Below are 57,671 nucleotides of genomic sequence, written 5' to 3'. Positions count from 1 at the left end.
AAACAGACCACTATTCAGCAACCGTTCAGCGCCTCGGGCATCGGCTTGCATTCGGCCTCGCCGGTCAATGTCACGGTGCGGCCCGCGCCTGCTTATACAGGCTATCTGTTTCGCCGCACCGATCTGAATGATTTCGAGATTCCCGCCGCGCCGCAATATGTCGCCCACGTCAGTTATGCGACCACGCTGATGAAATCCGGCGTGATGATCGCGACGGTCGAGCATCTGCTTTCGGCGCTCGTCGGCTGTGGCGTAGACAATGCCATCATCGAAATTGATTCGCTGGAAGTGCCGATTCTGGATGGCAGCAGTCTGGAATGGGTGGCGTTGATCGAGCGTGCCAGCCTCGTCGAATTGCCCGCGCTGCGCGCCTATTTGCGCGTGCTCAAACGCATCGCAGTTGGCGAAAACAACCGCACGATGTCCATCGAGCCGAGCGCCGAATTCCGCATCACTTGCGAGATTGATTTTCCGCACCCGCTCATCGGCCTGCAAACGCACGCGATCACGTTCGAGAATGGCAACTATCTGCACGAGATTGCGCCAGCCCGCACCTTCGGGTTTGCCGACCAGATCGAAACGCTGCGACAAAGCGGCCTTTCGCGCGGCGCTTCGCTGGAAAACGCCATCGCGCTGACAAAGGACGGCCTTATGAATGAAGAGCCGTTACGCTTCGCCGATGAATTCGTGCGGCACAAGATTTTGGACATCATCGGTGATTTGGCGCTGTGTGGGATGCCCATCCTGGGGCATGTGCGGGCCTCGCGCTCCGGGCACGGCTTGCACACCACGCTGCTCTCGACCTTGTTGCGCAACGCGGCGGCGTGGGAAGTCACCACAGCCAGGGCTGACTAAAACGCATTACCCCTAGCTTGCCACAGAGTCACAGAGTCACAGAGAGTTTCTTGGATGATGGAGAAGTGCTTGGCTTTGCTCCGTGACTCTGTGACTCTGTGGCTAGTTTCTACATAAGTCCTATCAATGATGGCCGTGCAGCAGCAACGAGGCGGACAATTGATAGATGTCATGTGATTCAGGCTCCAGCGCCTTGCGCAACAAAGGCGCCAGCGCATCGGCCTCGGCCAGGAAGCCGTCGTGACCGTGCTCGGATTGCAATTCGGCATATTCGACGGTGACGCCAGCCGCCAGCATGCGTTCGCTAAGGGCACGGACTTCAGTGGCGGGAAACAGCCAATCAGAGGAAATGCCGACCAGCAGTGTGAGCGCCTTGATGCGCTGCAACGCCGCCAGTTCTGACGCATAACCCTGCGCCGGATCGAAATTATCCATCGCCTTGGTGATGACGACGTAGGAAGCCGCGTCGAACCGGCGCGTAAAAATCTCGCCTTGATAATCCAGATAACCGCCAATCTCGTAGCGGTCTTTGAGCAAACGTTGCGGGTCTTCGCCATTCCGGTTGGGCCGCCGTCCGTAGCGCTCCTGAAAGAGATGTTCGGATTTATAGGAACACATCGCTATCGCCCGTGCCTGCGCCAATCCAGCGCTGGGCGGCTGTTCGTCACGGTAGCGTCCATGCAACCAATGCGGATCGTTGACGATGGCCTGTCGTTGCAGGTGATTCAGCGCCAGCCCCATTGCGGTCAATGGCGCGGCCCCGACAGCCAGACAACGTTCCACCCGTTCAGGCAAATCAATCGCCCATTGCATGGCTTGCATGCCGCCAATCGAACCGCCGATGACGGCGCGCAACTTTGCAATGCCCAGATGACCCAGCACCACCGCTTGCGCCTGCACCCAATCGCGCACCGCGACGAGCGGAAAGTCTGCGCCGTACAATTCTCCTGTCGCCGGATTGACATCGCGCGGGCCGGTCGAGCCATAACACGAACCGATGACGTTGACGCAGATGATGCAATCGCGTTCGAGATCGAAGATGCCATGCTCCCCGAAAAGTTGCGGCCACCAATCCCCTACACGGGCCGAACCGGACAAGGCGTGACACACCAAAATCGCATTGTCGCGCGCGTCGTTCAGACTGCCATAAAGGGCATAACGCAGTTTGACCGACGGCAACTGCTCACCTGAAACCAAGGTGAACGGTTGCGCATCGGTCAAATGCAGATCGCCTTCATAAGTGGGGACAAACGTGTTCGGCATACCCGTCTTGCTGGCCGCCAAAAAGCGCAAACCCCGCAAAGAAATTTTGCGCCTTTTTGCGGCAAAGTGGTCTTACGCCTTCAACGCCTGCTCAATGTCAGCAATGATGTCGCGCACATCTTCGATGCCGACCGAGAGTCGCACCAAGCCCGGCGTCACACCCGTCGCGGCCTGCTCTTCTTCACTCAATTGCGAATGCGTCGTCGAGGCCGGATGAATCACCAGCGATTTGGCGTCGCCGATGTTCGCCAGCAAGCTGTGCAGCTTGACGCTGTTGATGAATTTCTTGCCAGCGTCCAAGCCGCCACGCACCTCAAAGGTCACCAATGCGCCCGCGCCGTTGGGCATGTATTTCTGCACGCGGCTGTGATACGGGCTGGCTTCCAATCCGGCATAGTTGACCGCCGTCACTTGCGGCTGCGTTTGCAGGAATTGCGCCACCTGCAAGGCATTCGCTGAATGCCGCTCCATGCGCAGATGCAACGTCTCGGCGCCCTGCAAAATCAGGAAGGCATTGAACGGCGAGATGCACGCGCCGATGTCGCGCAACCCCTGCACGCGCGCTTTCAGGATGAACGCCAACGGCCCGAAGGCATCCGCATGCACCAAGCCGTGATACGACGGATCGGGCGTCACGAAATCGGGGAAGCGACCCGACGCCTTCCAATCGAACTTGCCCGCATCCACGATGCAACCGCCAATCGAAGTGCCGTGGCCGCCGATAAACTTGGTCAGGCTGTGCAACACGATGTCCGCCCCGTGTTCAATCGGACGGCACAGCGCAGGCGAGGGCGTCGTGTTGTCAATCAGCAACGGCAAGCCGTTCTCGTGCGCGATCTGCGCCAGCTTTTCAATGTCCACGATGTCGAGTTTGGGATTACCGACGGTCTCGGTGTAAACGGCCTTGGTCTTGTCATTGATCGCCGCGCGCAAGCCGGCTTCGTCTTCGGCGTCCACAAACCGCACGGTGATGCCGAGCTTGGGCAAGGTGTAATGGAACAGATTGTAGGTGCCGCCATACAGCGATGTGGTCGAAACAAGCTCGTCGCCCGCGTTCGCGATGTTCAGAATTGCCAGCGTTTGCGCGGCTTGCCCTGAAGAAACCGCCAAGGCTGCTGCGCCGCCTTCCAACGCGGCGATGCGTTGTTCCAGCACATCCTGCGTGGGATTCATGATGCGCGAATAGATGTTGCCGAATTCCTGCAAGCCGAACAGCCGCGCCGCGTGATCGGCGTCGTCAAACTGATACGAAGTCGTTTGATAGATCGGGACGGCGCGCGCTTTGGTGGTGGGGTCAATGCTTTGCCCGCCGTGAATGGCGAGCGTGTTGAAGTGATAGTTGGGTTTCTGTTCGTCAGCCATGCTGCATTCTCCTCTTTGCTGGTTTAGGGATTAAGCGGGCGATCAGCGACGTGTCAGTCGGTTGCCATGACCTGACACCAAAAACAAAAACCCCAGCGCCAAAGTCACGCTGGGGTTCTCGCTGAAATGCCTGAGAACGTAAACGCCCTTTAGCAGTTTTTTTCGTGGAGCAAGTCGCCTAAATCGCCACGCATTTTTTTCAAATCAATGCTTGTTTGCCGTTATCAAACGTGGCGCGAAGATAGTCGCGCCACGTTCATCTGTCAAATCCCGGCTGTGAAATCATGGTCGTGCGTTCTCAATACTTCGGCAGACTCGCATCCACCTGATCCGACCAGGCCAGTATGCCGCCTTTCAGATTGCGAATCTTCGTAAAGCCCGCCTGTTTGAGCGTCTCGTAAGCCTTCGCGCTGCGCCCGCCCATCTTGCAATGCACCACGATGTCATCGGCGCTATTCAACTCACCGAGCCGCGCGGCCACCTGGCCCAGCGGAATCAGCTTCGCGCCGTAATTTTCCAGGTTGCAGATTTGCCACTCGTGCGGTTCGCGCACGTCAATGATCGTGAGTTGCCGTCCGCCATCAAGTTCGGCTTTGAGCTGCGCGGGCGTGACTTCCCAATCCGAAGTTGCGGCTTTGATCTCGACTGGCGCGGGCGGCGTGATGCCGCAGAATTGCTCGTAATCAATCAACTCCTTGATCGTCGGGTTCTCGCCGCACAGCGGACATTCGGGATTGCGCTTCAACTTCAACTCGCGGAATTTCATCTTCAGCGCATCAAACAGCAACAAACGTCCAATCAGCGATTCGCCCTGCCCGATGATGAGCTTGATCGCTTCGGTCGCCTGAATGATGCCGATGATGCCGGGCAGAATGCCGAGCACGCCGCCTTCCGCGCACGACGGCACCAAGCCCGGCGGTGGCGGTTCGGGGTACAAGCAACGATAACAAGGCCCGCCGCCACCCGGATAAAAAACCGAAGCCTGCCCATCGAAGCGAAAGATTGAGCCGTACACATTCGGCTTGCCCAGCAGCACGCTGGCATCGTTCGCCAAATAGCGCGTCTGGAAGTTGTCGGTGCCGTCAATCACGATGTCATAGTCTTTGATGATGCCGAGCGCGTTATCGGCCCGCAGCGCCGTTTCATAAGTATCAATCTGGATGTGCGGATTAATGTCAGCGAGGCGGTCTTTGGCGGATTGAATTTTTGGACGGCCCACGTCTTTGGTGCCGTGTACGATCTGGCGTTGCAGATTGCTATGATCCACCACGTCGAAATCCACCAGGCCCAAGCGCCCCACACCCGCCGCCGCCAGATAAAGCCCCAGCGGCGAACCCAGGCCGCCCGTGCCGATCAACAGAATGCTGGCAGCCTTGAGCTTGCGCTGACCTTCCATGCCGACTTCGGGCATGATGAGGTGGCGGCTGTAGCGCGCGATTTCATCTTTGGATAAATCGGGCAGGGCGTCAGACGAACGCGCCTCTTCAACAGCCAAACCCGCGCCGCCCGCAATCGCCGGGATGATGCTTATTTCGTCACCTTCTTTGATGGGCGTGTTTTCCTGCTGCTGGTGGCGAATATCGTCGTCGTTGACAAAGACGTTGACGAAGCTGCGCAGCTTGCCGTTGGCATCGTACAGATGTTTTTTCAATTCGGGATGCTGCGCCGTTAAGCTCGCCAGCAATTCACCGACGTTCGCGCCTTCCACGTCCACTGCCGCCACGTTGCCCGCGTATTGGCGCAAGGCTGTTGGGATCGCAATCTTTGGCATGTCTCTTTTCTCCTCTTCAAAATGAACAGCAGGCTGCCAGCCTGCTGGGGTTTGCGAATGTACGGCCTGACCTTCGACCATCACTCTGTCAGCCGCAGCAGGCTGGCAGCCTACTGTACAAGGCCGATCTCTTCTTCATCAAACTGCGAACGATCTGCGCGCACCGTCCAGGCGCGCACCTCCTCAGCTTTGCCGTCCCGCACGGCGACGATCAGATACGACCATTCGATAAACGGCGCGTGATCCAGATCAAAACCCGACGGGATCGCCGGATGATTCGGGTGCGAATGATAATAACCCCACACGCCCAAACCGCGTTTGGTGGCTTCGCGTTCGGCCCGCAAGTAATCGCGCGGATCGAGTTCGACGCGATTGTGGCGCGAATCTGGCCGGATGTTTTCGAGCGGCAAGACCGCCTGGATCACCCGCACGCCGTTTTCGATATTGCCTAGCAGCAAGCCGCCGCATTCTTCAGGAAACGTCCGCTCGCCATGTTCGCGGATGATTTGGAGTTGGTCTGTAGTCAGTCTGACACTCATACATCGTCCCAAAACTTCTCGCTCAAATACCTGCCGCCCCCATCGCACAGAATCGTGACAATTACACCGCGTTCAATTCGCGCGGCGATTTGCAGCGCAGCTACGATATTGGCCGCCGCCGATACGCCCACGAACCAGCCTTCGCGTTGCGCCAGTTGTTTGACCATTGCGTAAGCGTCCTCGGTCGCAATCTCCATCTGCTCGTCAGCCAGCGTCGTGTCGTAAATGCCCGGCACGATGGCCGTCTCCATGTGCTTCATCCCTTCCAGCCCGTGATAGGGCGAGTCGGGTTGCATGGAGATCAGCCGCACATCCGGCTTCAATTCGCGCAACTTGCGGCCCACACCAACAAACGTGCCGCTCGTACCCAGCCCGGCGATGAAATGCGTGATGCGGCCCGCGGTCTGTTCAAAAATCTCGACGCCCGTCGTCTCGTAATGCGCCTGCCAATTGGCGGGATTGTTGTATTGATCGGCGTAAAAATAGGCGTCAGGGTTTTCGGCCACCAGGCGACGCACCTCAAGAATCGCGCCATCGGTGCCCGCCAGCGGATCGGTCAACACCAACTCGGCGCCATACGCGCGCAGGATTCGTTTGCGTTCAGCACTGGCATTCTTGGGCAAACACAGTTTCACCTTGTAACCACGCGCCGCACCGAGCATCGCATAGGCAATGCCGGTGTTCCCGCTGGTCGCATCAATCAAGGTCTTGTCCGGCGTCAGCGCGCCCGCGCGTTCGGCTTCCAGAATCATCCGCAACGCCGGGCGGTCTTTGACCGAACCGCCCGGGTTGGCCCATTCGGCTTTGGCGTAAATCTCGACCTGCGGATTCACAACCAGATTTTGCAGCCGCAACAACGGTGTGTTGCCGATCAAATCGGTCAACGACGACGCGGTGGCCATAGCGCAAGATAAAGGCATAACAACAGCCAGCAGGTTGGCGAAGCCTTTGGAGTGCGCGCGGCACAGGCCGCCGCTTTGGTATGCCTTGGATCGCTCGCTAATGACGGGCCTGCCAAAGCGGCGGCCTGTGCCGCGCGCACTCCAAAGACGCTGCGCGTCAAACAAGCACAGGGTTCGCGTTACTTGCCCGGTTGCGGCACCACACGCAAATACGGCTTCAACGTCTTCCAACCACCTGGAAATTTCTCTTTGGCCGCTTCATCCGAAACCGCTGGCACGATGATCACATCGTCACCGTCTTTCCAGTTCACCGGCGTCGCCACGCTGTATTTCGCCGTCAGTTGCAACGAATCAATCACGCGCAACAACTCGGCGAAGTTACGGCCCGTGCTGGCCGGATAGGTCAACGTCAATTTCACCTTCTTGTCCGGCCCGATGACGAAGACCGAGCGCACGGTGAAGGTGTCGCTGGCATTCGGATGAATCATTTCGTAAAGGTCGGAAACTTTCTTGTCCGCATCGGCGATGATCGGAAAGTTCAGCGCGTGCCCTTGCGTCTCTTTGATGTCTTCGGCCCACTTGTTGTGCGAATCAGCCAGGTCAACGCTCAGGCCGATAATCTTGACGTTGCGTTTGTCGAATTCGGGTTTGAGCCGCGCGGCTTCGCCCAATTCGGTCGTGCAGACGGGCGTGAAATCTTTGGGATGCGAAAAGAGCACGCCCCAACTGTCGCCGAGCCATTCGTGAAAGTTGATGGTGCCCTCGTTTGTTTGTGCCGTGAAATCTGGCGCGGCATCGCCTAAGCGAATAGACATAAGCTTTCTCCTTGGAGTCTGGGTTGATGGGAAAAGGGGAAAGTCGGATTGTTTACCGACAACAACAAGTGCAGGTTTCGGTGCGGGAACAACAGCAAATTGATTGAAACGATTGAAGCATGACAGTGGCGGCATTCTTAGTTGCGCTTATACTTTTGTCAAGACCATAAATTTTTCTGGTCATAATGCTTGACAGATTTTTTCCGCACGGTGTATTGTCCGGCCCTCAATTGATCGTGGTGATTTTAGGCAAATTGCTCCACGTTAAACAACGCGCTAAAGAGCCTGAGGAATTCAAAGCCCTCGCGCTACTTAGAAAGAAAGCGCGGGGCTTTTTCAGTTTTGACAACCGGAAGTGGCGATTTTCAGCGACTTGCTCCACTTAAAAACACTGCTAAAGAACTGCGGGAACACCATCGGAAGCCCTGCGCTACTTCTTTAGCGCGGGGCTTTTTGCTTTTATTAAGAACAGCAACCGATACGAGGACAAGCATGAGTTTTGTGAAAGGTTTGAAATGCCGCGAATGTGGCACGCCCGCGCCGCTGGCGCCCGTGGCGATCTGTGAGGAATGTTTCGGGCCGCTCGAAGTAGATTACGATTACGACGCTATCCGCGCTGTACTAACGCGCGGTGAAATCGCCAGCCGCCCGAAAACGATGTGGCGTTACCGCGAATTGCTCCCGCTCGAAAACGAGCCCACCGTCGGGCTACAAACCGGCGGGACGCCGCTGATTCGCGCGGATCGTTTAGCCAAAGCCATCGGCGTGCGCGAGTTGTATTTGAAAAACGATGCCGTACAGCATCCGACGCTTTCCTTCAAAGATCGCGTCGTAGCCGTCGCGCTTTCCAAAGCGCGCGAATTCAACTTTGAAGCCGTCGGTTGCGCTTCGACCGGTAACCTCGCCAATTCGGTCGCGGCCAATGCGGCGGCGGCGGGCTTCCCTGCTTACATTCTGATTCCCGACAACCTGGAAAAGAGCAAAGTCTGGGGCACGCAGATTTACGGCGCGAACGTCATTCCGGTGCGCGGCAATTACGACGACGTTAACCGCCTGTGCAGCGAGATTGCGGGCCGCCATCCCATCGCCTTCGTCAACGTCAACCTGCGCCCGTTTTATGGCGAAGGCTCCAAGACCTTCGGCTACGAAATCGCCGAACAACTGGGCTGGCAAGCGCCCGATGCCGTCGTCGTGCCCATGGCCGGCGGTTCGCTCATCACCAAAATCCACAAAGCATTTGGCGAACTCGCCCGGCTCGGTTTGATCGAAGAAAAGCAAACGCGCTTTTACGGCGCGCAGGCGACGGGTTGCAATCCTATCGCCGCCGCCGTCAAAGCGGGCACGCGCGACATCCGCCCGGTCAAGCCCAACACGGTTGCCAAATCGCTCGCCATCGGCAATCCGGCGGATGGTTATTTTGCGACCGGCGTCATCACACAATCCGGCGGCTGGTCCGAAGACGTCAGCGATCCCGAACTCGTGGACGCCATCAAGCTGCTGGCCGAAACCGAAGGCGTTTTCACCGAAACCGCCGGTGGCACCACGCTGGCCGTCACCCGCAAACTGCTGGCGCAAGGCCGCCTCAATCCCGACAGCCGCATCGTCATCGCCATCACCGGCAACGGCTTGAAAACGCTGGAAGCCCTGACACTGACCAAACTCGAATCCATCGAACCAAAGCTGGGCGAATTTGAACGCGCCACCAGTCTGCGTCGCGTGGCTGCCGCGACTGCTGCGTAAAGTTGTACTACAGGCTGCCAGCCTGCGGTGGCTTCTGCCTTCGCTATCATCAAGGGCAGTCGCAAACTGCGCGCGCTGTTCGTCACATTTGAAGTCCCCAGCAGGCTGGCAGCCTGCTGTACCTTTACCGAGGAAATCACAATGGCCCAAACCGTCATCATTCCAACCCCGCTCCGCAAATTCACCAACGACACCGAACTGGTCGAAGTCGAAGGCGCCACCGTCGGCGACGTCTTCCAACAACTGGAAACCCGCTTCCCCGGCATCCAAGCGCGCCTCTGCGACGATACCGGCGAGTTGCGCCGCTTCATCAACGTTTATGTAGACGGCGAAGACATCCGCTTTCTGGAGCGGCTGCAAACGCCAGTTGGCGCACGTGCCGAAATTTCCATCGTGCCTGCGATTGCGGGCGGCTGAAAGCCTGGGTACGCATCGCTTCCAGCGTGCAGTCTCGGCGCGGGACGAATTGATGCCAAAGGATTCCCCTTCGGCGCTATCGCGTCCGACGCCAAGTCTGCACGCTGGAAGCCGTGCGTACCCAGGGAAACTACTCTTACCGCAACGCCGCAGCCCGCCATCGCCGCACACTCATCACATCAAACTGCTCGCCTGAAAACACAATCTGTTTGACCGGTTGCGCCGCGCACGCACGCGGCCTGTTGTGGCCAATTGGCTGGCTGGCTAAAGACGACATAAGCCGGACAGGCATGCGAGCACGCGTGTCCGGCCTATGCTTTTGTATGCGCCCGACGGTGTTTTGCGCCCGTGCGGACGGGATTCGGCTGCGCCTTCTTTCAGTTCTTCGCCTCGGCTGGCAAAGCGTACTCGGCCAGCAATTCCGGAAGCCGCCGCACCCTGATAAAAGGGGGACGGCTCGCGCTGAAGCCCGTGCCTCAGGCCTTTGAAGAGGGACGAAAGGAGGGGGACGCGCCACCACCAGCCGAAAACCGGTATTGTTGTTACGATTGACGGCACGCGCGTTGTCATTGTTGTTGAACCACGCGCCGCCCCGCAGGTGCGTCACAGCGAACCCCATAACTTGCGTTGCGCGGGCATCATAACAGTGCGGCACGCCGCAGGACAGTACCGCGCGCGTGAGCAAGCGGCACCTACAGGTTTGGCGCATTGTGCTAGTACTCCATCAAGCTGAAAATGAGGGATGTAGGGCGGGATTTAATCCCGCCCTACATCCCGGATGCGCTCTCAGCATCCATCACTTACAGCTTGATGGAGTACTAGCGTTCCAGCACCCGCTTGCTCGCGCGCGCGGTACTGCCTCACTAGCCCGCTCTATTGCAGTGCTCTCGAATTGCCGAAAAAAATTCTTCCTGTAAATTTTTCAGTGTTCGGTTGGCGCAGACACCTGCGAAAGCGGGTGTTCAGAGTTCGAGCTTTAGCTTGTTCGCGCCGCCGACGCACCGAACGCGGCGCGAACAAGCTAAAGCTCGAACTCTGAACACCCGCCGCCACACACCCCGCAGCCCCAGATTATTTACAGGAAGAAAATTTTTGCCTGCGCCCAAAGCGGCGCAGGGGGCTGGTGCATACGCACCTGCGCTTCGCGCACCGCCCCAGGAACAGTGTTCAGAGTAGAACTAAGAAGGGGGACGCACTACCACGACCCGAAAACCGGGATCGCCGTTGCGGCCGCCGGGCTGAGAGAAGTAGCGGTACACAGAGCGCGCGTTGTCAACATTGAAGAACCACGAGCCGCCCCGCAGGACACGAGTGTTGTCCGTATCCAGTTTTTCTTTCCGCGCATCTCTCTGCGGCTTGTTGTAATCGCTCAAACACCACTCCCACACATTGCCGCTCATTTCTTCCACTTCATAAAACGACATGCCGTCGGGGAAGATGCCCACCGCGCTGGTCTGGCCGATACCAGTTTTATCAACGTTGCCTTTCGACGCATCGAAATCATTGCCGTATGGATAAAGCCTGCCATCGGTGCCGCGTGCCGCCTTCTCCCATTCAAACTCAGTCGGCAAGCGCACTTTCCATTCGTCAATCTGTTGCAAGTCATAGCCACCACCCTTGCGCCACGACAGCCAGCGGCAAAAGGCGATGGCTTCATACCAATTCACCGTGTCGCGCGGATGATTGTCGAATTTGAAGGACTGCTCAGCGGGCGTGCGGTCATCATCATCCGCCGCTAACCCATCCCACCAACGCTCATCGCCGTAGCCATTGTCTTCGGCAAAGCAGCGGAACTGCGCATAAGTGATCGGATAGCGGCTAATCCAAAACGTAGCCAGCTTCAGCGGTCGCGGCTTGGCAGGCTCGTACCAGTCGGGATCGCCAGCTTGCTTTTCCGCGCCGTATTGAAACTCGCCACCGGGAATCTTGATCCAGGTAATGTCGGGCCAGTGGTCGCTGTTTAGGCCCACGCCCGGACGATTGTCCAAGCCGACTATTTGCCCCAAGGCGCGCCCAATGGCGGCGCGGGCTTGCGGTTCAGGTTCGAGTTCAGGCTTGTCCAGCCGTTTCAGCCATTCGTCACGCAACCGGGCGCGCGTGGCTTCAGGCGTCTGCGCGCCGCTACGCACGATGCATTGCGCGGCGACTTCCGGGTTGGCGGCGGCGATCCATTCGACGACCTCAGAGCAATCATCGCTGTCAAGCCCAGCCAGCAGCACGGCGGTTTCTTCCCAATTGGTGCGTTTCCACCAACGCTCACGGGGCCAGAGTTCGGTCGCGCGCTGGCCCGCCGCTCGAATGGTTTTCAGATGCTGCGCGGCGAAATACTCCTGCAACAGTTGATGGGTGAAACGTACTTCATCGCCCAGGCTGAGCAAGCTGGCGCTGCCCGCCAGTTTGAGCGATTGTTCGTCCAGGATTTTGCGGACGTCTTCATTTGAGAGCACGGTCGCCGCATTGCTTTTGTCAGTATCGCCATCCGCGCCGCTGAGCGCGCGTTGGCTTTGCATCTTGTAGGCGACTTGCATCAGCCCCGCGCGCAGCGGCTCACGCGCACTGGCAGACACTTCTTCGCGGTCCAACAACTCCTCGACGAACTTGCGGAAGACTTCACCCCGGTTCTGCGGCAAGTCGCCCTTTTCATCAGAGACGCTGACCAGCATGCAGAGCATATAGGGATTACGCGCTAACACCAGCAGGCTGTCGGCCTGTTCGCAGTGTCGCACGCGGTGTCCGTGCCAGTCTTGCCAGCGGCTGTATTCATTGTTGTTGTCCCAGTCATACGTCCATTTCAAATCATCCGGCAGTTGATCTTTGAGCCAGAAAATCTCTTCGTGCTCAACGCCGACCTTGGCGACGAAATCGTCGTGGTAAGTGCGCGTGTCTTGACCGGCCAGCTTCCAGAAGAACCTCTCGGCTTTCTCTTTCAAGTAACGCTCGATGAATTCACGAATCCGCAGCGCATCGAGCGGAAGGATATTGAGGCGATCAAATCCCAACTCGAATTCTGTATGCGGCGCATAATCCTCTTTGCGGCAGGAGACAACGGCGAGCAACGATTCGTGGTCTTCGATAAATTGCTTAATCAGATTGGCCTTGCCGGAGCGTTGGGCGCTGGGCACTTCGTTCAGTCCATCCAGCAAAAGCGCCGCGCGTTTTTGCTCCAGCAACGTCTTGAGATGCGGGCCCAGACCTTTTAATTGCGCGGCCATGAATTCGGGCAAGCGCTGGTCAGCCTTTGTCCAGAAGCCCAGCCGGATCAGCAGCGGGATCGGCGCCGCCGAGTCATTGCGCGCAGCTTCGACCAAACGCTCCGCGAGCTTCCAGAGGATGAACGTCTTGCCGCCACCTGGATCACCCAGCAGTACGGCTCGGCCAGAGTTGTTTTGCAGACCTTGAATTTCTTCGACTGCGTCTGCAAACGGGCGCGTTTGCTGTTCCTTGTCAAACGGCACCGTGCTGCCGGGAACGCGCGCCCGAGCGCGCCGCTGTTGCTGCGTGCCGCCGCTGACTGGCGTGTATCTATCCATGTAAATCAACTGTTCCTCTTTCAGCCAAGCGAGGTAAGCCAGTTCAGATTTGCGCTGCACGCTCAGCGGCTCGCTAACGGAATTGCCTGCGGATTTATTGCCCGCGCCAGTCAAAGCTTCGAGCAGCTTCGTATAATCCTGCTCTTCCGGCAGCCAGTTGATGTAATGGTACTCTCCCAGCAAGCCTTTGATTTCGGCTTCATCGAGCCGCAAGAGGATTATTCGGCCCTCCCTGTTCAGCGGGTCACGACGTCGAAACGTGCCGACCTCTAACTTCACCCAGTCAGAGGTGCTCCCGTTCTCCGACACGCACACCACCAGCACGCGCGACTGCTCCAGCCCTTCTTCAATTTTCGACTGCCAATGGCTGCCGGGATTGATGTCCCTCTCATCGAACCACACGCGCAGCCCGTCCGCCCGCAAGCGTTCGGCGAGGGGGCGCACGAGGGGTTTGTCTTTTGAACTGTGGCTCAGGAAAACGTCGTAGTTGAATTGGTCGGCCATCGCTGCTTTTCCCTGCTGAATGCGGTGGTGATTGTCGTCGCGCCGGTACAGTCTGGCGAGGTGTGCTTGGGGCGGCGCGCAGTATAAAACGGATTGCGTTTGTGTGCACGAGGAGCACGCGATGCATGAGTGCACTTGTCTTCAGCTACAACGTAAAGCCCCAACGGGGCGCAATTCAATAGCCAGGGGCATCGCCCCTGGGAAGCAACCAAATATCGGATAAGCCCTGAAAGGGCGAAATAATCACGCCGAATTTCGCCCTTTCAGGGCTTATGAATTTCTGGACGCACATTCCAGGGGCGATGCCCCTGGCTATTGGATTTCGCCCTTTCAAGGCTTTGGGCAGGGCTTCGGGCTAGGAAGCGCCTTCTGCAATCTGAATGCGCTGGTTGTTGTCCGATGGTTACGGCTCGCCGTGCCGCACTCATTCCCGACTTCACCCAAACGACAACACCGGCGCACCCAACACTGCCCTACGCAACTCAACCCCCAACCCCGGCTGTGTCGAAGCCGCCAAACGTCCGTGCTGCCGTTGCGGCGCGCCTGCGGCAATGCTGACCGTGACGTAGCTGTTGAAATCAGTCGCCGAAAACAGGTATTCCGGCGGCGTGCTGTGGGCGAGGTGCGCGATGGCGGCGGTGATGATGTCGCCGCCCCAGGTGTCTTCGATGGTCATGGCGATGCCGAGCGAGACACAGAGGTCGCGGATTTGGCGCGCTTTGGTCAGGCCGCCGACTTTGGAGATTTTCAGGTTGATGACATCCATCGCCTGATCGCCGTAACCGCGCACGACCATCTTCAGGTCGTCAACGACTTCGTCCAGCACGAAGGGCCGATTAGTGTGCCGCCGAATGACGAGGCATTCCTCGTAACTCAGACAGGGCTGCTCGATATACACATTCGCATCGCGCACGCCATCGGCGACGCACATCGCTTCGTGTTGCGTCCAGCCGCAGTTGGCATCGGCCACCAGTACATCGCCGGGCTGCAATTCGGCGGCGACGGCGTGGATGCGGGCGATGTCGGTGGCGACGTCGCTGCCCGATTTGAGTTGGAATTTGGTGTAGCCCTCGGCGCGATACTTGCCGACGTTGGCCGCCATCGCGGCAGGCGCGTCTTGCGAAATGGCGCGGTACAACGCGAAGTCCGCGCCGTAACGTCCGCCCAGCAACGTGACGAGGGGTTGGCCGCTGGCTTTGCCCAGCAAATCCCAGCAGGCCATATCGAGCGCCGATTTAACATAAGGATGCCCGCGCAAGGCTTGATCCATGCTGCGATTGATCAAACTCAGTTGAGTAGGATCGAGGCCCAGCAGGTGCGGCGCGATTTCGGCGATACCCGTGCGCGCGCCCGCTGCGTAGGCAGGCAAATAGGCTGGGCCAAGCGGGCAGACTTCGCCGTAGCCGTTTAGGCCCGCGTCCGTCAGCAACTCGACGACGGTCGAATCGAAGACATCCACGCTGCGACCGCCCGACCATTTGTAGCTGCCTTCGTGCAGCGGTAATTCGACGCGATAAACCTTGATACCAGTGATGCGCATAGTTTGGCTCCGTTTGAATATGGGATAAAAAAGCGGCGCGAGCATACGCAAAAAACGGGCAGAGCGAAACCAAGGCTGAGCGTGCCGACGGTTTCGTTCTGCCCGTTCATCAAATGAGTTTGGCAGTCAGCCAGGAAGAAAGATTACGGAACAGACGGAAATAACGGAACAGACGGAAAAGAAGCTTTCTGCGTGCCGATAGATTTGGTTGGCTCTGTTATTTATGCGTGTCTATGGATTCCGTCTGTTCCGTAATCTCCTTCTGCTCTTCATCAAAAACCCATAGATAAAATCACTATTTGCGTTTGACGCGCACGACGGTGCCGTCTTCGGCATTGATGCGTACTTCGGCGGCGTCTTTGCCGTTGCGAATTTTGACGGCGTAAATCATCTGACCGTCTTTGCGTTTCAATTCGCTGCTTTCCACGGTGCCGGGAACTTGTTGCAAGGCGATAGTTTGGGCGGCATCGGCGCTCAGTTTGGGTTGTCCGTTGCTCTCTTCATTGACAGGCTTGCTGGCTTTCGGCGCTTTGTCAGCCTTGGCTTTCTCAGGCTTGCTGACTGCGGTAACCGGTGGCGCAGCAGATTCAACATTCGTAGTTTTGGTGACGCCGCGCGTGGTAGCCGGTTCGGGCAAAGAGTTGGGTAAAACAACCGGCGTATTAAGCGCCAAAGCAGGAGCAGCAGCAGGAGCAGGAGCGAGTTTGGGCAGTAATCTGCCGGCGTCAAAAACCTTGCCGGTGACGTCTACGGCTTGAAAGTTAAGTTCGGCCTGCGTGAGTTCGACATACAGAAAGCTGCCGTTTTCGTCATTACCGGCGGCAAAAAACTGGCTCTTGCGATTCAGGTCGCCACGCCGCAACTTGCCGCTGCCCGCGCCGGAAACAAAGTACTGCACGCCCTGCATGGGTTTGGTGCGCTCGTAAGTATGATCGTGTCCGCTGAAGGCCGCGACGATGCCGTAACGCACAAAGAGCGGTTCCAGCTTCGCCCGCAGCGCCGCGTCAGAACCGTGCGTGGTGGCGGACGAATAGAGCGGGTGATGAAAGAACACCAGCTTCCACTCAGCTTGCGAAACCTTCAACGCGCCTTCAAACCAATTCAACTGCGCCGCGTCCATCGCGTTTGAATCGAGCGCAAAGAATTCGGCGAGCGGTTTGCCGTCAGCATTCGTGCCTTTGACGAAGGAGTAATACGCCTGGCCGCCCATGTTGAAATTGGGGTAGCCGATCTGGGCGGCGCGCCCCTTTTTCACATCGTGATTGCCGAGCGAAGCCTGAAAGCGGATGCCGCGTTGCAACAGTTCGGCGTAGGGTTTTTCAAACTTCGCGGGCAAATCCGCCGGATTGCCGTCGGGGTAAATGTTGTCGCCCAACAGCAAGACCGTGTCGAAGGGGTGCGCCGTTTGCCAGGCGGTCATCTGTTTTGCCAGCGCATATTGGTCGGCGTCACCCGTGCCCATGTCGCCAAAAGCGATGAAGCGCACCGTGGCGCTTTGGGCAGGCTGCGCGGCTGAGAAAGACGCCGCCGCGCGGGCGCGCTGAGCGGGACGGGTAAATTGGTACGACACAAACGCCAGCCCGGCCAACACCAGAGCGAGCGGCCATAAGTGGAACGTGAAGCGCCGTCGCGCCATCGAAAACTTCATCTGCAATACTCCTTTAGATCGTGTTTGATTCAGGGTTTGATCAATGTAGTGAAACGGGGATAAACGCAGCATAAATCCGGCGTAGCGGGACAGTACCGCGCGTTGCTGGCGATGAAAGATGGAACGAACGGTGAATTGACTCGAGTGGTAAAGTGCGAATCGCCAGCGTCACGGGCCAACCTTATTGGCCTAGGGGAGCAAGGGGCATTGAATGAAGCGCGACGAGACGAGGTTCAGAGTTCATGCTTCAGCGTGTCTAACTCGAGTCAACACGCTGAAGCGTGAACTCTGAACCTTCATTCAATGCCCTTGGCCTATGGGGATGACGGTGTGGGTAAGCGCACTGCAAAGGTGCTGCCTTGTTGATCAGAGCGGCGCAGTTCCAAACTGCCGGCGTGGGCTTCGGCAATCCAACGCGCAATCGAAAGGCCCAGCCCGGCGCCGCTGCCCGCGCCATTGTCAGCGCGGGCGCGGGCTTTGTCTACGCGAAAAAAGCGTTCAAAGATTTGCGGCTGAACTTCTGTTGCGATGCCCGCGCCGGTGTCGCTCACAGCGATTTCGCAGGCCGCCGCCTGCCGGGTCAGATAAACGCGAATCGCGCCATCCACGGGCGTGAACTTGATCGCGTTATCCAGCAGGTTCAGCAATAACTGGCGCAGCAAATCTTCGTCGCCGCGAAAGCGCGTCTCGCCGGGTTCGCTCCATTCGACGCGGATGTTTTTGCGCGCCGCCAGCAGGCGCGCGGCCTGCACGGTCTCGCCCACCAGTTCATCCAGATAAAATTCGGTCGGCTGCAACGGACGGCGGCCCGCGTCGGCGCGCGCCAACGTGAACATATCGGCCACGATGCGGGACAGGCGCGTGGTGTGACCGTCAATCAACCGCAAGGCGTCGCGATACTCTTCTTCCTGGCGATGCGGCAGCTCCAGTGTGACTTGCGCCGCCGTGTGAATCACCGACAGGGGCGTGCGCAATTCGTGCGAGGCATCGGCCATAAAGCTGCGCTGCTGCTCAAAGGCGGATTGTAGCCGCGCCAGCATTTCGTTGAAGGTTTCGGCCAGTTGGCCCAATTCATCGCGCGCATTCGCCACTGGCAACCGCTCGGCCAAATTTTCGCTGCTGATTTGCCGCGCCTGCTCCGACATCGCCACCACGGGGGTCAGCGCGCGGCGCGCCAGAAACCAGCCGCCCGCCGCGACCAATAACAGCGCCAGTGGGGCCGCCGCCGCCAAAATGCCGCCCAGCAATTCCAGATCGTCAACCACCTCGCTGGCAGACTGGCCGACGACCAGAAAGACCGCACTGGACGGCCCGGACGGCAAGCGTTGCACCGCCATGCGCAACCCATCATCCGCGCCGGAATGCTCTTCGGATTGCTGAAAAAATTGCAGCCCGGCGCGGTCAAGCGCGGCGGGATTCGCCGGCAACGTCGCGTGAATTTCACCGAGCGGTTGCTCTTTCACCAACCGGCCCGCCTGATCGAAAACCGCCACGGCCTGGCGCGGGTAATAGTATTTGCGAAAGGCGCTCGCCGCCGCGTGTTCGTCAGTGCTGCCCTCTTCCTTTTCGTGAACGAAGAGCCGCGCCGTGCCTTCCACCGTCGTGCGCAAACCCGCATCAAGGCGCGCATTCAGCTTGCGCGCCGCCAGCGCATACACGCCCGTGCTGAAGGCGAGCAGCACCAGCGCCAGCACGCCGACATACCACAAAGTCAATTTGGTACGGACGGAATCAACCATGACCGACACCGCTTTCTTCGGCTTCCGCCGTTAAGAGATAGCCTTCGCCGCGCCGCGTGCGGATCAATTTGAGCGCGTGGCCCTCATCAATCCGGCGGCGCAAGCGTTGGACATAGACTTCGATCAAGTTGGAGAAAGGATCGAACGATTCATCCCAGACGTGTTCGGCAATCTCGGCGCGCGTGACGACCTGCCCGGCGCGGCGCGTCAGATATTCCAACAGCGCATATTCTTTGGCGGTCAATTCCACGCGCCGTCCCGCGCGGCTGACGCGGCGCGCGCGCGTTTCGACGGCCAGATCGGCCACGCGCAAAATATCAGGCAGCAGCGCCGGGCCGCGCCGCAACAACGCCCGCACCCGCGCCAGCAATTCGTGAAAGTCGAAAGGCTTGGTCAAATAATCGTCGGCCCCGTGATCCAACCCCGCGATGCGATCCTGCACGGCGTCCCGCGCCGTCAGCATCAGCACCGGCGTCGCCACGCCCGCCGCGCGCAATTCGCGGCACACGGCAAAGCCGTCTTTGCGCGGCAGCATGACATCCAGCAGGATCAAATCGTAATCGTTGTCGTGCACCTGCCAAAGCGCGGCCTCGCCATCCGCCGCCACATCCACGGCGTAAGTCTGTTCGCGCAGGCCGAGCGCCAGCATCTGCGCCGCACCGGGTTCATCTTCGACCAAGAGGATTCGCACGGGACTGATGATAGCGCGCGAAAGATAAATGGGGAATAAACTTGGCAGGGTTTAGGTAAGGCGCGCGGCGGAACGGGACAGTACCGCGCGCGTCAGCAAGCGGCGCATCAAGTCAGGCGGGCTGGCGCAACGGCAGAGTCTCCGCTTGCTGACGCGCGCGGTACTGTCCCGACGCTACACGTTCTACTGTATGCGCAAAAAGCTTCAGCTTATTTCGCCTTGGCCGGAGTGGTATATGGCAATTTGAAATCTGCCGCCCGCTGGCACGTGGCCAAGCTGATTTCCTGTTTGGCGGCTTCAGCCTCGCGGCGCAACTTTGCGCGCTCGTTGGCATCCCAGGCAACCGGGCGTGTGGCGCGTTCGCTCGATTCGTCGTCGGCGAGCGGGCGCGCCAGCAGCCAGTATTTGCCGGGCGCGAGATTGTCGAACGCGAAGCGCCCAGCGTTCACGGGCGCTTCGGCATAGCGCAACACTTCGTCAGCCCAAGTCGGGTCAGCCGGAATCAGGTGCACGCGCAAACGCGGCGGCAAGGCGGCTTTACTTTCAACCACGCCGCGCAAGCTGGCCGCGCTGCCCAATAGCGTCGCGAGTAAACCCGTCAAACTCTCGCCGCTTTTCAAGGGCACGCCAAAATCCTTTGCCGCGGCGCGGGCCGCCGCTGGCTGCGAACGTTCAAGCGTTTTGACGTACCAGCCAAACGGCAGCGTAAATTGCAGCGCGTAACGGCCCGGCGTCAACATAGGCAATTTGAAATTTCCCACCGCATCAGGCGTGGCAAAGGAATAGAGCGGCAGGGCGCTCTCGGCATTTGTGCCGGCTTCCACGCGTTGTGCGGCCAAGACGATTTCGTCATAGGCCAAGGCGCTTTTCTGACAAGCCGCCGCAGGCTGTTCGATGACGACCCGGCCCGCCAGCGCGCCCAGCGGAGTCAGCTTTAACGTCAGACCATTGATGTCCGCGCCTTTCACCGTCACGGGCAACGGCGCGGCTGGCGCGGCATTGCGTTCGTAAGAGCGCGCCAGCAAATCGTATTCGCCAGCGGCCACGCCTTTGAACACGAAGCGCGTGCCATCCACCCAGGGCAGTTCATATTCGATCTCGCGTAGCGCCCGATTGAACAAACCCACCCAAGCCGTGCCCGACTCTTTTTGGGCCGGCTCCGTTCCAGCGGCAAACGTCAATGTGCCGCTGACGGTTTGCCCAGCGCGCCCGGCATGGCGGATGTCAATGCCGGTGACTTCAGCGCCGCGCTCCACCGTGACTTCGGCGGCCTCCGCGCGCGTGGTCGCCGGATAATAGGTGGAAAGTTCGCGGCTCTGGTGGTTGTATTGATTGGCCGCGTGATTGACGCTGACCAGATAGCGGCCCGGTTGCAATCCGTAGAGGCGATAAACACCGCGATCATCCGTGCCGCGCCAGCCTTCCCAACGGCCAGCGTTGTCGGGCACGCCCGCCAGATCACGCACGCGCCGGGCGAGCACAGTCACACCGGTCAAGGGTTCGCCGTCCTCATCAGTGACGCGCCCGCTGATGACGCCGCCTTTCGCCAGATGCAGCAGGATGTGCGCGCCCAGGTAATAAACCTCAGCGGTTGATTCTTCCTCCACATAACCCGGCAGGCGGTTGAGCGAGAGCCTGTAAGCTTGCGGCGGCAGGCCGGTGAATTTGAACTCGCCCTGCGCATCAGTCTTGGCTTCTTGCCGGGCGCGGTTGGACTCGCCCCGTCCGAAGAGTTCGACCGCCAGGCCCGCCACGGGAGCGCCGTCTTCGTCGAGCACCTGCCCGGTGATTGTGCCGTCGCGCTTGGCCGTTTGTGCTTGCGCGGCAGGCGGTTCTGGCGTCACGACGCTGAACGCCGCCAACCAAAGCAGCAGCCAGATGCCAGGCACTGCCTCGCTCCTTTTTGATCGTTGCCAGATCATATTCATTGCGGACGTTTGCGTGTGAAATCCACCTTGACGGTGACGGTTGTCGTGCCCTCGGCGTTGACCGAAACCTGCTGTGTCATTTCATCATTCAACATAGGCAGGTCGCGCTGAGACGGCGGCGGCCAGGCCATGAATCGTAGTTCGTAAGTACCCGGCAGCAATTCTTCAATCAGAAAGCGCCCGGCCTCGTCCACGCTGGCACTCCCCTGCCGGGGGTCGCCTCCGCTGATCATCGTCTCTTCACCGCTATTGAGGCGGCGCTTGAATTCTTCTGCCAGCACATCCACTTGCATTCGATAGCCCGCTGGCAAGGCGCCGACCAATTCGACTTGCCCGCGCAATCGGCCTGTGCCGCGCACGACGCTGATGCGCAACCCGGTCAACTGCTGGGCCGCGCCGATTTCAAGGATGCCACTGACAGGCGCGCCATTCCGTTCGATCCGCCGCATCATAAAGCGGCCCGGCCTGTCCGTCACACTTACCAACTGCAACTGCACACGCCCCGGACGCAAGCCGGTCAGTTTGAATTGACCTGTGGCCCCAAGCGTCGCCTGGGCATAGTTCAGTTCCCTGCGGTTTTTGTTGCGCTCTTCTTCGGACAATTCCTCATAGACTGGCATTACACTGATGCCATAGGGCATCAACTGCTCGTCGCCGGAAGTCGCTTGTCCTTCCACCACCACCACGCCGCTCACTGAAGCCGCGCGCTGCAAGCGCAATTCCAATCCATTGACTGCTTCAGCGCCGACGGTAAAGCTCAGGCTTTCGCCATAAAAGCCGTCAGCAACGGCAGTGGCTTTTGACGTTTGATAAGCTTGCGAATATCCCAAGGTGTAACCGCCCGCCTTCAACTCGGTGAAGCGGAACTCGCCTTCGGCATCCGTTTGGGCAATGCGACTATCACGCGGCGTGTCGGCGCTTTCTTTGCTCTCCAGCAAAAGGCTTACTTTCGGCACAGGTTTGCCGTTCTCGGCCTCGATCACATGCCCCGTCACAGCCACGGTCTCGGCTTGCGCTTCGTCCGCCAGTTTGAAATCAATTCCGGTCAGTTCGTCGCCCTCGTTCACCGCAATGATCTTGGCCTTATCCAACGACGGCACGCCGGGATAGAAAACCAGCGCGCGCGTCAACCTCCCTCTGAATTCCAGATTGTTGTGCTCAGATTTGACGACGCCCATGCCAACCGCCACGGCGTAGCGCCCCGCCGGAATGCCGAAGAGCCGATACACGCCGCGATCATCGGTTTGGTCGCCGATGATCGTCGAACTACCCTGGGCATAATCGGGCCGCTGGGGATCGCGCATTTCAATCAAGTGAATGCCTTCCTCAATCACCGGCTTGCCGCGCGCGTCGGTGAGGCGGCCTGTGATGACGCCGCCGCGCACGAATTCCAAATCAACCTCCGTGCGCTGCTCGCCCGCTTCGAGCGTCACAAGCCGCCCGCCCGCTTGCTGCGACCAGGGATCGTAGCGCTCTGCCGCCCCCAGCACATAGGCCGACGACAAGGCGCGCACGGCATATTTCCCTTGCGGCAAGTCGCGCAACTGATAGCGCCCGTCGGCATCGGTCACGGTCTTGACGGAAAAGTCGCCCGCCTGGCCGTTCGCCACCAAATCAGGCCGCGTCGCGTTGGCTTCCAGCAACGTGACGCGCGCATTGACCAGCGGTTTACCGGCCACGGTTACCCGGCCACTGATCGAACAATTGAGTGGTTGGGGCGCGGGTGTTGGGGTCTGCGCGAAAGAGGGATTGGCGTTGAGCAGTAACAAGCTGAGGCAGGCCAGCCGTAGGAAAAGTTTTGGCATGAGTCAACTCCGGTAAGTGCAAAAGCACGGTGATGAATCAGGGTGCGCCCGCGAATTGAGGGGCGCACCCTGATCTTACCGCACTCTGACCGGAGCCGTGAATTGCAATTTGAAATCCGCCGCGCGTTGACAAGTGGTCAGGCTGACCTCTTGTTTGGCGGCTTCGGCCTCGCGGCGCAATTTCGCGCGTTCGGCACTGTCCCAGGCGGCGGGACGTGGGGCGCGTTCGCTCGATTCATCATCGGCGAGCGGGCGCGCCAACAGCCAGTATTTGCCGGGCGCGAGGTGTTTGAATTCAAACGCGCCATCGGCGCGCGACAGACTTTCGCGGTAGCGCAGCAGGTCTTCGGCAGAGGCAGTTTCAGCAGGCACGAGATGTACGCGCAACCGCGCGGCGCTTTTCGCGTTGTCTTTGCCAATGAGTTGCCCTTGCAACGCCGCCGCGCCGCTCGCCAGCGTGACGGTCGCACCAGCTTGCCGGTCGCCCGCTTTGAGCGTCACCGCACCCACGGCAGCGGTGATGGCCGGAGCAGCGGCGGCGGCTGACCCGACCGGTGTCGCGGCGCGGCGCGCGGCGCTGGCCGGGATAGCGGCAGCAGTGGTTAGCGCTTTGACATACCAGGCATCCGTCGGCAGCGCGGGCACGAGGCGAAAGCGGCCCGGCGCGAGATTGACCAGTTTGAAATCGCCCTTTTCATCAGGCGCGGCATCGCTCGCGCTGAAGCCGGGAAAAAGATTTTCGGGCGGTCGGGCTTCATCGCGCTGCAAACGCAGCGTGACTTCTTCCAACGCTGGCGGACGTTTGGGATTGCATTTCCCAGCTTCGGCATTGGCCGGATCAGCCGGTTCCAGCACGACGCGACCCGCCAAGGTGGCGAGCGGATTCAACACCAAATCCACCCCGGTCAGATCGCCACCGCGCACGGTGATACGACGTGGAGTGGCTGCCGCGCCGTTCTCGTTGTCGAAGCGTGTGGCGGTGATCTCATAGTCGCCATCCGCAACGCCGCGCAGGTTGTACGTTTGCGTCGCGCCCGCCGCATCGCCGAAACCATTGGCGACGACATTGCCGCTGCCCGCTTGCCGCAGGGTCACGTTCACACTGACAGAGCCGCGCGCTGATTCGACCGCGCCCGTCAGTTTGCCGCTGATGATGTGGCCGGGTTCGCTGCGATAACGGATGTCAATGCCGCTGGCCGTCGCGCCGGCGGCCACCTGCACTTCGCTGGCCGTGTCGCGCGTCGCGGCGGGGTAATAGACCGGCGAGTCGCCATCATAGGGCGAGGCCCGAAACGTCGTGAACCCCGCGCCGCTGTTGACGACGACGATGTATGAACCGGGCATCAATCCGTAGATGCGATAAACGCCGCGATCATCGGTTTGGGCGGGCCGCGCCGAACTGAAGCTGACTTGCGAGGGTTTGCCTTCGGGATCGCGCACGCGTTGCGCGCTCACCGTCGCCGCGATGACCGGTTCGCCCACGCCATTGAGCACGCGCCCAGTGATGACGCTGCCCTTGACCAGATTGACCGTGACGTTGTCACCGATGTGATAGAAGGCGGCGTTGACCGAATCGAAATCGGTGACGTATCCCGGCTGCGCGGCAAACAGGCGATAAGAACGCGCGGGCAAATCGCGGAAGACGAAATTGCCCTCGGCATCGGTCGTCGCCGTGCGCCCGGTTTGCGGTGTGTTGGTGACCATGCCGAGGCTGACCGTAGCGCCCGCGACCGGCGCGCCTTCATCGTTCAAGACGCGCCCGGTGATCGCGCCGGTGCGTGCCGAAGCAATTTCGGGTTGTTGGGCGAAGTTGGTTTGCGTGAACGAAACAATCAGCAGTAAACACAACAGAGTAAAGCACCGCATCCAGGTGGCATTTGCAACCGGCCCTGAAAGGGCAACATTCAATAGCCGGGGGCAAGCGTTGCGCCGCCCCAGGTATGAGTGTGGAAAAACACCAAGCCCTGAAAGGGCGACATTCGACGTTTGCTTACGCCCTTTCAGGGCTTGGTGTGTCATTGCGCCCGTCCGTGGGCGTTGCCCACGGCTATTGAATTCCGCCCTTGCAGGGCTTTTAGCAGGGCACTGCTCTATCTCTGACTCACGGCCTTTCATTTTGTGTTTCAGCATCAGTTCCCCCTCGGCGGCGCGGGTGTCAGATCGAGCGTCATGGCGACGGGCACTTCACCAACGGCAGGGACGATCACTTTTTGCTTGACGGTTTTCGGCGTGAAGGCGGGCGTGGCAGAAGTCGCAGGATTCGGTGTCGGCGGCGTGGTAGTGGTGGTCGTGACAACCGTCGTGCCCGTGTTGGCCGGATTGCCGCCCGTGTTGCCGCTGCTGGTTGTCACCATTGTCATGGTCATCTTCGGCATGGCGGTCAGCGTCAGTTCGTATTCACCAGCAGACAGGCCTTGAATGACAAACTGGCCGCGCGCATCCACCGGACTGGCCGGGCCACCGCCGCCGGTCACTTGGCTGTCGGTGCGCCGGGCTGAAACCATTACCCGCCCGCCTTCGGGCAATTGGCCGCCGACGATTTGCACTTGGCCGCGCACCACGCCCTGGCCGTAAACCAGCACCAGCCGCACGTTGTTGAGTTGCTGTCCGGCGGCGACTTCGATGCCGCCCTGTTGCGGCGTGCCTTCTACTTCGATGCGATGCAACGAAAAGCCCGTCGGCGTGCGCCCGTTCGCTAGGTTGATTTGCACTTTGCCCGGCGCCAGACCGCTCAGACGAAAGCTGCCGTCGCGGTTGATTTTGAAGTTGGAACCAAAGCTGGGCATGCTGGTGGCGCTGGGTGTGCTGGGGCGGGAAAAGGCGCTGCCCTGCAATTCGCTCAGTTTCGCCAACACTGTCGGATCGGTTACGCCCTCGACAACGGCCACACCGCTGATCGTCGCGCCGCGTTTGGCACGCACTTCCACCATCTCTACATCACCGTCGAGAATCTCAAAGGCCACTGGGTCGCTGAAATAATCGCTGGGCGCGCTGCCGCCCACGCCAATGTTGGTAATCGTAAGGCTGTAACGGCCCGTTGGCAGGCCGTCGAGCCGGGCTATGCCTTGCGGATCGGCGATCACCATACTGCCGCCCATGACCCCGCGTTCGCCGCGTATGGCCGAATACATCAGCCTGACATTGGGCACGGGCACGCCGGTGTCGGCATCCACGACGCGCGCCAACACGCCGAAGCCTTTGACCGTGTCGGCGACCAGGCGGATGTCAATGTCTTTGGCTTCGCCGCCCGCCGAGACTTCGATGGCTTTGGCCTGGGTCTCGTCGGTGGTGTCGGGATAAAAGGTGCGTTTATAGGTCGTGCCGCTGACGCGCGTGACAATCACGTTGTCGGCCCCGCTGGTACCGGCGGCGAGCAGATAACGGCCTTCGGCCAAACCATAAATTCGATACAGGCCGCGATCATCGGTTTGAATCATGGGGAAGGCCGCGCCCGGCGGATTCCAGGAAGTCTTGCGTCCCTGCGCATCCAATTGCCAAACGCTGAGGCGCTCTTCGACCAACGGCTTGCCCGCCGGATCCATGACTTTGCCGGTGACGACGCCGCCGCGCGCGAGGGTGAAATCCATGTTCTCGATGGTTTCGCCTTCGCGCAGATTGACGGCTTTGCCCTGCTCGAAGGGCAGCGCGTTATCCGCCGTCTGGACGTAACCCGGCGCGAGCGCGGCGACGCGAAAGCTGCCGGCGGGCACCTGATTCATGCGATAGCGGCCCTCGGCGTCAGTGGTCGCTTTGACGACCGCGCCAGTGTCGCTGACATTGAAGGTTTGCCCGTTCATCAATCCCACGACTACACCCATAACAGGCTTTTCGCCAATCGAAACACGGCCCGAGATCACGCCCGTGCCCGTCGGCCTGGCGGCTGCGTTATTGGATTGCGCGCTCACCGGCACACAGGTGGCGAGGCCAAGGAAGAGCGCCCCGATGTGGCGCAAAGTTGTAAGCGAAAGTTTCATAAACCCTCCTGATGTTGACGGCTTGTCTGGATTGATGGAAACGCCGAACGTCTGGACGCTGCCCTCTTCATTTCCCCAGAGACGATCCAAAGGTTCCCGAAATATTTGAAGCGTGTGCGTACTTCAGCAGCTTTGTCAGCGTTGGGCCACTGCCATTCTCGATTCTCAATTCTCAATTCTCCATTCTTAGAGCGATTTGCACTTGTGTGCGACCCAGCAAGTTGTAGGGCAGGTTTTCAACCTGCCCGTCCGATGCCAGCGTAGGGCAGGTTGAAAACCTGCCCTACGCTGGCATCGCGCGCGGGCCCAGTCGCACGCAACTGCAAACTGCCATAAGCAAAGAGGTCATGTGCCAGTGTTGCCGCTGCTTCAGAATGGAGAATAGAGAATGCCTTGCTTAAAGGCATGCGGGCCAGCCTGCTTACCCACACTCTTGCTCAACGCGGGCGGCCCGCCGCCGTGAACTGCAATTTGAAATCCGCCAGCGTTTGGCAAGCGCTCAATTCAACTTCCTGTTTGGCGGCTTCGGCTTCGCGGCGCAAGCGGGCGCGCTCGGTGGCATCCCAAGCCAGGGGGCGCGTGGGACGTTCGCGCGATTCGTCTTCGCCCAATAAGCGCGCCAGCAGCCAGTATTTGCCGGGAGCCAGATTTTTGAATTGAAACGTGCCATCGCCATGCGCCAGCGTTTCGGCGTAACGCAACAGGTCTTCGGCGGCAGCAGCCTCTGCCGGCAGCAAATGCACGCGCACGTGGGCGGTGACTTTGCCATTGTCCGGGCCGCTGACAACCTGTCCGCGCAAGGCCGCCGCCCCCACCGCCAGCGTGATCGTGACGCCGGCCAGGTTGTCGCCCGTTTTGAGCGTGAACAAATTGCTGCCGCCGCTGTTCGGCTCAACCGTTGACCGGCGTCCGGGTGCGGCTGCCACCGGCGCGCTTCCCAGCGTGATGGCTTTGGCATACCAGGCTTCGCTCGGCAAGCTCAAAAGCATGCGATAGCGGCCCGCTTGCAAGCTATTCAGCGTGAAAGCGCCCTTGCCGTCAGGCGCAGCCTCGGCAGAAACAAAGCTCGTCAGCGCGCTTTCACCGGGCTTGCCTTCATCGCGTTGCAAGCGCAGCAGCACTTCTTCGAGCGCGTCCTGCCGTTTCGGCGTGCACTTCTGCGCCGCCTGCTCATCTGCTTTTACATTTGGCGCGGCGGCTTCCAACACGACGCGACCCGTCACCGAAGCGAGCGGCGTCAAGGTGAGATCAACACCCGTGACATCTGTGCCGCGCACTTGCACGCGCCGCCAGGGCGAAGCGGCAAATTTCACCCGGTCGTAAAACGCGGCCATGATTTCATAATCGCCATCGGGGATGCCGCGCAGTTCAAACACGGCGGCTCCGGCTTGGGGCATGGATGAACCATTCGCCACTTGCTGGCCGCTGGCGAGTTGCCGCAATGAAATAGATACATTGGTGATGCTAATGCTATTGCCCGCTTCGACCACGCCAGAAACTTTGCCGCTGATGACGCGACCGGCTTCGCCGCGATAACGCAGGTCAATACCGCTGGCGCTGCTGCCGTGCGTCACTGGCACTTCGCTGGCGGTGTCGCGTGTTGACGAGGGGTAATACACCGGCACATCGCCATCGAAAGCCGACGCCATACTGCTGAAGAAAAAACCCTGTTCATTGGCGATGACCAGATACGAACCGGCGCGCAACCCATAAATCCGGTAGACGCCGTTATCATCAGTGAAGGCCGGGTGTCCGCTATAACTCAGCGGCACCGCTTTCCCCTCGGCATCGCGCGTGCGCAAGGCTGAGACTTGCAGGGCAATCACCGGTTCGCCGGTGCCCGTCGTGACGCGGCCCGTGATGACGCCGCCTTTGACGAGATTGAGCGTGACCGTGTCGCCGAGGTGATAGGTGCTCGCCTCCGCCGGGTCATTGTTGGAGACATAACCCGGCGCGGAAGCATTCAGCCGGTAGCTGCCCGGCACCAAATCACGCAAGCTGAAATTGCCTTCCGCATCGGTGAGCACCGCGCGCGAGTTGGATTGCCGCACGCCCGTCACATAGGCCGTCACCGTGACAAAAGCGGCGGGCGCGCCATCTTCGCCCAATACACGACCACTGATTGTGCCGCTGCGTGCGGCTGCGGCGGGGGTTGGGCTGGGCGTTTGGGCGACCAAAGGGACACCGCAGAGGAGTCCACTAAACATGGCAAACAGGGCAAGCAGCGCATGTTTCATTGCTGTTTCTCCGGTTGGGCCAGGTTGAGCGTGAGGCTGACCGTGACTTCGCCAACGGCGGGCACGGTGATTTTCTGCCGGACAGAGCGCGGCAAGCCCGGCGTGGGTTGGTTGGATGTGCCGAAATTTCCATCCGGCCCTTGCGTGACGATCATGCGCGGCGAGGCCGTCAGGATCAGTTCATATTCGCCGGGAATCAGGGCTTCGATCACGAAGCGCCCGCGCGCATCCACGGTCGCGCCCTTGCCCGCCATATTTTGCTCGTCCGTCCGGCGCGCACTGACAAACACACGCGCACCCTCGGGCAACGTGCCGCCCACGATTTCGAGTTGCCCGCGCACGCTGGCCTGGCCGTAGCCGAAGAGGAGCCGGACGTTAGTCACTTGTTGCCCGGCCACAACCTCGATGCCGTCTTTTTGCGGCATGCCATCCAGTTCCACACGCAGCAACGTGAATGACGCTGGCCCGCCAAAGTTGGAAGTGCCAAAGCGTGCCTGTCCGGGCGCAATGCCACTCACACGAAAACTGCCATCGGGATTTATCTTTGTGCCCTGTGGAATTATCTGAACCGGTGGCGGCGCGCCCGGCCCGCGATTGAGGGGAACGGAATAGGCGCTAAGCCGCAATTCAACCAGTTTCGCCATTAACGTGGGATCGGCGTTGCCTTCGATCACGGCTTTGCCGCTCAGCGTTGCGCCGCGTTGTGCGCGGATTTCGAGCCCCTCGACATCGCTGTCGGTTATTTCATATTTCACCATTTCACTGAAGTACTCACTGGGCGTCGCGCCGCCGCGCAGGGTTGCGCCGTAACGGCCAGGCTTTAACTGATCGAAGCGCGCGACGCCATTGGCATCGGTATAAAGCATGCTGCTGACGCCGGATTGCCGTTCATTTTGCAGCGCGCTCACCATCACGCCCTGCCCTGCCAGCGGCGCGCCTGTTTCGGCCTCCACTACGCGCAAGACTACCGTATGGCCGGTCGTAGATTCGGCTTCCAAACGCAAATCAATATCTTTGGTCTCGCTGCCGGGACTGACTTCGATGGGTTTGGCTTGGTTCTCGTCGGTAACGTCGGGGTAAAATGTGCGCCGGTACGCGCGGCCTCGGCCTAAAGAAACATTGGACGCGCCCGTCACGCCAGCCGCAATCAGATAGCGGCCTTCTGGCAAGCCGAATAACCGATAGACGCCGCGATCATCGGTCATCATCATATAAAAGCCTGTGCCCGCCGCGCTCCACGAACTCTTGCGACCACCGGCTTCCAATTTCCAAACGGTCAGCCGTTCCTCGATCAAGGGCTTGTCGGAGGTATCGGTCACCTTGCCGCTGATGACGCCGCCGCGAATGAGTTTGAAATCGAGATTCTCGACCGCCTCGCCTTCGCGCATCTGCACGGTCTTTCCCTGTTCAGAAAAACCGGGGCTGTCAGCGGGCGAGACATACGCGGGGGTCAGCGGCGTGACGCGGTAATTGCCGGCGGCCACTTGCGCTAGGCGGTATCGCCCGTCGTTGTCGGTGGCGTCTTTGGCCAGCGCTCCGCCCGTGGAGGGGCTGTTGGGTTCGGCACGCACCAACCCGACGAGCACGCCGACGGCGGGTTTCTCGCCGATCATGACGCGGCCCGCGATGACGCCGGTAGCGGCCGGTTTGGTTTGGGCGAACCCGGAAGACACGACGGACAAACCAAGCAATACGCACGCGGCGCTGCTCAGGCTGGAAAACGAAAGGCGCATAAGACCTCCTGGTAATGACGGCCTTGCTGGATGGGGAAGCCCCGGCTTCCCCCGAATTGCTGAAAAGGATCAGAACGCTTTCTCAGCGTGATGGCTTGATGAGTTGGCGCGGCGTCACGCTGGCGGCGGCATTTTAGGAGCCGCGCCGCTCATCCACAAGTGCCGAGGCGGTACCGCGCGCGTCAGCAAGCGGAGACGCAGCCCTTCTTGCCTAGTGCGTCAGCCCCTTGATGGCCGCTTGCTGACGCGCGCGGTACCGCCTCGCAGCTTCGCGCCAAAAGCCGCCTCTTGACGGCCTCCCAAGCGCCGCATAGAATCTGCGCCTTCGTAGTCATTACATCACGCGACAGACAACTGCATAAATCAGTTCGGAGGCAAGCTTGATCGAAGTTGAGCATCTGACGAAGAGCTACGGCGCAGCCCGCGCCGTCAACGACATTTCTTTCAAAGTCGAAAAGGTGAGATCCTGGGCTTTCTCGGCCCCAACGGCGCTGGCAAAACCACCACAATGCGCATCCTGACGGGCTACCTGCCCGCGACAGGCGGAACCGCGCGCATTGCCGGGTTCGATGTCTTCGACCAATCCATGGACGTGCGTAAGCGCATCGGCTATTTGCCCGAAACGCCGCCGCTCTACCCGGAGATGATGATCAGCGACTATCTGACCTTTGTCGCCCGCATCAAAGGCGTCGAGGCCGCCGACATCCCCAACCGCGTCGAAGAATCCATGCGGTTGACCGGTTTGACCGAACGCAAGGACGAGCTGATCAAACGGCTCTCGCGCGGTTACAAACAGCGCGTCGGCATCGCCCAGGCCATCGTCCATAACCCGGACGTGGTAATCCTGGACGAACCCACCGTCGGCCTAGACCCGAACCAGATCATCGAGGTGCGCAAGCTGATCAAGGGTCTGGCGGGTGATCATACGATCATCCTTTCGACGCACATCCTGCCCGAAGTCGAGATGACCTGTGACCGCGTGGTCATCATCAACAAAGGCAAAATCGCCGCGATTGATACGCCCAACAATCTGACCACGCAGATGAAAGGCAGCGAGCGCGTCCAAGTGCAGGCGCGCGGCAATGCCGAAGAGTTGCAGACCAAACTCGAAACGGTCGAAGGCGTCAACCGCGTCACCACCGAAACGCACGAAGGCACCGATTTGGTCGCTGCGAATATCGAAAGCGAGCCGGGCATTGACGTCCGCAGCAAGGTGGCCGCCACCATCGTCGGCGGTGGGTTTGAATTGCTCGAACTGCGCGCCGTCAATCTGAGCCTCGAAGACATCTTCCGCCAACTCACCACACAGGAAAGTGCGGCTGCGGAAAAGAGTAGTCAGTAGTCAGTAGTCAGTAGTCAGTAGCTTTGGTTCACTGTTCGACGCTACCGACTGCTGCCTGCTGCTTACCGACTGCCAACTACTGACTACTGACTACTGACTACTATGAAAGGTATTCTTGCCATCTTCCGCCGCGAAATGAGCAGCTATTTCGTTTCGCCGATTGCTTACATCGTGATCGGCTTCTTCCTGCTCATTGCCGGCTACTTCTTCTCAAACATCCTGTCGTTTCTGATGGCCCAAGCCATGCAGGCGATGATGCAACAGCGCCAGATGGGGCCGCCGCCCGAAATTGACGTGCCCAGTCTGGTGATGCGCAACTTCACGGGCGTCATCAGCACCATCGTGCTGTTTATGATCCCGATGCTGACGATGGGCGTCTATGCCGAAGAGCGCAAACGCGGCACGATGGAGATGCTGATGACTTCGCCGATCACCGAATTCCAAATCGTGATGGGCAAGTTCCTCGCTTCGCTGTCGCTGTTCGCAATTATGCTGATGCCAACGCTGCTTTATCAGGTGGTGATGGGTTATTACAGCGATCCGGCCATGCCGTGGAAAGTGCTTTGGTCGGGCTATCTGGGCATCTTCCTGCTGGGCGCGGTGCTAATTGCGCTGGGTTCGTTCATCTCGGCGCTGACCGAAAGCCAGATCATCGCGGCGGTCGTGACCTTCGTCTCGTTCTTGCTGCTCTGGGTGCTGGATTTCGGCGTGCGCGGTTCGACGACCTGGTATGGCGAGGTGTTGCAATACTGCTCGATCCTGCGGCACTTCGACGATTTCACGCGCGGCGTGATTGATACGACCAGCTTGATCTTTTACCTCTCGTTGATCGTGCTGGGCTTGTTCCTGACGTTGCGCACGCTCGATTCGATGCGTTGGCGGCGTGCCTAATCAGACAAGAAGGAGAAGTTCATGACTACGCAAGCGACCGGCGCCTTTGAAGTAAAGCTGACGCCGCAAGATGACCAGGCTATCGCCTCGCCCTTTGGCCGGATGTTGCTCGACAAGCAATTCCACGGCGACCTCGAAGGCACGAGCAAAGGCCAGATGTTGGCCGCCGGAACCGCCGTCAAAAATTCGGCGGGTTATGTGGCGCTGGAACTGGTCACGGGAACCTTGCATGGGTGCCAGGGCAGTTTCGTGTTGCAACACAGCAGCACGATGAATCGCGGCGTGCCGGAACAGAACATCAGCGTCGTGCCGGATTCGGGCACGGATGAACTCGTGGGATTGTCGGGCAGGCTGGCGATCAAGATCGCCGACGGCAAACATTTTTATGACTTTGAATACGCGCTGGCCGAGACGCCTTAGCAGCGGCCTACAGCCAGCGTGAGTTATGAGTATTGAGTAAAGTTTGAATCAGACCTTTGTGTGTTGAGATTGAATCTATGAATACCAATCGGAATGAAATCGGCAAGCTGGGCCTGATGCTGGGCGCAGCATTGGTCATTAGCGGGTTGGTACGCTATTCGGTGCAGGGCCTGTGGGGCTTCAATTTATGGCTCGTCATCATCGGCGCGCTGCTGCTGGTTGCAGGCCTGGCTTTGAATTTTGAGTCCATCAAAGGCACTTTCACTAGCCGCACGGGCAAGCTGGGCACGAATATGGGCGTGTTGACCATTGCCGTCATCGGCATTTTGGCCCTCGCCAATTTCCTGGGCTACCGCCACCACAAACGCCTTGACCTGACCAGCGAGCAGCTTTACAGCCTGTCGGAACAAACCCGCAAAGTCGCCGCCGCGCTGCCCAAGGACGTCAAGATCGTCAAATTCGACAAGCAGGAAGACACCGCGCTCAAAGATTTGATGGAAGAGTACAAGGGCGCGGGCCGGCGTATCACTTACGAACTGGTTGACCCCGGCACCAAACCCGAAGTCGCCAAGCAATACAAAGCGACCGCGTATGGCGACACCTTCGTGGCAGCGGGCGACCGTACCGAAAAGCTCGAAGCCGGGCAGATCAACGAACAGGCCATCACCAACGCCATCCTCAAAGTCACGCGCGACAAACTCAAAACGATCTGCTTCACTGAAGGCCACGGCGAGAAATCACTGACATCCGCCGATCAACAGGGCGGCGGGTTTTCGAGCGTGGACAAAAAGCTCAAAGCCGAGAATTACGAAACCAAGACGATCAATATGGTCACGGGCGGTGGCACCGTCCCGGCGGAATGCGCCGTGCTGATCGTGGCCGGGCCAAAACAGGGCTTCCTGCCACCCGAAGCGTCCGCCGTGGGCAAGTATCTGGATGGCGGCGGCAAGGCCTTTTTGATGCTCGACCCCGAAACCGACCCGCAACTCGACTCGGTGCTCAAAGCCTGGAATGTAGTGCTCGGCAACAACACCGTGCTCGATTTCAATCTAGCCAGCCAGCTTTTTGGCGGCGGCGGCCCGGTGGCCCCGGCGGTGCAAAGTTACGGCTCACATCCGATCACCCAAGGGTTCAACCGTTCGATGACGATTTTCCCCTACGTGCGCGAGGTCAAAGTCGGCAGCGCCAGTAACTCCGGTGTCAACACGCAATCGTTGCTGACGACTTCGGAATCAAGCTGGGGCGAGACTGAAATCAAACCGAACGTTCAACCCAAGTTCGATGGCGCCGATACCAAAGGCCCGGTCAACATCGGCGTTGTCGGCAGCAAGAGTTTGGGCGAAAACAAAGAAGCGCGGCTGGTCGTCATTGGCGATTCCGATTTCGCCTCGGATGGCGCAATCCGCGCGCAACGCAACGGCGACCTCTTTCTCAATTGCGTCAACTGGCTGGCACAGGACGAAGACCTGATCGCCATCCGCCCCAAGAGCGCCACCAGCCGCAGCGTCACCATGAGCGAAGGCCAGCAACGCATGTTCTTCTGGTTCAGCGTCGCCCTGCTGCCGCTGCTGGTGATGGGCACGGGCGCGTATGTTTGGTGGAAGCGTAGGTAGACAGTAGTCAGTAGTCAGTAGTCGGTAGACCGGCTGCTCGCTACTGTCTACTGTCTACTGTCTACTGTCTACTGACTACTCTGTCTTATGAAAAAAAGCACTCTCATTCTGTTCTTAGTCGCCCTGCTCGGCGGGGCGCTCGTCTATTACACCGAAATCAAACCGGGCAAACCGCGCGACGAAGAGAAGGACCTGAGCCGCGAGGCCTTCAAGCTCAACCGCGAGGACATCAATCAGATCGTGCTGACACGCGCGGGCCAGACTGTCACTTTTGAAAACAAAGACAACAAATGGCTGATCACCCAGCCGCTGAATGCGCTGGCGGACGAATCCACCATCAATACGATCATCGGCGATCTGGTCAGCGCCCGTATCACGCGCGACATTCCGGCCACGGCAGAGCAGTTGAAAAACTTCGGCCTGACCGAGCCGAAGGTCAAACTCGAAGTCAAACTCAAGAACGGCCAGAGCCACAAGATCGAACTCGGCGACAAGGATTTCTCCGGCTCGGCGGTTTACGCCAAGATTGACAGCGGCCAGAGCATCGCCTCGCTTTCGGGTTCGCTGCTCACTAGCGCTGACAAAGACCTCAAAGACCTGCGTGACCGCAGTGTGCTGGGCGGCCTCTCGCAATACGACATCAAGGGTTTGAAGCTCAGTACCGAATCCGGCCCTGTCAACCTGTCAAAAGAAGGCGAAAGCTGGAAATTGACCGCGCCGGTCAGTGGCAATGCCGAAGAAACTGAGGTCAACAGCCTGCTCAGCGAAATCACGTCTGCCAAAGCGGCTGACGTCGTCAGCGAGTCGGCAGACGATCTGGCGAAATATGGGTTGAACGCCTCAAAAATCGGCGTGACGGCACAACTGACCTCCGGCGGCGAGCGCGCGCTGAACATCGGCTCGAAAGTGGATGAGCAGTATTACGCCAAAGTCTCTGACCGGCCCCAAATCTACAAAATCGAAAAGGCGCTTTACGACAAGCTCAACGTCAAACTCGCCGCGTTGCGTAGCAAGGAATTCCTGAAAGTCAGCCAGGACGACGTGACGCGCGTGCAGTTGAAAAACCCGAATGGCACGTTGGTCGTCGAAGCCGACAAAGACCACGCCAAATGGCTGATCAAAGAACCGGCGGACAAAAAAGACAAAGAGGCCACGGCTTTCAAGATTTTCACGCCGCTGCAATCCAAAGCCGAAGAGGTTTTGGATAAACCCTCCGCCGCAATTTTGGCAAAACTGGCGAAGCCCGCTGTCACCGTCAAATTGACGTTCAAAGACGGCAAAACCGCCGGGCTGAATGTTTCCGCCGCCGATGGCGACAGCGTTTATGTGCGCGTGGACGGCAATCCGGCAGTTTACAAACTCAACAAGACGATGCTGGAAAGCCTGAGCTTTAAGCTGGATGAGGTCGTCAGCGGTACATAAGCGACACCGTTAATTTGAAGCCTTTCAAACACGCGGCCAGCGCCAAAGTTGCCGCGTGTTTGTATTAACCAGCGCAGCACCTGAGCTTTCCTCAACAATTGCCTTTGCCACGGCCATCCACTACCCTCCGCCTGACTCGACCAACAAGGAGCATTTATGTCACCGACACGAACGCAAAAAGCCTACGACTTTGCCGAACTCGTCAGCAACCTCGTTACGGAGGACGATACCCCTGTGGACAATCTATACGCAGCCAAACAGCAACGCCTGCTGGTGGAACCAATCTACAACGCCTGGACGCCGCCGCCCGCTGAAGAAGCAGAAGGCGAAGAAAGCGCTGCCCCGCGCACCTTTCTGGCGGATGCCAATGTCGGCCTGTTCTTCTCTGTGCACGAACCGCCGCTGGTGCCGGATATGTTTCTGAGCCTGGATGTGCGGGTGAATCCGGAGTGGATCGCCAAAGAACATCGCTCCTACTTTTTCTGGGAATTCGGTAAACCGCCCGAAGTCGTGGTCGAGGTGGTTTCCAATCAGGTCGGCGGTGAATTGACCCATAAATTGCGCCGCTACGCCCAAATGGACATCACCTATTACGTCGTCTTCGATCCGTTCCGGGAGTTGAGCGCTGAGCCTTTGCGCGTCTACGAACGCGGCTTCGGCAAACGTTATCGGCTGCGCCCGGATTTCCAATTACCCGAACTCGGCTTGCAACTCACCATCTGGCACGGCGCTTACGAGGCCTGGGAAGAAGATTGGCTGCGCTGGTGTGACGCCACCGGACAGGTCATTCCCACCGGAGCAGAAAGCCATCAACAACAAGCGCAATTCGCCAAGCAAGAAACGGAGCGCGCCACGCGTGAAGCAGAACGCGCCACGCGGCTCGCCGCTAAATTGCGTGAATTGGGTTTTGATCCGGAACAGATTTGATTCAGCCACGTTTTGCGCGTGTCATTCAATCGTTAAACTTATAGGACTTACGCAAAAGCCGGAAATTTGCCACAGAGGCACCGAGGCACAGAGCAAGAGAGCGAGTTTACCAGTCAGGCAGGCCTTTCCTCTGTGACTCCGTGCCTCTGTGGCAATGGTTCTGCGTAAGTCCTGACTTAATCTTGGAGCGGGCCATTACCCAGCCTCTTTTTTTGACAGGCCACCAGTCAAATTGACAACCAACTTGTCATTATGACAATCTGCTTGCCGTCACCAATTTATCGGAACCCGAAAGTAACAACGTTCGTATGCCAGCGACGAAACCTAAGAAAAAAGACTCGCGCCAGTCGAGCCAAACAGATTCCGTCAACCGTCAGCGTCAACCAATGACAAAGCCCGCCGCCTGTGCGGACACGCCCTTTAACATTTTGGTCAATGAGAACGGGCTGTTGTTCAACCGGCTGAAACTGGTTGCCGAACAGGTGCATCATCAGGGTGAAATGTCCGGCGGCTTGCGCGCCATTTTGCGGCTGCTCGATGAAACGGGCGCCCAGACCGTGCCGCAAATGAGCCGCGCCCGCGCCGTCTCGCGCCAACATGTGCAGGCGCTGATCAACGAACTCGTGGCGGACGGCTATCTGGAATTGGCGGATAACCCGGCGCACAAACGTTCGCCCTTCGTGCAATTGACCAAGCAAGGCAAACAAGCCGTTGACGCGATGAATCGCCGGGAACAAAAGCTGCATTTGAAAATGCGCCAGGAAGTCCCTGACGCAGAATTACTGGCGGCGGCGCGCACACTGCGCGCGGTGCGCGCCATGTTTGAAAGCGAGCAATGGCGGCGGCTGGCGAAGTCGCTCAAATAACGCCTTCTCTCTCAATCTGCTTGAACCACTTGGAAGCCACTGGAAGCCATATGTAAGGAGGACCAGATGCATACATTATTGCCATTCAACCGACCGATCATTTCACCGACAGGCTGCCGAGGCGCGCACGGCTGGCGGAAACAGTTCGCTTGTCCTGACGGTTGGGTAGGCGCGGCGGTCGGCCACTTGATGGCTTACAAAAACGAAGCGATGAACCGCTTCGCCGTCGAGCAATTGCGGCTGGCTCCTGATGATCAAGTGCTCGAGATTGGCTTCGGGCACGGCAAGACGATTGAATTGATGGCCGGGCAGGTTACGCGCGGCTTGGTGGCGGGCGTTGATCTCTCGATGACGATGGTCACGCAAGCGGCCAAGCACAACGAAGCCGCCATCAAGGCCGGGCGCGTCGAATTGCAGCAAGGCAGCGTGTCCAACATCCCTTATGAATACGCGCGTTTCAGCAAAGTCGTCGCGGCCAACAACTACCAATTCTGGCCCAATCCCGAATTGGATTTGACCGAGATTCAACGCGTGCTGCAGCCGGGTGGCAAGCTCGTCTTGGGTTTGCGGCTGCATTCTGACAGCCCGTTGGCGCTGGCTCCTGGATTTAAGGTCGAAGAAGTGCAAGAGATAGCCGGGCTGGTGCGTTGGGTCGGTTTTCAAAACGTGCGCGTGGAAACGCGGCAGCCAGGGCGTGAGGCTGCCTGCGTCATCGCGGAGCGCTGATCATTCGAGCGGGCGGCGCGCCATAAGTTCAGCCACGGCGCGCTTCCCTGCACTTTTCACTTCCGCATCGTGCAGCAATTCCCAGCCCGCAAACTGCGCGCGCAATTCGCCGGGTGCAAGCAAGAAATCAGGATTCATCGGCTTCACATCCGGATCATCGTCAAGCAGCGCAATCACAGCCACGATTGCCCCGCCCGGTTTCACACCTGCCTTCAAGGCCGGAAACAAATCGCGTTGCAGATAACACGTCACAACAATCAGGTCATACGCCCTCGGCTCAATGACGAATTCGCTTTGCTCTAAGTCGGCAACGTATGCATCAATCGCCAAGCCACGTTCCGCCGCGCGTGCCTGCAACAATTCGATTGCCACGCGTGAAGCGTCTACTGCCGTCACTTGCCAGCCGCGTTCGGCCAGCCACAAGGCGTGCCGCCCCACTCCACAGGCCACATCTAACGCACGTCCTGGCGGCAACAATGAGGCGGCGCGCTCAACCAATGGATGCGGGTCAGCGTTGCCATGTTCACTGCGCCTGTAGCGTTCGTCCCAATTCGCGCTCACGTTCCCCTCAGACTCCGTGCCCAAACGCTCTCTCAGTTTCCGGCCTGAAAGTAAGCGGGCAGATTGCGCTTGGTTTCGCGCAGGATTTCGAGTACGGCTTGGCGCTCCGCCGCCGGAAGCGCAGCCAAGTCTTTATCGTGTGTCTGCCCGGTCAACACTTGCCACAATTGCCGGTAGACCTGTTCCAGCGCGGGCGGCGGCAAAGCGTCGAAGGCTTCCGAATAGATCAAATAGCTGCACGGATAGCGAAACAGCTTTTGCTTCAAATCCAAATCACGCAACGAACGGCCCCGCTTGTCGCGCGGGCCTTGCGCGGCGAAGTCTTTGGCAAAACCGGAAGTGCCGCTCAGCGGCACGCTCCAACGCGTTTCCCCTGCAAAGAGCAGATAGCGCACCAAGTCTTCCGCCGCGTGTGCGATGCGCCGCCGCGTGCTTTCTGCGGTGGTCACTGACGTTTCGCCCAAGGCTTCGTTGATGGCCTGTTGTTCGTACAGAGCACGGCGTGTTTCGTAATTGAGTTTGGTAATCAGATTGTGCATCTGTGTCTGATGTTCGAGCACCATCAGGGCAATGAGGTCACTGTGCGGCGTCAGGTAGTTTAGCGTGTTAAAGCGCGGCTCCAACTTGGTGACATTCTGGCTGGCGAGTTGGGCTGGGTTATATGCGCCGCCTTGCTCGTCAAAACGCTGGTTGCCCAAATGCTTCTCCGCGCCGTGAGTGCCGCTGATATACCAACCACCCCAACGTTCGCGCAGCGGGCTGCTGTGCGTGGTGATGAAACCGCCCAGCGGCGCAATCGGATAACCGCGCGCATCGGGATAAACCGACCGCACAACGAAACCCGGTACATTGCGCGTGCTGCTGGTGGCGTGACATTGCAGGCATTCATCGTTGCGCCGAAACTTTGGCCGCGCCGTCCTTTCCTGCTCCAGCGTGTAAAAGACGCCGCCCAGCTTGGCGTCCACCGCAGCCAGTTCCAACACGTCGCCGCCGTTGACCCAGCCGACATACGCTTCATCGTTGAAGTAAAGCGCGCGCGGATTGGAAGGCATGATGCGATGCAATTGAAAGCTGGTTTTGGAAAAGACCAGCCCTTGCGAGGTCGCGGGCACCTTCAGTTGTTCGAGGACGGCTTCCAGATAACCGTGCGCCTCGTTGTATTCGAGTTTGACCGCGCCGCTGTCAATTTGCCGCTGCAAGCGCGCAACCGGGTCGTTGCTGAGGCTGTGGCGGTAATCAATGGAGGGATGTTCTTGTGGCCAATCCTGCTGTCGAGCGCCTTCTGGAAACCAAACCAAGCCTAAGCCTGTGGCGAAGATGATGGAGAAAAGAATCCGTTTCATTATTGCCCTGGAATCATGCTGTTCCCGGCTCGTTTTGCTGTCTCATACCAGAAGCCGAGCTGCTTTCGGCTTCAATCTTCTTTTTTGTTTCGCTCAAATCAGTCGCGGCTGATTTGCTGGAAGTACCGGCCCAACGCCGTCAAAGGAAACTGATTTCGGTATTGATGATAGTTGATATAAAAGTGGCCGGGAAAGCCCGTGCCGGTAAATTCGGCTTCGGGCCAACTACCATCGGCGTTTTGTCTGCCCAACAGATAAGCCACGCCGTTCTTCACCGAATCACTCGCGTAATCGCCCGCCGCCATCAACCCGATCAACGCCCACGCAGTTTGCGAAGGCGTGCTCGGCCCCTGCCCGCGCAGTTCGGGTCGTTTGTATGACTCACAGGTTTCGCCCCAACCGCCATCACCGTTTTGCACACTGCGCAACCAAGCGGCAGCTTGTTTGACGGAATCGCTGTCCATATCGAATCCGGCATACGGCGCAATCGCGCGCAAACCGACCAGCGCCAGATAGGTGCCGTAAATGTAATTGACGCCCCAGCGCCCCCACCACGAACCATCTTTCTCTTGCAAGCTGAGCAGGAAGCGAATCGCACGCTGCACGTCTTCGTCGCGGTACAGTTTCTCGCCGCGTTGTTGCCAATGACCGAGCAATTCCAACACGCGCCCGGTCAAATCAGCCGTCGGCGGATCAATCATTGCCTTGAGATCACCATACGGCATCTGATTCCACAGGTCTTGCGTGTTATCAATGTCGAAGGCCGCCCAGCCGCCCGCGCGGCATTGCATCGTCATCACCCATTCGGTCGCGGCGCGGCAGGCCTCCAACTTGTATTCATCATCATCAAGGCGTATCGGTAGCAAGGCCATGATGACCGCCGCCGTATCGTCTACGTCAGGGTAATAGTCGTTGTAGAACTCGAACGCCCAGCCCGCCGGTTTGCCTTGGCGATTGAACACCGCCCAATCGCCGTAGCGGAAAATCTGTTGCGTCAGCAACCAATCGCCCGCCGCTCGGGCGCGCCGATGCGTCGGCGCAAGGCCCGCCTCAAAGAGCGCGGTCAATCCCCAACGCCGTATCCCAGGTCGGCGAGATGCACGGTTGCAAGCGCAAGTACTGGGCTTCCTCCGAACTCGGCACAGTGCCCTCTTCAATGCAAAACCGATCCAGCGCATCAAGGCCGCGTTTGACGTAAGGATGCTTGGCCGCATAGCCGAGCGCATGAAACATCAGCAGCGCATTGATCATTGCGGGCACGATGCCGGCCCAATCGCCCGGCGCGTCTTGGCGTTCGATCACCCAGCGTTCGGCGGCGGCGTTTCCGGCTTCGCGGCGCGGCACGATGCCCAACCGATCTAAGGTTTTGAGGGCCTTGTCCGCCAGCAAGAACAGCGAACCAACCAGCGTGCCATCGTTATTTTTCAGCGCGACATCGGTCTGGCCGGGCGCAAACAATTCGTCCGCCTTGACGCCCAGGTCATAGACGGGCCGCTTATCAATCACGACCAGCAGCGGCACGGTCGAAGAGCGCGCCCAACTCGCCATCGTGTAAATGTTGAAGGGGAGCCACGCCGGCAAAAACATAAACCAGGGCGGCAGCGTCGGCAGCCCTGCCCACGGATACGCGCCAAACAAAGCCAGATGCAGCTTGGTGAAGACGCGCGCCTTGGTCAGTCCGCCGCGTGCCACGATGAATTGGCGCGCGCGCTGCATCCGTTCGTCATCCACGGATAAACCAGAGAGTTTGAGTGCAAAGTAGGCTTCAATCGTCGTGCTGATTTCGCCACCATCGCCAAAAAACAATTCCCAACCGCCGTGTGCGCGTTGTTCGCGCAATAGATAACGCGCCATCTGTTGAATCTGCGCCGCGCGGTCTTTGCCGTTGCTGTACCGATTGCGCGCGTCGCTGTGAATCAGGATGCGGTGCAGCATGATGAGTTCCGCCGTCAGCGTGACATTGGCTTCGAGTTCGGCCCACCAATAGCCTTCGGGATATTGCTGAGCGAGCAGGTAAGCTTGGCCACGATGCAGGGCGTCGCTCAGGCGTGTTTGTAGATTGGGTTGTAGAGAGGTTTGTGCCGTGCTCATTTGAATCTAACTCGAAGCACCCGAAATCTGGGCATTCGCCGGAGCTGCAACCCTGACACACTGGTGTTCAGAGTTCCGCCTTCAGGTGGTCAACGCGCCGCCAATGCGTCAACCCGGCGCTGCCGCGCCGCTGACTGCCTGAAGGCGGAACTCTGAACACCGTTGGTTGCTGCGCGCAGTGCGCGTGAATGCACCGACTTTGATGGTTTTGCATCACGGAATAAATCCACCCGGATCAGACTGCCCTGCCGCGGGCGAAGGCGAGGCCGTTGGTCGCGCTGCCGGCGGCGTTGGGGTTTGCCGTGGCTTGCTGGCCGTTGTTTCCGGACTCGCGCTGGCGGCGGGCGTTTCCGTCACCAGCAAGCGCTCGCGTCCGCCGTTCGGATAGGCGAGAAAGTAGTTAATGATCAGCGCCGTCACTTCGTCGTAATTGGCGATGCCCGAACGCACGCGGTTGGCTTTCAGATAGGTGTTGTTGGTCTTGCGCGCGACTTCGCCCAGCACGCGGCTTTCGCGCTGGTGCCAAAAGGCCGCCCGCGTTTGCAAATCGGTGCGCGCGCCTGGCCCGATGCGCGCCAACAGCGTTTGGTATTCATCTGCATTCGTCGTTGCCAGCACGCTCATCACGCGCGGCATCGCCTGCAAATAACCGGAATAGCGCACGAACGCATCTGTCGCATTCACACAGGCCAGAAAGCCGATGAAGTTCGCTTCATCCTCGCGCGCAAAGCCGCGTTGATGGGCTTTTTCGTGGGCGATGACATAGGGCAAGTCGCAGGCGGGCGCTTCTTCGTTGTAATTGGCTTCGCCGGTAAACGGGCTGTAAATCCCGCTGATGCCAAAGCGGCTCAGCAGCGGCGAAAGGGTGAGCGGTTTGGGCGGGCCGAACCCGGCCTGACTCGCGCGGCCCAGCATGCTCAAACTTTGATACGAAGTTTCCAGCGCGTCGTAAAGCTGCGGGCGGCTTATCGGCAAGCCCTTGTCGCTGGCCCAATCCTGTTTGAGCCGGGTCATCTCATAACTGGAATTGAGGCGCGAAATCATCAGGTTGCAGATCGTTTCCAATTCGCCTGGGCGGGTTTCGCGGCCCGCCAGATTCAGGTTGGCCGCCAGCGTTTGCCGCTGGTAGTTAAAGCCCCACAACGCGAGAAAGAGCAGCATCACTAAGCCGCCCGCCCAAATGGCGCGGTACAGCAAGTAGGCGATCAAATCGAAGAAACCCAGAAAGCCATGCCAGAACTTGCGCGCCACCCACAGCAGCCAAATAGAAAGCAGTATGACCAGGACGATTAGCCCGGCTTCGGCCAGGGAAAACCCGAATGGTTTATTGATGATGGCGATGATGCGCGCGACAGATTGGAAGAAGATGCGACTGTAAAACCGTTCGACCAATTCTGGCGTGAACGACAGCAGGCGCTGCAAACCGAACGCGCCGAGCAAGATGATGATGCCCTGCGACCAACGCCCCGGCGAACTGATTTCCCTTTCTATCGCTTCGGCCCCTTCCAACTCTTCGCTAGCCTCGGCATCCACGGCCCGCAATTTTTGAGAATCTCTACGCATAACCACATTCACCTGCTGTCGCTTTCAAGCAAAAGACGCTGCTCTCGAAGCAACACAGCGCACACCCGTTACCGCTTGAAGCGCCCGGGGAAAACCAACTTGATTTGCTTTCATAGTTTGGGGAAGACGGCGTGGATGATACGCGATAGGCGCGGCAGACGGCAATCTAGCAATCCGCACGGTTCAAAATGCGCCGGGCGCACTCTTGCCCGCTCCACACCGCGCTTTCAATCGTCGCGGGCAAGCCGGTATCCGTCCAATCCCCGGCCAGGTAAAAGTTCTCGAACTCGGTTTGCTGTGGCGGACGCAACCGCGCAACACCGACCGTGTGCGAGAGCGTCGCGTCGTGTTCGCGCACGACAAAGGCATGCAGCGGTTTTGTCTGACGCGCCGCCGGAAAGAAGCGTTCCATTTCGCGCACGGCCAGCGCGATCAATTCCTCTTTGGTTTGTTTGGCGGCCTCGTGCGCGCCGCTGATGACGAGCGCCAGGTGTTGCCACTCGCGCACGGGTTCGCCCGCAATGGCGTTTTTGTTGAAGACCCATTCGACGGGCGAATCCAGCAAGCCGGCGAATTCCAATTCCGTCACTTGCCGGTCGTACCAGAGATTGATCGAGACGATGGGCGCGGATTTCAGCTCCGGCAATTGGCACAAGCTGGGACTCGCCGCCAGCACATCCGGCGCGATCATTCGGCGCAAGGCGAAATACGGCGCGGCGTTGATGACCGTTTCAGCGGCAAGCTGCTCGCCCCCGCGCAAGGTTAAACCGGTAACGCGCGGGCCGTTGAATTCAATCCGCTCGACCTCGGCGTTCAACCGCACCGCGCCGCCGCGCGCCTGGATAAACGCCTGGGCGTCCGTCGTGTAAAGCTCGCTCAGGCCGACGCGCGAAATGACCATCGTCGAATCGCGTTTGGTGTGCAGAAAAGCCTGCTCCAGCACGCGTGCGAACATATCGGCAGAGGCGCGTTCGGGCGTTTCGTTGAGCGTCGCCAGCGCCACGATGTCCCAGAACCGGCGCTGCATCTGTTCCGATTGGCCCAACTCATTCAGCCATTCGCGCACGGTGACATCGGCCAGTTTCTGCCGGTCGCCATTCATCAACTGCAAAGCGACGCCGACACGCAAGGCGCGCAGCCGGTCGTTCCAACCGATGCTTTGCAGCCTGGCCAGACCCGCCAACAGGTGCAACGGCGCCGGCAAATTCGGGCATTGAAAGCTGGCGTGACCTGCTTGCTCGTGCAGGAAATCTACGCGGGGATTGGGCTGGAATTTGAGTTTGTCGAGCGCGCCGATTTTGCCGAGGAAGTTTAAGGTGTGGTGATAACAACCCATCATCAAATGCTGGCCGTTATCAATCACTGCGCCGGTCGTTTTGTCGGTGAAAGAATAGGCGCGTCCGCCCAGAAAGCCGCGCCGTTCGAGAACTAAAACATGGCGTCCCTGTTCAGCCAAATCCACCGCTGCCGCCAAGCCCGCAAAGCCGCCGCCGATGATGACGAGGGGATGACGGAGCGGCGAGGCGCTGGGAAGAGTCTCTGACAAATCGTGTTGCGTCACTGCCAATGCTCCGAGGTTGCGCCGTTTCCCTGTGAAGTTCCCCCGTCTCCCCGTCCCCCTATCTCCCCATCTCCGCCCGTGCCATTTCCTTGCCCGCCGCTCTCGTTAAAGGCCCATTCGCTGAGCGCGATCAAAAACCGTTCGGGCCGATGCAGGCGAATCTGGTGATGAAAGACGTCGTAATTGACGGCTTCGATCTGTTCGAGCAAGCGGTAGTAAATCTTGCCCATCGTGCGCGCGGCCACCAGCGTCGGGCGGTCTTCGACAGGCAACAACTCAGCGGCGCGTTGGTAGAAGCTGCGCGCGCGTTCGCATTCAAACCGCATCAGCGCGCGGAAGTTGTCATTGACGACGCCTGCATTCAGTTCCGTTTCGCTGTAATCGAACCGGCGCAAATCTTCCTGTGGCAAATACACGCGGCCACGAGCGGCGTCTTCTTTCAAATCGCGCAGGATGTTGGTCAATTGCAGCGCCTGTCCCAGATGGATGGCGTACTCTTTGGTCTGCGGCGAACGGTAAGTAAAAATCTCGATGCACATCAGCCCTGTGATCGAAGCGACGCGATAGCAGTATTCGTAAAGCTCGTCGAAGGTTTCATACCGATGGCGGTGCAAATCCATCTCGCAACCGTTGATCATCTCTTCAAAGTATTCCTGCGGCAGCGGGAATTGGGCTAGCACCCGTTGCAAGCGGCGCGCAATCGGTTTGGCCGGCTGCCCGGCATACAGCGCGTCAAGTTCCGCGCGCCATTCATTCAGCCCCGCGCGCGCCTCTTCGACCGTGCCGTTTTGCTCGACGATGTCATCCACAATGTCGTCCACCGCACGGCAAAACCCATAGACGTCAATGATCGCATCGCGCTTGGCTTTGGGCAGGAAAAGAAACGAGTAGAAAAAATTGGACTGCACCGTCTTCGCCAGATCGTGGCGCAAATGCGAGGCGCGTTCACGCAAATGCCAGGGCGTGAGCGAAATTTTGTGCGTGGGGACTGCTTTCATCGTGACTACCGTTTTGGTTATCGTTTGAGCAGTGCGCGACTCAGCAGCACCGCTTTGTCAAAACCAGTCAGCTTCGGACGCGCGCGCAGCGTGTCGTAAGCTTGCCGCTCGATCAATTCCAGAATGCGCATGCCGCCGTGCCAGGTCAGCCGCAGTTCCAGCGCCAATCGTCCGCTGACCAGCTTCGGCAGGTCTTTGCCGCGCGCAAACAATTCCCGTGTGCGTTCGACCTGAAATTTGAGCAGGCGGCAATACTCCGCGCTGCCCTGCTGCGCCCGCAAATCGTCAAGATTGACCCCGTATTGCCGCATTTCATCCTGCGGCAAATAGACTCGATCTTTCTGTATGTCAACGGCCACATCCTGCCAGAAATTGGCGAGTTGTAAAGCCGTGCAGATGGCGTCGGACAACTCATCCAGATGCTCATCGCGATAATCGAACAGCCGCAAAATCAAGCGTCCGACCGGATTGGCCGAGCGCCGGCAATAATCCAGCACTTCGGCAAAATCGGCATAGCGGCGTTTGACGACATCCTGTTTGAACGCGGAAAGCAGGTCACGGAAAAGCTGTTCCGGCAACTGCAACTCTTTAACCGTCGCAGCCAACGCAACAAATACCGGACGACTTGCCTCGCCGCGATAACAGGCCGCGAGTTGCACCTCCCACTCGTTCAACGCTTGCAACCGGCTCGCCTCGGTCAGCACAGCGTCATCGTAACCCTCGTCCGCGAAATCATCCGCCGTGCGCGCAAAAGCGTAGATGCTGTAAACGTGTTTGCGCCGCGCCCTTGGCACCAGCAAGCTGCCGACCGGGAAATTCTCGTAATGTTCGCGCGCCATGCGCTCGCAATATGCGAAGGCTTCGGCGCTGCTATAACTGCGCGGTTGCGCCGGTAAACCAGCGGGCTGCAAGGCCGCGACCGTTTGAACGTTCAAGCTGCACTTCCATTCGTCATTTTAATTTTTGAGCCGGGTGAGAATAGCAGGTGCGGAAAGACTTCTTCAAACTGCTGGCGGCCTTTGGGAATCACTGGAACCAAAGCCTGGGTTCCGGCGTTTAGCGCTGCATCTGCCTTAGTTGGTGCCTTTGCTTGTGCCTTGGATTTTGTGTTTCAACGAAAGCTGGACTTGCTCAGTAGTAACGACAGGAGGTGAATGCTTGGTCACTGATCCGCCGGTCGCTTCTCTTGCCGCCAATGCCAAAACCGCGCGACGGAAAATACCTGTGCGGCTGTTGCCTGCCCTCGTGTTGCTCTTGTTATTGCTGCTGGCCGTCTTCACGCCCGCGTTTCTGCGCGCTCGTCAGTTCACGACAAATCTGCTGAGGCAGCAGATGCCTTCGTTCTTGCGTGCCGAAGCGCCGCCGCCTCAATTGGCGACGATCAAACGCGGCGCGCTCAACAAACAATTGCTGCTGGACGGCGAATTGCGCGCGGTACGGTCGCGCACGGTTTTCGCCGACACCAACGAAGAGGCCAAGATCACCTGGCTGCCGCCCGAAGGCGCTTTCGTCAAAACGGGCGACCGCTTGGCCGAACTCGACAGCACTTCCATCTTGAACAAAATCAAAGATGCTGAGGAAAAGCTGGTCGCCGCCGAGAATGAAATCATCAAGGCCAGCGCGCAGCAGGAAGGCCAATTGCGTGACTTCCAGGTTGAGCTAAGCCGCCTCTGGCTCGCTTACGAAAAAGCCAAAGTCGAAGCCCGCCTGCCCGCCGAGGTCGTCCCGCGCCGCGAGTATCAGGAAAAGCAATTCGCACTCGACAAAGCCAAAACCGAATACGAGAACCAACTCGCCAAGATCGAACAGAAGAAACGTGAGTTCGCCGCCGAGTTGCAGGTCAAAACCATCGAGAAACAAAAATCAGAAAACCAGCTCAACCTCGCCAAAAGCGGCTTGAGCGCAATGCAGGTCAAAGCGCCCGCCGCCGGCATGGTGCTTTACACCGACCATTGGGACGAACGCCGCAAGATTCAAGTCGGCGACGTCGTCTGGGGCGGCTTGCCCGTCGTGCAATTGCCCGATTTGACCGAGATGGAAGTCGTCGCCCAGGTCAACGAAGTGGATGGCCCAAAAATTTCAGTCGGCAATCAGGCGCGCGTCAAGCTGGACAGTTACCCCGACATCGAAATCACCGGCACGGTCAAAGACATTTCGCAAACCGCCGCCAAGGCCAGTTGGCAGGCCAAAGCCAAAGTCTTCACCGTCGTCTTTACGCTCGACCGCACACTGACCGAGAAGATGAAGCCCGGCATGTCGGCGCAGGTTACGGTGCAGACCGGGACGTTGAACAACGAACTGCTGGTGCCGCGCGCCGCCGCGACGTTTAGCGGCGCAGATTCGATCACGGTGACACGGCTGGAAGGCGAAAAAGAACAACGCCCGCTTGCCGTAACGATCCTGGCCGCCGATGCATTTCATTATGCGGTGGCCGCGAATGGCGCGTTGCGCGAGGGTGATCACGTGCTGCTGCGGCGCTGAAGTTGTCCGACAAGCTGCCAGCTTGTCGGCATCGCGGCTGACGAACACTGGGTTTTACGGCCAAGTATCCGGCAAGCTGGCAGCTTGCCGGACTTTCTCGCGGAGAGTTTTTTATGAAATCAATCCGTCGCCTTACCATCGTCGTCAGCATCATTGCCTTGCTGACCGCCGCGTTGCTCTTCGCCCGTTCGCCCAAATCCACCACTTGGCTCGCCGCCGCCGGTCTCGCCAAACCTGTCGCGGAAGCCGAGACCATCACAGTCACGCCCGGCACACTTTCCTTCCGCGTCGAAACGACGGGCACATTGCGCGCGACCTCGGTGCAAAGCTTTGGCGGCCCACCAGCGTTCAGCAATTACTGGCAATTCCAACTGGTCAGCATCATCCCCGAAGGCCGCAACGTGAAAAAGGGCGAGCCGCTGTTGATGTTCGACGCGCAACGCATCAACGAAGATTTAATGCGCTTTCAAAACGAACTCGACCAAGCCAGCAAAGAACTGGAAAAGACGACCGCGCAGATTTCGCTCGAACGCCAGGAACTCACGGCCAAGCTGGCCGAAGCCGAAAACAATTTCGAAAAGCTCAAACTCAAACAGCGCGTCAGTTCCGACATCGAAGCCTCGCGCAACATCGAACTCGATCAACTCGCGGTTGAACAAGCCCGCCGCGAAGTCGAAGCCTTGCAAGAGCGTCTGGAGTGGCACAAGAAATCCAGCGATGCCGTGCAAAACATCATTGCCAGCCGCAAGGCGCGCGCCGAAAACAAAGTCGCCCAGATCAATCAGGGCCGCGCCAACTTCCAGGCCAAAGCCGATCGCGACGGCGTGGTCGTTTACAAAACCAAATGGAACGGCGACAAGTTTCAGATCGGCGAAAACGTCTGGTCAGGCCAGCCCATCATTGACATCCCCGATCTCAACACGATTCGTGCCGAAGCTTTCGTCCCCGAGGTGGACATCGGCAAGATCAAACTCGACCAGCGCGCCGAAATCACGATTGACGCCTTCCCCGGCAAGGCCTACACCGGCAAGGTCAAAAAGATGGACACGCTGGTGCGGCAAAAAGCCTGGGACATTCAGAACAAAATTCTTTACGTCGAGATCGAACTCGACCAACTCGACACCAACCTGATGCGCCCGGCGATGGGCATCAAAACCAAAATCGAAACTGGTGCTTTGGCGAATTGTTTGTTCGTCCCACTCAAAGCCGTCAAGACAACCGACACTGGCGCGCAGGTCAAAGTCCGCACACCAAACGGCTGGCGCGATCAGACCGTCAAGCTGGGCGAGGCGAATGCGACGGACGTTGTGATTCTGGAAGGGCTGAATGCGGGCGACCGTGTGGCGAGCGATTATGCGAAGGTAAAATGAGCCTGATTGGTGCGGTTTGAAAGCCCTGAAAGGGCGGAATTCAATAGCCGTGGGCATCGCCCACGGAAAGCGTAGAGATTTTTCAAGCCCTGAAAGGGCTACATTTGAATTCTGATGCGACCCTTTCAGGGTCGGGAAATCATGCGCGTCCTCCCGGGGCGTTGTCCCCGGCTATTGAATCTCGCCCTTTCAGGGCGTTGGCCGCGGCGCATGCATTCACCTCAACAACCGTAATTCGTATGAAACTCTGGCGACGACGTTTGCGCAATCTGGTTTTGCTGGGTCTGCTGTGCGGGGCATTCGGCGTGGGCTTGCGTGCCGCGCGCCACGCCTGGCAACCGGCGTTGAATGAATTGTCGCCGCTGACGATGACCATTCAACCGCGCGATTTCAGCTTGCTGATCGCGGCCAAAGGCGAATTGCAGGCGGCGCAATCCAGCGCCATCGCCGTTCCGCCGGTGCCGGTGAATCGCTTGCGCATCGCCTCGGTCGTCGCCGATGGCCGCTACGTCAACAAAGGCGACGTGCTGGTTGAATTCGATCCCGCCGAGTTGGATTTGCAAAAGCAGGAGCAGCGCGCCGGGCTGGAAATGGCGCAGCAAAAGATGACCAAGGGCGGCCTCGCCAATCAAACCGAAAAAACCGACATCGGTAAAGACCGCAAATTGGCTGAACTCGAATTGCGCAAGATCAACGAATTCCTGCCGCAGGACGAACAGATTTACACGCGCCGCGACATCATCGAAGGCCAGATCAACCAAGCCTATGCCGAAAAGAAAATCGTCTTTGCCGACGCGCGGCTGCAACTCAAAGACAAAGTCTATTCGCTGGATGAAGCCATCCTGTTGCTCGAACGGCAACAGGCCAACAACCTGATGGGCCGCGTCGAGAAGGCGCTCGGCTCGTTGAAGCTGCTCGCGCCCGCCGCCGGCATCGTCGTCTATCCCAACTCCGGCTACTTTTTCGGCGGCAACGCGTTGATGCCGGGCAAGGTCGTCTGGATCGGCATGACGCTGTTTCAACTGGTCAATCCTGAAAAGATGGAAGCCAAGGTTTATGTGCTGGAACGGGACGCGGGCGAATTGAAGATTGAACAGCCGGTCACGTTCACGCTCGATCCCTTTCCAGGCCGCAGCTTCAGCGGCAAGGTCAAAGCGATTGACAAGGTCGCCCGCCCGGTTGATCGCGGCTCGCCCGTCAAGTATTTCGAGACCGTCGTGACGCTGGAGAAAACCGAACAAGACGTAATGAAACCCGGCGTCAAACTCGACGCCCGTGTGCACGCCGGCGAATTGAAAAACGTCACCGTCATCCCGCGCAGCGCCGTCGTCAGCAAAGATTCCGGCTTCGTCGCCTTTGTGCAAAAAGCGGCGGGCCAGTTCGACCCCGTCCCGGTCAAACTTGGCCAGGGCGACCTCGCCCAAGTCGTCGTGACCGAAGGCTTACGGGCGGGGCAAGTGCTCGCGCTCAATCCGCCCGACGTAAAGCGCGACGGCGAGAAAGACAAGAACACGACAAATCAAAAATGACCAAGCTACGGACTCGTTTGCCACAGAGGCACAAAGACACAGAGAAAAATCGAGAGCAGGTTTTCGCCGCTCTTCATCTCTGTGCCTCTGTGCCTCTGTGGCAAACTTCTGAACTCTGATGCGCTATTTCACCGAAATCCAACTCGCCATCAGCAATCTTTACGCGCACAAACTGCGCACCTTTCTGACCATGCTCGGCATGATCTTCGGCGTCGGTGCGGTGATCGCGATGCTCTCGATTGGTGCGGGCGCAGAGAAAGAAAGCCTGGCGCTGATAGACACGATGGGCCTGCGCAACGTCATCATCCGCGAACGCGAGGCGCGCGAGGAAGACTTGAAGAAAGTGCGCGAGAACTCGCTCGGCCTGGCCTTGCGCGACGTGCAGGCGGTCAACGCCGTCACGCCCGACATCGAATCGTGGTCGGCGCGCAAACGCGTCAAGACCTTTCAGATTTTCTCGTTCAAAGGCAAGAGCGACGATTCCAACGTCATCGGCGTCACGCCGAGCTACTTTCGCGCGGCAAAATACGACTTGGCCGAAGGCAGCTTTATCGCCGAGCCGGATGAGAAAGACTATGAACAGTTTTGCGTCATCGGCTCGCGCGTGCGCCAGAAGCTGTTCGGCTGGCAATCGCCCATCGGTCAGCAACTCAAAATTGACAAGCTCTGGTTCACCGTCACCGGCGTGCTAGCCGACAACAACCTCGGCAAAGACGAATTCGAGGGCGTCAAACTGCAAGACTTCAGCAACGACATTTACATCCCGCTCGCCACCGCGCTCAAAAAATTCGAGCCGAAACGCTTTGAATCCGAACTGGACGAAGTCGTGCTGACGCTGCAAAAGACCGACGCCATCAAACCCGCCGCCTTGCTCATTAGCCAGGTGCTGGTCAACACGCACGGCAAAGAGAACGATTATTCATTGATCGTGCCACGCGAATTGCTGGAGCAGAACCAGCGCACGCAACGCATCTTCAACATCGTGATGAGCGCCATCGCCAGCATCTCGCTGCTCGTCGGCGGCATCGGCATCATGAACATCATGCTCGCCAACATCCTTGAACGGACGCGCGAGATCGGCGTGCGGCGGGCGCTGGGCGCGCGGCGGCGCGACATCTGGCAACAATTTTTGATCGAAGCCCTGACCATCAGCCTGATCGGCGGCGTGACCGGCGTATTGTTCGGCTTCATCGCCTCGCGCGTGGTAGCGGCGTATGCCGAATGGAGCACGGTGGTGACGTGGGCTTCGATTGCGTTGTCGTTCGGCGTGGCGGCGGCGACGGGCTTGCTGTTTGGGATTTATCCGGCGGTGCGGGCGTCGCGGCTAGACCCGGTGGAAGCGCTGAGGTATGAGTAAGCTGATAGGGTGCTTGGCCCAATTAACACCCAATTGCCAGGCTTCACCCTGACCTAAAAGCGGTTTTGGCGCTATCAAGGACAGACGAAAACAGGCGACAAGCTGATCCTCTTCAACAACGTCCTCGGCTTGGTCACGCTGGATTACAGCAGCGAACCGCAGCTTGCGAAAACCCCAGCCAGCCGATAGTCTTTCGAGGCATTGAAATTACGAGCAAACATCCCTGAGGGCGCAGGCATCCTTGCCTGCTGTAGAAAAGGCCGCGCAGCGCTCCTTTTACCTTCTTTCGCCTTTAGCCGTGTTAAAGAAAAAGGAAGGCTTCGCCACTTCTTCTAAAGCAGGCAAGGATGCCTGCGCTCCCAGGGAAATTACCGAGAAGGAGACCCGTTTTGTTAAAGACCCTATTGCTGAATCCACCGTCGTTTGAAAAGTTCGATGGCGGCGCCAGTTCGCGCTGGCCCGCGACGCGCGAGATCGAAAGTTACTGGTATCCGGTTTGGCTGGCCTATCCTGCCGCGTTGATCCGCGATGCGGGCGGCGAATCGCGCCTGCTGGATGCGCCGCCGCACCACGTCAGCCCTACAGAGACTGCGGAGATCGCCAAGGACTACGAGTTCCTCGTGCTCTTCACCTCGCACGTAGGCTTCAAAAACGACGTGCGGCTGGCTGAGCACATCAAGGAATTGAACCCCGGCATCCGCATCGCCTTCGTCGGCCCGCCCGTCACGACGCATCCCGAACAAGCTTTGCGGACTTCGTCAGTAATTGATTTTGTCACGCACAAAGAGTTCGATTACACCGTCCTGCGCTACGCCAGCGGCGAGTCGCTCGACAAGATTCCCGGCGTGCATTTCCTCAAAGACGACAAACTGGTTTCGACGCTGCCCGAACCGTTGGTGACCGATTTGGACAAGCTGCCGTGGGCGACCCAGATTTACAAACGCGATATGGACATTAGGAAATACAACGTGCCCTTCCTGCTCAATCCCTATGTCGCGTTTTATTCAACGCGCGGCTGTCCGGCGCTATGTACGTTCTGTCTGTGGCCGCAGACCTTTGACGATCACCGCTGGCGACAGCGTTCAGTCGCCGACGTGCGCAACGAAGTCGAATGGGCGCTCGACGCCTTCAAACCCGAAGGCTTGCAGGAAATTTTCTTTGACGACGATACCTTCACCTTCAATCCGAAGCGGATGATCGAAATGTCCGAGGCGTTCAAGCCGCTCAAATTCCAATGGTCATCCACTTCGCGCGCGCATTTGGATTACGAGACGCTGCGCACGATGCGCGACGCCGGTTGCCGCCTGTTCATCGTCGGCTTCGAGTCGGGCAATGAACAGATCCTCAAGAACATCAAGAAAGGTCTTTCGGCCAAACGCTCGCTGCAATTCGTCAAGGATTGCAAACGCGCGGGCATCAAGGTGCACGCCGATTTCATCATCGGCCTGCCCGGCGAAACGCGCGAGACGATCAAGGAAACCATCGCCTACGCCAAAGAGATGGACGCCGAAACTTTACAGGTCTCGGTCGCGCACGCTTATCCGGGCACCGAAATGTACGAATGGTTCAAAGCCAACGGCGTGCTGCTCAATCACGATCACATGTCGGATGAACTGGGCCAGCAACTGCCGATGGCCAACTTCCCGCACCTGTCGAGCGCGGAGATGCTGGAGGCCGTGCATCGCTTTTATGACGAATACTACTTCCGCGCCAAACCGATTTACCGCATCGTTAAAAACGCGATGTTCAAGAGCAGCGAACGCAAGCGGCTCTACAAGGAAGCGAAAGAGTTTTTGCAGACGCGGGCGCGACGGCGGAAGCTGGTGGAAGCTGGGCAAGTGTAGTGAAACCTTGGGGGGCAACGATGGCATTGCTTGATCATTTTCATCCGCCGTTGAAAGGACACCGTCACTGGCATTCATTCCACAATGCTTGGGCGACGCACATTGCATTAGACTTAAACCAGCATCTGCCGGAAGGCTGGTTTGCCGAACCAAACGTTCAATTCGGCATTGAAATTGATGTTGCCACGCTCGAAGCACCAGCTACGACAGCGTCACTACTACACCTTCAGACCGTTCAAGGAGGTGTTTCGGCTGTTCCGCAACGCATTTGGACGCCGCCACAACCGGCTAAAACTGTTCCCTTCGCACCTGTCACAGACACAATTGAGGTAAACATTTTTGAAACATCCGGAGGGCCGACTTTGATTGGGGCAATTGAGTTGGTCAGCCCAGCCAACAAAGATCGCGCCGAACACCGTCAAGCCTTTGTCTCGAAGTGCGAGACCTATTTGCGGCAGGGTATCGGTTTGGTCGTCGTGGACATCGTGACCGAACGGCGCGCGAATTTGCACGATGAGCTAATGGGGAGATTGCGCACTACCGCTGAACCAGTCGCGCCCTCTCATTTCTACGCTTCGGCTTATCGTGTCGTTGAGCGCGACAAACAACCCTGTCTGGACATCTGGCAGGAATCGCTGAGCGTAGGGCACCCGCTACCGACCTTACCGCTGTGGTTGCGCGGCAATTGGTGTTTGCCGGTTGAATTGAACGATACCTACGAACACACTTGTCGGGGGCTAAAAATCTCGCCGGTTGCATGACGCTACAAGATGATTGAAGACTTTTATTGCGAAGAAGCCTTGAGCGGCCGCACGTCAATCAAGAAGATTCACGAGACCGAAAAGGTGCTGGCCTTTCACCATACGCGCCCCTACTGGCCGGTGCATCTCGTTGTCATCCCCAAGAAACATATCTCCTCCCTGATCGCGCTCGAAGAAAGTGACAATGCCATCCTGTTGGAGTTGATCGCCACTATCAAACAGCTTGCTGCGCAGGTCGTTGCCGAACACGGCGGCGCGCGCGTGCTGACCAATCTGGGGCAGTATCAGGATTCCAAGCATCTGCACTTTCACATCAACTACGGCGAACCGCTGCGCTAAGCACGCCGCCCACGCTCTAATTCAACGTCATGAACCGACTAAGAATTTCCATGCTCCTATTCCTCTGCCTACTGACGCTGCCCTTGCTCGCACAAACGCCGCCACCACCGGGGCTGCCCGCCAAATTCGCGCTACCTGACAATCCCATTGCGCTCACGCACACGGCGCGGCCCAACGTGTATTTCGACGCCATCGGGCGCAAGTCCGGGCTGCTGGCAAATGAGGGCGGTGCCTTTGAAGCCTGGGTGTTTCCGCTCAAACTCTTTCACGACGCGCGGCTAAGCATTCAGGTCGAAGGGCAAGATAACGCGATTGATTTTGCCGCCATCGTCCAGCGTGTGATTGCCCGTCCTGAAGCGACCACGCTCGTCGCCAGCGATCAGCTTTTCACCATCCGCGCGACTTTCTTTGCGCCGATTGATGAGGCGGGCACGATCATCCTGCTTGACGTAGACACGGTGCGCCCGTTGACGATCACCGCCAGCTTCGTGCCCGATTTGAAACCGATGTGGCCGGGCGGCTTGGGCGGGCAGAGCGCGGGTTGGCGCGACGATCTAAAAGCGTTTGTTGTCAGCGAAAGCCGCCGCAAGTACAACGGCTTTTTCGGCTCGCCCGCCGCCGTCAAAGGCGTGGCGACGCCTGCGCATCAGCTCGCCAGCGGAGCGTTGCGCTT

Annotated in this window: 42 protein-coding genes, 2 pseudogenes and 1 riboswitch (1 of these 45 running past the window's edge); of the genes and pseudogenes, 20 read left to right on the top strand and 24 right to left on the bottom strand. The window is 58.8% G+C overall.

Features of this window, described 5'->3' with window-relative positions; translation table 11 throughout:
- A protein-coding gene (locus HY011_24385) for a UDP-3-O-acyl-N-acetylglucosamine deacetylase (protein ID MBI3426080.1) crosses the window boundary here: on the top strand, positions 1-855 show its 3' portion. Its footprint begins 24 nt before the window's first position; the window shows 855 of its 879 coding nt (coding positions 25-879); its start codon lies off the left edge, out of view; it ends in the stop codon at positions 853-855.
- Positions 856-978: 123 nt separating this feature from the next.
- Here the strand turns inward: HY011_24385 and HY011_24380 are convergent, their stop codons facing one another.
- The 6 genes from HY011_24380 to HY011_24355 all read right to left on the bottom strand — a co-directional run bounded on the left by HY011_24380 (position 979) and on the right by HY011_24355 (position 7,507).
- Positions 979-2,118: a homoserine O-acetyltransferase gene (locus HY011_24380; protein MBI3426079.1), complete on the bottom strand. Its 1,140-nt coding sequence runs from the start codon at positions 2,116-2,118 to the stop codon at positions 979-981.
- Between the two features lie 72 nt (positions 2,119-2,190).
- Positions 2,191-3,480, bottom strand: a complete 1,290-nt coding sequence (locus tag HY011_24375; protein ID MBI3426078.1) for a homocysteine synthase — start codon at positions 3,478-3,480, stop codon at positions 2,191-2,193.
- Between the two features lie 298 nt (positions 3,481-3,778).
- Positions 3,779-5,251 carry a molybdopterin-synthase adenylyltransferase MoeB gene (gene moeB, locus HY011_24370; GenBank protein MBI3426077.1) on the bottom strand — a complete coding sequence of 491 codons (1,473 nt, stop codon included), beginning with the start codon at positions 5,249-5,251 and terminating at the stop codon, positions 3,779-3,781.
- A gap of 110 nt (positions 5,252-5,361) precedes the next feature.
- Entirely contained in the window at positions 5,362-5,790 is a 429-nt protein-coding gene (locus HY011_24365) for a M67 family metallopeptidase (GenBank protein MBI3426076.1), read from the bottom strand.
- The gene (locus HY011_24360) at positions 5,787-6,692 is read right to left on the bottom strand and encodes a cysteine synthase family protein (GenBank protein ID MBI3426075.1); all 906 of its coding nucleotides are present in this window, start codon (positions 6,690-6,692) and stop codon (positions 5,787-5,789) included. The genes HY011_24365 and HY011_24360 overlap by 4 nt, the downstream gene beginning before the upstream one ends.
- A gap of 179 nt (positions 6,693-6,871) precedes the next feature.
- Positions 6,872-7,507 carry a peroxiredoxin gene (locus HY011_24355; protein MBI3426074.1) on the bottom strand — a complete coding sequence of 212 codons (636 nt, stop codon included), beginning with the start codon at positions 7,505-7,507 and terminating at the stop codon, positions 6,872-6,874.
- 226 nt (positions 7,508-7,733) lie between these two features.
- Positions 7,734-7,808, top strand: a riboswitch (SAM riboswitch).
- Positions 7,809-7,999: 191 nt separating this feature from the next.
- Between HY011_24355 and HY011_24350 the strand changes: the two genes are divergently transcribed.
- Both HY011_24350 and HY011_24345 read left to right on the top strand, forming a co-directional pair.
- The gene (locus HY011_24350) at positions 8,000-9,247 is read left to right on the top strand and encodes a threonine synthase (protein ID MBI3426073.1); all 1,248 of its coding nucleotides are present in this window, start codon (positions 8,000-8,002) and stop codon (positions 9,245-9,247) included.
- 141 nt (positions 9,248-9,388) lie between these two features.
- Positions 9,389-9,664: a MoaD/ThiS family protein gene (locus HY011_24345; protein ID MBI3426072.1), complete on the top strand. Its 276-nt coding sequence runs from the start codon at positions 9,389-9,391 to the stop codon at positions 9,662-9,664.
- Between the two features lie 1,178 nt (positions 9,665-10,842).
- On the opposite strand, the gene HY011_24340 is transcribed toward HY011_24345, so the two are convergent.
- From HY011_24340 to HY011_24290, 11 genes are all read right to left on the bottom strand, one after another.
- Positions 10,843-13,698: an SUMF1/EgtB/PvdO family nonheme iron enzyme gene (locus HY011_24340; protein MBI3426071.1), complete on the bottom strand. Its 2,856-nt coding sequence runs from the start codon at positions 13,696-13,698 to the stop codon at positions 10,843-10,845.
- A 436-nt stretch (positions 13,699-14,134) separates the two neighbouring features.
- A complete protein-coding gene (locus tag HY011_24335) occupies positions 14,135-15,238 on the bottom strand; it encodes a mandelate racemase/muconate lactonizing enzyme family protein (protein MBI3426070.1) in 1,104 nt (367 codons plus the stop codon).
- A 295-nt stretch (positions 15,239-15,533) separates the two neighbouring features.
- Positions 15,534-16,886 carry a metallophosphoesterase gene (locus tag HY011_24330; protein ID MBI3426069.1) on the bottom strand — a complete coding sequence of 451 codons (1,353 nt, stop codon included), beginning with the start codon at positions 16,884-16,886 and terminating at the stop codon, positions 15,534-15,536.
- 314 nt (positions 16,887-17,200) lie between these two features.
- Positions 17,201-18,625 carry a HAMP domain-containing protein gene (locus HY011_24325; GenBank protein ID MBI3426068.1) on the bottom strand — a complete coding sequence of 475 codons (1,425 nt, stop codon included), beginning with the start codon at positions 18,623-18,625 and terminating at the stop codon, positions 17,201-17,203.
- Entirely contained in the window at positions 18,618-19,316 is a 699-nt protein-coding gene (locus HY011_24320) for a response regulator transcription factor (GenBank protein ID MBI3426067.1), read from the bottom strand. The genes HY011_24325 and HY011_24320 overlap by 8 nt, the downstream gene beginning before the upstream one ends.
- 209 nt (positions 19,317-19,525) lie before the next feature.
- Entirely contained in the window at positions 19,526-21,205 is a 1,680-nt protein-coding gene (locus tag HY011_24315) for a carboxypeptidase regulatory-like domain-containing protein (GenBank protein MBI3426066.1), read from the bottom strand.
- 35 nt (positions 21,206-21,240) lie between these two features.
- Positions 21,241-23,049, bottom strand: coding sequence for a carboxypeptidase regulatory-like domain-containing protein (locus tag HY011_24310; protein ID MBI3426065.1), 1,809 nt, complete (start codon positions 23,047-23,049; stop codon positions 21,241-21,243).
- Positions 23,050-23,124: 75 nt separating this feature from the next.
- A complete protein-coding gene (locus tag HY011_24305) occupies positions 23,125-24,897 on the bottom strand; it encodes a carboxypeptidase regulatory-like domain-containing protein (protein MBI3426064.1) in 1,773 nt (590 codons plus the stop codon).
- A gap of 281 nt (positions 24,898-25,178) precedes the next feature.
- Positions 25,179-27,023, bottom strand: a complete 1,845-nt coding sequence (locus HY011_24300; protein MBI3426063.1) for a carboxypeptidase regulatory-like domain-containing protein — start codon at positions 27,021-27,023, stop codon at positions 25,179-25,181.
- 437 nt (positions 27,024-27,460) lie between these two features.
- Positions 27,461-29,260, bottom strand: coding sequence for a carboxypeptidase regulatory-like domain-containing protein (locus HY011_24295; protein ID MBI3426062.1), 1,800 nt, complete (start codon positions 29,258-29,260; stop codon positions 27,461-27,463).
- Positions 29,257-30,993 (bottom strand): hypothetical protein, encoded by a 1,737-nt coding sequence (locus HY011_24290; protein ID MBI3426061.1) that lies wholly within the window; start codon positions 30,991-30,993, stop codon positions 29,257-29,259. Before HY011_24290 ends, HY011_24295 begins: the two co-directional genes overlap by 4 nt.
- 380 nt (positions 30,994-31,373) lie before the next feature.
- On the opposite strand from HY011_24290, the pseudogene HY011_24285 reads away from it, so the two are divergent.
- The 8 genes and pseudogenes from HY011_24285 to HY011_24250 all read left to right on the top strand — a co-directional run bounded on the left by HY011_24285 (position 31,374) and on the right by HY011_24250 (position 39,200).
- Positions 31,374-32,335: pseudogene (locus HY011_24285) on the top strand (ATP-binding cassette domain-containing protein).
- A gap of 102 nt (positions 32,336-32,437) precedes the next feature.
- Positions 32,438-33,226 (top strand): ABC transporter permease subunit, encoded by a 789-nt coding sequence (locus HY011_24280; GenBank protein MBI3426060.1) that lies wholly within the window; start codon positions 32,438-32,440, stop codon positions 33,224-33,226.
- 21 nt (positions 33,227-33,247) lie between these two features.
- Positions 33,248-33,646, top strand: coding sequence for a DUF3224 domain-containing protein (locus HY011_24275; GenBank protein ID MBI3426059.1), 399 nt, complete (start codon positions 33,248-33,250; stop codon positions 33,644-33,646).
- A 77-nt stretch (positions 33,647-33,723) separates the two neighbouring features.
- Positions 33,724-35,259, top strand: a complete 1,536-nt coding sequence (locus HY011_24270) for a GldG family protein (protein ID MBI3426058.1) — start codon at positions 33,724-33,726, stop codon at positions 35,257-35,259.
- A gap of 87 nt (positions 35,260-35,346) precedes the next feature.
- A complete protein-coding gene (locus HY011_24265; GenBank protein MBI3426057.1) occupies positions 35,347-36,681 on the top strand; it encodes a DUF4340 domain-containing protein in 1,335 nt (444 codons plus the stop codon).
- 156 nt (positions 36,682-36,837) lie between these two features.
- Positions 36,838-37,608 (top strand): Uma2 family endonuclease, encoded by a 771-nt coding sequence (locus HY011_24260; protein MBI3426056.1) that lies wholly within the window; start codon positions 36,838-36,840, stop codon positions 37,606-37,608.
- A gap of 386 nt (positions 37,609-37,994) precedes the next feature.
- Positions 37,995-38,474: a MarR family transcriptional regulator gene (locus HY011_24255; protein MBI3426055.1), complete on the top strand. Its 480-nt coding sequence runs from the start codon at positions 37,995-37,997 to the stop codon at positions 38,472-38,474.
- Between the two features lie 66 nt (positions 38,475-38,540).
- Entirely contained in the window at positions 38,541-39,200 is a 660-nt protein-coding gene (locus tag HY011_24250; protein MBI3426054.1) for a methyltransferase domain-containing protein, read from the top strand.
- On the opposite strand, the gene HY011_24245 is transcribed toward HY011_24250, so the two are convergent.
- From HY011_24245 to hpnC, 7 genes and pseudogenes are all read right to left on the bottom strand, one after another.
- Positions 39,201-39,761 carry a methyltransferase domain-containing protein gene (locus tag HY011_24245; protein ID MBI3426053.1) on the bottom strand — a complete coding sequence of 187 codons (561 nt, stop codon included), beginning with the start codon at positions 39,759-39,761 and terminating at the stop codon, positions 39,201-39,203.
- A gap of 32 nt (positions 39,762-39,793) precedes the next feature.
- Positions 39,794-41,104: a hypothetical protein gene (locus HY011_24240; protein ID MBI3426052.1), complete on the bottom strand. Its 1,311-nt coding sequence runs from the start codon at positions 41,102-41,104 to the stop codon at positions 39,794-39,796.
- Positions 41,105-41,202: 98 nt separating this feature from the next.
- Positions 41,203-43,195 (bottom strand): annotated as a pseudogene (gene shc / locus HY011_24235) (squalene--hopene cyclase).
- A gap of 213 nt (positions 43,196-43,408) precedes the next feature.
- Complete coding sequence (locus tag HY011_24230) at positions 43,409-44,758, bottom strand: DUF3810 family protein (protein MBI3426051.1); 1,350 nt, start codon at positions 44,756-44,758, stop codon at positions 43,409-43,411.
- 166 nt (positions 44,759-44,924) lie between these two features.
- Positions 44,925-46,319 (bottom strand): oleate hydratase, encoded by a 1,395-nt coding sequence (locus HY011_24225; GenBank protein MBI3426050.1) that lies wholly within the window; start codon positions 46,317-46,319, stop codon positions 44,925-44,927.
- A complete protein-coding gene (gene hpnD / locus HY011_24220; GenBank protein ID MBI3426049.1) occupies positions 46,316-47,317 on the bottom strand; it encodes a presqualene diphosphate synthase HpnD in 1,002 nt (333 codons plus the stop codon). The genes HY011_24225 and hpnD overlap by 4 nt, the downstream gene beginning before the upstream one ends.
- 17 nt (positions 47,318-47,334) lie before the next feature.
- Positions 47,335-48,156: a squalene synthase HpnC gene (gene hpnC, locus HY011_24215; protein MBI3426048.1), complete on the bottom strand. Its 822-nt coding sequence runs from the start codon at positions 48,154-48,156 to the stop codon at positions 47,335-47,337.
- Between the two features lie 319 nt (positions 48,157-48,475).
- On the opposite strand from hpnC, the gene HY011_24210 reads away from it, so the two are divergent.
- The 9 genes from HY011_24210 to HY011_24170 all read left to right on the top strand — a co-directional run.
- Positions 48,476-49,798, top strand: coding sequence for an HlyD family efflux transporter periplasmic adaptor subunit (locus HY011_24210; GenBank protein MBI3426047.1), 1,323 nt, complete (start codon positions 48,476-48,478; stop codon positions 49,796-49,798).
- 113 nt (positions 49,799-49,911) lie between these two features.
- A complete protein-coding gene (locus HY011_24205) occupies positions 49,912-51,168 on the top strand; it encodes an efflux RND transporter periplasmic adaptor subunit (protein ID MBI3426046.1) in 1,257 nt (418 codons plus the stop codon).
- A 239-nt stretch (positions 51,169-51,407) separates the two neighbouring features.
- Positions 51,408-52,697 carry an HlyD family efflux transporter periplasmic adaptor subunit gene (locus tag HY011_24200; protein MBI3426045.1) on the top strand — a complete coding sequence of 430 codons (1,290 nt, stop codon included), beginning with the start codon at positions 51,408-51,410 and terminating at the stop codon, positions 52,695-52,697.
- A 118-nt stretch (positions 52,698-52,815) separates the two neighbouring features.
- Entirely contained in the window at positions 52,816-54,054 is a 1,239-nt protein-coding gene (locus tag HY011_24195) for an ABC transporter permease (GenBank protein ID MBI3426044.1), read from the top strand.
- 241 nt (positions 54,055-54,295) lie between these two features.
- The gene (locus tag HY011_24190) at positions 54,296-54,481 is read left to right on the top strand and encodes a hypothetical protein (GenBank protein ID MBI3426043.1); all 186 of its coding nucleotides are present in this window, start codon (positions 54,296-54,298) and stop codon (positions 54,479-54,481) included.
- On the top strand, positions 54,402-55,898 hold the full coding sequence (hpnJ, locus tag HY011_24185; GenBank protein MBI3426042.1) for a hopanoid biosynthesis associated radical SAM protein HpnJ: 1,497 nt from the start codon (positions 54,402-54,404) through the stop codon (positions 55,896-55,898). The genes HY011_24190 and hpnJ overlap by 80 nt, the downstream gene beginning before the upstream one ends.
- Positions 55,899-55,918: 20 nt before the next feature.
- On the top strand, positions 55,919-56,659 hold the full coding sequence (locus tag HY011_24180; GenBank protein MBI3426041.1) for a DUF4058 family protein: 741 nt from the start codon (positions 55,919-55,921) through the stop codon (positions 56,657-56,659).
- 9 nt (positions 56,660-56,668) lie between these two features.
- On the top strand, positions 56,669-56,998 hold the full coding sequence (locus HY011_24175; GenBank protein MBI3426040.1) for an HIT domain-containing protein: 330 nt from the start codon (positions 56,669-56,671) through the stop codon (positions 56,996-56,998).
- Between the two features lie 50 nt (positions 56,999-57,048).
- Positions 57,049-57,671 (top strand): hypothetical protein (locus tag HY011_24170; GenBank protein MBI3426039.1); only part of this gene is annotated, 623 nt, incomplete at its 3' end.

Source organism: Acidobacteriota bacterium (assembly GCA_016196035.1).
Classification (GTDB): Bacteria; Acidobacteriota; Blastocatellia; order RBC074; family RBC074; genus JACPYM01.
The sequence above is the reverse complement of the archived record's forward strand: the minus strand, read 5'-3'. Positions and strand labels throughout refer to the sequence as shown.

Bases quoted from the DNA above. Each gene is read 5' to 3' on its own strand.
- HY011_24300 (MBI3426063.1), bottom strand. From the start codon at position 27,023: ATGAAACTTTCGCTTACAACTTTGCGCCACATCGGGGCGCTCTTCCTT.
- HY011_24375 (MBI3426078.1), bottom strand. From the start codon at position 3,480: ATGGCTGACGAACAGAAACCCAACTATCACTTCAACACGCTCGCCATT.
- HY011_24175 (MBI3426040.1), top strand. From the start codon at position 56,669: ATGATTGAAGACTTTTATTGCGAAGAAGCCTTGAGCGGCCGCACGTCA.
- HY011_24330 (MBI3426069.1), bottom strand. From the start codon at position 16,886: ATGAAGTTTTCGATGGCGCGACGGCGCTTCACGTTCCACTTATGGCCG.
- moeB (MBI3426077.1), bottom strand. From the start codon at position 5,251: ATGCCAAAGATTGCGATCCCAACAGCCTTGCGCCAATACGCGGGCAAC.
- HY011_24255 (MBI3426055.1), top strand. From the start codon at position 37,995: ATGACAAAGCCCGCCGCCTGTGCGGACACGCCCTTTAACATTTTGGTC.
- HY011_24265 (MBI3426057.1), top strand. From the start codon at position 35,347: ATGAAAAAAAGCACTCTCATTCTGTTCTTAGTCGCCCTGCTCGGCGGG.
- HY011_24260 (MBI3426056.1), top strand. From the start codon at position 36,838: ATGTCACCGACACGAACGCAAAAAGCCTACGACTTTGCCGAACTCGTC.
- HY011_24350 (MBI3426073.1), top strand. From the start codon at position 8,000: ATGAGTTTTGTGAAAGGTTTGAAATGCCGCGAATGTGGCACGCCCGCG.
- HY011_24200 (MBI3426045.1), top strand. From the start codon at position 51,408: ATGAAACTCTGGCGACGACGTTTGCGCAATCTGGTTTTGCTGGGTCTG.
- hpnJ (MBI3426042.1), top strand. From the start codon at position 54,402: ATGCCTGCGCTCCCAGGGAAATTACCGAGAAGGAGACCCGTTTTGTTA.
- HY011_24355 (MBI3426074.1), bottom strand. From the start codon at position 7,507: ATGTCTATTCGCTTAGGCGATGCCGCGCCAGATTTCACGGCACAAACA.
- HY011_24340 (MBI3426071.1), bottom strand. From the start codon at position 13,698: ATGGCCGACCAATTCAACTACGACGTTTTCCTGAGCCACAGTTCAAAA.
- HY011_24360 (MBI3426075.1), bottom strand. From the start codon at position 6,692: ATGGCCACCGCGTCGTCGTTGACCGATTTGATCGGCAACACACCGTTG.
- HY011_24380 (MBI3426079.1), bottom strand. From the start codon at position 2,118: ATGCCGAACACGTTTGTCCCCACTTATGAAGGCGATCTGCATTTGACC.
- HY011_24325 (MBI3426068.1), bottom strand. From the start codon at position 18,625: ATGGTTGATTCCGTCCGTACCAAATTGACTTTGTGGTATGTCGGCGTG.
- HY011_24195 (MBI3426044.1), top strand. From the start codon at position 52,816: ATGCGCTATTTCACCGAAATCCAACTCGCCATCAGCAATCTTTACGCG.
- HY011_24275 (MBI3426059.1), top strand. From the start codon at position 33,248: ATGACTACGCAAGCGACCGGCGCCTTTGAAGTAAAGCTGACGCCGCAA.
- HY011_24345 (MBI3426072.1), top strand. From the start codon at position 9,389: ATGGCCCAAACCGTCATCATTCCAACCCCGCTCCGCAAATTCACCAAC.
- HY011_24240 (MBI3426052.1), bottom strand. From the start codon at position 41,104: ATGAAACGGATTCTTTTCTCCATCATCTTCGCCACAGGCTTAGGCTTG.
- HY011_24335 (MBI3426070.1), bottom strand. From the start codon at position 15,238: ATGCGCATCACTGGTATCAAGGTTTATCGCGTCGAATTACCGCTGCAC.
- HY011_24310 (MBI3426065.1), bottom strand. From the start codon at position 23,049: ATGCCAAAACTTTTCCTACGGCTGGCCTGCCTCAGCTTGTTACTGCTC.
- HY011_24290 (MBI3426061.1), bottom strand. From the start codon at position 30,993: ATGCGCCTTTCGTTTTCCAGCCTGAGCAGCGCCGCGTGCGTATTGCTT.
- HY011_24270 (MBI3426058.1), top strand. From the start codon at position 33,724: ATGAATACCAATCGGAATGAAATCGGCAAGCTGGGCCTGATGCTGGGC.
- HY011_24230 (MBI3426051.1), bottom strand. From the start codon at position 44,758: ATGCGTAGAGATTCTCAAAAATTGCGGGCCGTGGATGCCGAGGCTAGC.
- hpnD (MBI3426049.1), bottom strand. From the start codon at position 47,317: ATGAAAGCAGTCCCCACGCACAAAATTTCGCTCACGCCCTGGCATTTG.
- HY011_24180 (MBI3426041.1), top strand. From the start codon at position 55,919: ATGGCATTGCTTGATCATTTTCATCCGCCGTTGAAAGGACACCGTCAC.
- hpnC (MBI3426048.1), bottom strand. From the start codon at position 48,156: ATGGCGCGCGAACATTACGAGAATTTCCCGGTCGGCAGCTTGCTGGTG.
- HY011_24365 (MBI3426076.1), bottom strand. From the start codon at position 5,790: ATGAGTGTCAGACTGACTACAGACCAACTCCAAATCATCCGCGAACAT.
- HY011_24280 (MBI3426060.1), top strand. From the start codon at position 32,438: ATGAAAGGTATTCTTGCCATCTTCCGCCGCGAAATGAGCAGCTATTTC.
- HY011_24205 (MBI3426046.1), top strand. From the start codon at position 49,912: ATGAAATCAATCCGTCGCCTTACCATCGTCGTCAGCATCATTGCCTTG.
- HY011_24250 (MBI3426054.1), top strand. From the start codon at position 38,541: ATGCATACATTATTGCCATTCAACCGACCGATCATTTCACCGACAGGC.
- HY011_24295 (MBI3426062.1), bottom strand. From the start codon at position 29,260: ATGAAACATGCGCTGCTTGCCCTGTTTGCCATGTTTAGTGGACTCCTC.